Source organism: Sphingomonas floccifaciens, from assembly GCF_042681125.1.
Taxonomy (GTDB): Bacteria; Pseudomonadota; Alphaproteobacteria; order Sphingomonadales; family Sphingomonadaceae; genus Sphingomonas; species Sphingomonas floccifaciens.
The window spans coordinates 1130695-1187554 of sequence record NZ_JBHUFC010000003.1 but is presented as its reverse complement, the minus strand read 5'-3'; the positions used below and the strand labels follow the sequence as shown (position 1 = coordinate 1187554).

The 56860-nt window shown below is 67.6% G+C and carries 50 protein-coding genes (2 of these 50 running past the window's edge); 24 read left to right on the top strand and 26 right to left on the bottom strand.

All coding sequences use genetic code 11. The features are described 5' to 3' along the window. Positions 1–988: the 3' portion of a glycosyltransferase family 2 protein gene (locus ACFSC3_RS12520; protein ID WP_380940773.1), read on the top strand. The gene continues 170 nt to the left of window position 1, outside the view; 988 of the gene's 1158 nt are visible here — the last part of the coding sequence; its start codon lies beyond the left edge, outside the window; its stop codon occupies positions 986–988. A gap of 131 nt (positions 989–1119) precedes the next feature. Here the strand turns inward: ACFSC3_RS12520 and queE are convergent, their stop codons facing one another. The 4 genes from queE to recF all read right to left on the bottom strand — a co-directional run bounded on the left by queE (position 1120) and on the right by recF (position 5091). Continuing rightward, the gene (gene queE / locus ACFSC3_RS12515; RefSeq protein ID WP_380940772.1) at positions 1120–1752 is read right to left on the bottom strand and encodes a 7-carboxy-7-deazaguanine synthase; all 633 of its coding nucleotides are present in this window, start codon (positions 1750–1752) and stop codon (positions 1120–1122) included. 10 nt (positions 1753–1762) lie between these two features. Continuing rightward, positions 1763–2452, bottom strand: a complete 690-nt coding sequence (gene queC / locus ACFSC3_RS12510; protein WP_380940771.1) for a 7-cyano-7-deazaguanine synthase QueC — start codon at positions 2450–2452, stop codon at positions 1763–1765. A 162-nt stretch (positions 2453–2614) separates the two neighbouring features. Beyond that, positions 2615–3958, bottom strand: a complete 1344-nt coding sequence (locus ACFSC3_RS12505) for a methyl-accepting chemotaxis protein (protein ID WP_417774579.1) — start codon at positions 3956–3958, stop codon at positions 2615–2617. A gap of 74 nt (positions 3959–4032) precedes the next feature. Next, the gene (gene recF / locus ACFSC3_RS12500; RefSeq protein ID WP_380940769.1) at positions 4033–5091 is read right to left on the bottom strand and encodes a DNA replication/repair protein RecF; all 1059 of its coding nucleotides are present in this window, start codon (positions 5089–5091) and stop codon (positions 4033–4035) included. Positions 5092–5299: 208 nt separating this feature from the next. Here recF and ACFSC3_RS12495 point away from each other — a divergent pair, with 208 nt between their 5' ends. After that, entirely contained in the window at positions 5300–5758 is a 459-nt protein-coding gene (locus ACFSC3_RS12495; protein ID WP_380940768.1) for a hypothetical protein, read from the top strand. 278 nt (positions 5759–6036) lie between these two features. Here the strand turns inward: ACFSC3_RS12495 and ACFSC3_RS12490 are convergent, their stop codons facing one another. Continuing rightward, the gene (locus tag ACFSC3_RS12490; protein WP_380940767.1) at positions 6037–6834 is read right to left on the bottom strand and encodes a Coq4 family protein; all 798 of its coding nucleotides are present in this window, start codon (positions 6832–6834) and stop codon (positions 6037–6039) included. Between the two features lie 129 nt (positions 6835–6963). Here ACFSC3_RS12490 and ACFSC3_RS12485 point away from each other — a divergent pair, with 129 nt between their 5' ends. Then, the gene (locus ACFSC3_RS12485; protein WP_380940766.1) at positions 6964–7317 is read left to right on the top strand and encodes a hypothetical protein; all 354 of its coding nucleotides are present in this window, start codon (positions 6964–6966) and stop codon (positions 7315–7317) included. Between the two features lie 443 nt (positions 7318–7760). Here the strand turns inward: ACFSC3_RS12485 and dnaN are convergent, their stop codons facing one another. Beyond that, positions 7761–8876, bottom strand: coding sequence for a DNA polymerase III subunit beta (dnaN, locus tag ACFSC3_RS12480; protein WP_380940765.1), 1116 nt, complete (start codon positions 8874–8876; stop codon positions 7761–7763). Between the two features lie 197 nt (positions 8877–9073). Between dnaN and ACFSC3_RS12475 the strand changes: the two genes are divergently transcribed. The 3 genes from ACFSC3_RS12475 to rlmN all read left to right on the top strand — a co-directional run bounded on the left by ACFSC3_RS12475 (position 9074) and on the right by rlmN (position 11577). After that, a complete protein-coding gene (locus ACFSC3_RS12475) occupies positions 9074–9727 on the top strand; it encodes a histidine phosphatase family protein (protein ID WP_380940764.1) in 654 nt (217 codons plus the stop codon). Beyond that, complete coding sequence (locus ACFSC3_RS12470) at positions 9724–10191, top strand: hypothetical protein (protein ID WP_380940763.1); 468 nt, start codon at positions 9724–9726, stop codon at positions 10189–10191. The genes ACFSC3_RS12475 and ACFSC3_RS12470 overlap by 4 nt, the downstream gene beginning before the upstream one ends. 177 nt (positions 10192–10368) lie before the next feature. Further along, entirely contained in the window at positions 10369–11577 is a 1209-nt protein-coding gene (gene rlmN / locus ACFSC3_RS12465; RefSeq protein WP_380940762.1) for a dual-specificity RNA methyltransferase RlmN, read from the top strand. Between the two features lie 40 nt (positions 11578–11617). On the opposite strand, the gene ACFSC3_RS12460 is transcribed toward rlmN, so the two are convergent. Further along, the gene (locus ACFSC3_RS12460) at positions 11618–12094 is read right to left on the bottom strand and encodes a YrhB domain-containing protein (protein WP_380940761.1); all 477 of its coding nucleotides are present in this window, start codon (positions 12092–12094) and stop codon (positions 11618–11620) included. Positions 12095–12188: 94 nt separating this feature from the next. Between ACFSC3_RS12460 and ACFSC3_RS12455 the strand changes: the two genes are divergently transcribed. The 10 genes from ACFSC3_RS12455 to ACFSC3_RS12410 all read left to right on the top strand — a co-directional run bounded on the left by ACFSC3_RS12455 (position 12189) and on the right by ACFSC3_RS12410 (position 24362). Further along, positions 12189–12947: a sulfite exporter TauE/SafE family protein gene (locus ACFSC3_RS12455; RefSeq protein ID WP_380940760.1), complete on the top strand. Its 759-nt coding sequence runs from the start codon at positions 12189–12191 to the stop codon at positions 12945–12947. Between the two features lie 287 nt (positions 12948–13234). Continuing rightward, positions 13235–13975 (top strand): cytochrome b/b6 domain-containing protein, encoded by a 741-nt coding sequence (locus tag ACFSC3_RS12450; RefSeq protein ID WP_380940759.1) that lies wholly within the window; start codon positions 13235–13237, stop codon positions 13973–13975. Next, positions 13972–14718 carry a molybdopterin-dependent oxidoreductase gene (locus ACFSC3_RS12445; RefSeq protein ID WP_380940758.1) on the top strand — a complete coding sequence of 249 codons (747 nt, stop codon included), beginning with the start codon at positions 13972–13974 and terminating at the stop codon, positions 14716–14718. The genes ACFSC3_RS12450 and ACFSC3_RS12445 overlap by 4 nt, the downstream gene beginning before the upstream one ends. A 123-nt stretch (positions 14719–14841) precedes the next feature. After that, positions 14842–15687: an HpcH/HpaI aldolase/citrate lyase family protein gene (locus tag ACFSC3_RS12440; protein ID WP_380940757.1), complete on the top strand. Its 846-nt coding sequence runs from the start codon at positions 14842–14844 to the stop codon at positions 15685–15687. A gap of 42 nt (positions 15688–15729) precedes the next feature. Beyond that, entirely contained in the window at positions 15730–16950 is a 1221-nt protein-coding gene (locus ACFSC3_RS12435; RefSeq protein WP_380940756.1) for a class I SAM-dependent methyltransferase, read from the top strand. Between the two features lie 19 nt (positions 16951–16969). Beyond that, complete coding sequence (locus tag ACFSC3_RS12430) at positions 16970–18271, top strand: MATE family efflux transporter (protein WP_380940755.1); 1302 nt, start codon at positions 16970–16972, stop codon at positions 18269–18271. A gap of 18 nt (positions 18272–18289) precedes the next feature. After that, complete coding sequence (locus ACFSC3_RS12425) at positions 18290–19510, top strand: argininosuccinate synthase (protein ID WP_380940754.1); 1221 nt, start codon at positions 18290–18292, stop codon at positions 19508–19510. 49 nt (positions 19511–19559) lie between these two features. Next, on the top strand, positions 19560–21194 hold the full coding sequence (locus tag ACFSC3_RS12420; RefSeq protein ID WP_380940753.1) for a hypothetical protein: 1635 nt from the start codon (positions 19560–19562) through the stop codon (positions 21192–21194). Next, positions 21191–22672 (top strand): hypothetical protein, encoded by a 1482-nt coding sequence (locus ACFSC3_RS12415; RefSeq protein ID WP_380940752.1) that lies wholly within the window; start codon positions 21191–21193, stop codon positions 22670–22672. The genes ACFSC3_RS12420 and ACFSC3_RS12415 overlap by 4 nt, the downstream gene beginning before the upstream one ends. A 43-nt stretch (positions 22673–22715) precedes the next feature. Then, entirely contained in the window at positions 22716–24362 is a 1647-nt protein-coding gene (locus ACFSC3_RS12410) for a hypothetical protein (RefSeq protein WP_380940751.1), read from the top strand. On the opposite strand, the gene ACFSC3_RS12405 is transcribed toward ACFSC3_RS12410, so the two are convergent. From ACFSC3_RS12405 to ACFSC3_RS12380, 6 genes are all read right to left on the bottom strand, one after another. Next, a complete protein-coding gene (locus ACFSC3_RS12405) occupies positions 24346–25485 on the bottom strand; it encodes a GNAT family N-acetyltransferase (protein WP_380940750.1) in 1140 nt (379 codons plus the stop codon). The genes ACFSC3_RS12410 and ACFSC3_RS12405 overlap by 17 nt on opposite strands. A gap of 234 nt (positions 25486–25719) precedes the next feature. Continuing rightward, a complete protein-coding gene (locus tag ACFSC3_RS12400) occupies positions 25720–26505 on the bottom strand; it encodes a PEPxxWA-CTERM sorting domain-containing protein (protein WP_380940749.1) in 786 nt (261 codons plus the stop codon). A gap of 97 nt (positions 26506–26602) precedes the next feature. After that, positions 26603–27904 (bottom strand): mechanosensitive ion channel family protein, encoded by a 1302-nt coding sequence (locus tag ACFSC3_RS12395; RefSeq protein ID WP_380940748.1) that lies wholly within the window; start codon positions 27902–27904, stop codon positions 26603–26605. Beyond that, positions 27901–29097 carry a cystathionine beta-lyase gene (gene metC, locus ACFSC3_RS12390; protein ID WP_380940747.1) on the bottom strand — a complete coding sequence of 399 codons (1197 nt, stop codon included), beginning with the start codon at positions 29095–29097 and terminating at the stop codon, positions 27901–27903. Before metC ends, ACFSC3_RS12395 begins: the two co-directional genes overlap by 4 nt. After that, positions 29094–29852, bottom strand: a complete 759-nt coding sequence (locus ACFSC3_RS12385; RefSeq protein WP_380940746.1) for a sulfurtransferase — start codon at positions 29850–29852, stop codon at positions 29094–29096. Before ACFSC3_RS12385 ends, metC begins: the two co-directional genes overlap by 4 nt. Further along, the gene (locus ACFSC3_RS12380) at positions 29849–31345 is read right to left on the bottom strand and encodes a S10 family peptidase (RefSeq protein WP_380940745.1); all 1497 of its coding nucleotides are present in this window, start codon (positions 31343–31345) and stop codon (positions 29849–29851) included. The genes ACFSC3_RS12385 and ACFSC3_RS12380 overlap by 4 nt, the downstream gene beginning before the upstream one ends. Before the next feature lie 162 nt (positions 31346–31507). Between ACFSC3_RS12380 and queF the strand changes: the two genes are divergently transcribed. The 3 genes from queF (at position 31508) to ACFSC3_RS12365 (ending at position 35682) form a co-directional block, all read left to right on the top strand. Next, positions 31508–31954 (top strand): preQ(1) synthase, encoded by a 447-nt coding sequence (gene queF / locus ACFSC3_RS12375; RefSeq protein WP_380940744.1) that lies wholly within the window; start codon positions 31508–31510, stop codon positions 31952–31954. A 121-nt stretch (positions 31955–32075) separates the two neighbouring features. Beyond that, entirely contained in the window at positions 32076–34343 is a 2268-nt protein-coding gene (locus ACFSC3_RS12370) for a glycosyltransferase family 4 protein (protein ID WP_380940743.1), read from the top strand. Positions 34344–34395: 52 nt separating this feature from the next. Beyond that, positions 34396–35682, top strand: a complete 1287-nt coding sequence (locus tag ACFSC3_RS12365; protein WP_380940742.1) for a glycoside hydrolase family 130 protein — start codon at positions 34396–34398, stop codon at positions 35680–35682. A gap of 356 nt (positions 35683–36038) precedes the next feature. Here ACFSC3_RS12365 and ACFSC3_RS12360 read toward each other — a convergent pair whose 3' ends face one another. From ACFSC3_RS12360 to hflK, 6 genes are all read right to left on the bottom strand, one after another. Further along, entirely contained in the window at positions 36039–37994 is a 1956-nt protein-coding gene (locus ACFSC3_RS12360) for an OPT family oligopeptide transporter (protein ID WP_380940741.1), read from the bottom strand. Positions 37995–38258: 264 nt separating this feature from the next. Beyond that, positions 38259–39482 (bottom strand): M20 metallopeptidase family protein, encoded by a 1224-nt coding sequence (locus ACFSC3_RS12355; RefSeq protein ID WP_380940740.1) that lies wholly within the window; start codon positions 39480–39482, stop codon positions 38259–38261. A 43-nt stretch (positions 39483–39525) separates the two neighbouring features. After that, positions 39526–41190, bottom strand: a complete 1665-nt coding sequence (locus tag ACFSC3_RS12350) for a helicase HerA-like domain-containing protein (RefSeq protein ID WP_380940739.1) — start codon at positions 41188–41190, stop codon at positions 39526–39528. A 58-nt stretch (positions 41191–41248) separates the two neighbouring features. Next, entirely contained in the window at positions 41249–42778 is a 1530-nt protein-coding gene (locus tag ACFSC3_RS12345; RefSeq protein ID WP_380940738.1) for a Do family serine endopeptidase, read from the bottom strand. A 113-nt stretch (positions 42779–42891) separates the two neighbouring features. Next, a complete protein-coding gene (gene hflC / locus ACFSC3_RS12340; RefSeq protein WP_380940920.1) occupies positions 42892–43728 on the bottom strand; it encodes a protease modulator HflC in 837 nt (278 codons plus the stop codon). A gap of 20 nt (positions 43729–43748) precedes the next feature. Then, positions 43749–44903, bottom strand: coding sequence for a protease modulator HflK (hflK, locus tag ACFSC3_RS12335; protein ID WP_380940737.1), 1155 nt, complete (start codon positions 44901–44903; stop codon positions 43749–43751). A gap of 73 nt (positions 44904–44976) precedes the next feature. Between hflK and ACFSC3_RS12330 the strand changes: the two genes are divergently transcribed. After that, positions 44977–45918, top strand: coding sequence for an Mrp/NBP35 family ATP-binding protein (locus tag ACFSC3_RS12330; protein WP_380940736.1), 942 nt, complete (start codon positions 44977–44979; stop codon positions 45916–45918). A 1-nt stretch (position 45919) separates the two neighbouring features. Further along, a complete protein-coding gene (locus ACFSC3_RS12325) occupies positions 45920–46348 on the top strand; it encodes a CoA-binding protein (protein ID WP_380940735.1) in 429 nt (142 codons plus the stop codon). 93 nt (positions 46349–46441) lie between these two features. Here ACFSC3_RS12325 and dapD read toward each other — a convergent pair whose 3' ends face one another. Continuing rightward, complete coding sequence (gene dapD / locus ACFSC3_RS12320) at positions 46442–47251, bottom strand: 2,3,4,5-tetrahydropyridine-2,6-dicarboxylate N-succinyltransferase (RefSeq protein WP_380940734.1); 810 nt, start codon at positions 47249–47251, stop codon at positions 46442–46444. Next, a complete protein-coding gene (locus ACFSC3_RS12315; protein ID WP_380940733.1) occupies positions 47248–47919 on the bottom strand; it encodes a pyrimidine 5'-nucleotidase in 672 nt (223 codons plus the stop codon). Before ACFSC3_RS12315 ends, dapD begins: the two co-directional genes overlap by 4 nt. On the opposite strand from ACFSC3_RS12315, the gene ACFSC3_RS12310 reads away from it, so the two are divergent. Together ACFSC3_RS12310 and ACFSC3_RS12305 are read left to right on the top strand one after the other, a co-directional pair. Next, a complete protein-coding gene (locus tag ACFSC3_RS12310) occupies positions 47918–48064 on the top strand; it encodes a hypothetical protein (RefSeq protein WP_380940732.1) in 147 nt (48 codons plus the stop codon). The two genes, ACFSC3_RS12315 and ACFSC3_RS12310, sit on opposite strands and share 2 nt — an antisense overlap. 119 nt (positions 48065–48183) lie before the next feature. Beyond that, entirely contained in the window at positions 48184–49164 is a 981-nt protein-coding gene (locus ACFSC3_RS12305; RefSeq protein WP_380940731.1) for an LLM class flavin-dependent oxidoreductase, read from the top strand. Between the two features lie 133 nt (positions 49165–49297). Here the strand turns inward: ACFSC3_RS12305 and ACFSC3_RS12300 are convergent, their stop codons facing one another. The 3 genes from ACFSC3_RS12300 to ACFSC3_RS12290 all read right to left on the bottom strand — a co-directional run bounded on the left by ACFSC3_RS12300 (position 49298) and on the right by ACFSC3_RS12290 (position 51779). After that, positions 49298–50665 (bottom strand): sensor histidine kinase, encoded by a 1368-nt coding sequence (locus ACFSC3_RS12300; RefSeq protein ID WP_380940730.1) that lies wholly within the window; start codon positions 50663–50665, stop codon positions 49298–49300. Positions 50666–50780: 115 nt separating this feature from the next. Continuing rightward, positions 50781–51458, bottom strand: a complete 678-nt coding sequence (locus tag ACFSC3_RS12295) for a response regulator transcription factor (RefSeq protein WP_380940729.1) — start codon at positions 51456–51458, stop codon at positions 50781–50783. Between the two features lie 27 nt (positions 51459–51485). Further along, positions 51486–51779, bottom strand: coding sequence for a hypothetical protein (locus tag ACFSC3_RS12290; protein ID WP_380940728.1), 294 nt, complete (start codon positions 51777–51779; stop codon positions 51486–51488). A 199-nt stretch (positions 51780–51978) separates the two neighbouring features. Between ACFSC3_RS12290 and ACFSC3_RS12285 the strand changes: the two genes are divergently transcribed. Beyond that, entirely contained in the window at positions 51979–53757 is a 1779-nt protein-coding gene (locus ACFSC3_RS12285) for an ABC-F family ATP-binding cassette domain-containing protein (protein ID WP_380940727.1), read from the top strand. 126 nt (positions 53758–53883) lie between these two features. Here ACFSC3_RS12285 and ACFSC3_RS12280 read toward each other — a convergent pair whose 3' ends face one another. Together ACFSC3_RS12280 and ACFSC3_RS12275 are read right to left on the bottom strand one after the other, a co-directional pair. Further along, positions 53884–56496: a glycoside hydrolase family 2 TIM barrel-domain containing protein gene (locus ACFSC3_RS12280; RefSeq protein ID WP_380940726.1), complete on the bottom strand. Its 2613-nt coding sequence runs from the start codon at positions 56494–56496 to the stop codon at positions 53884–53886. Continuing rightward, on the bottom strand, positions 56493–56860 hold the end of the coding sequence (locus ACFSC3_RS12275; RefSeq protein WP_380940725.1) for a glycoside hydrolase family 28 protein. 994 nt of this gene lie beyond the right edge of the window; 368 of the gene's 1362 nt are visible here — the last part of the coding sequence; the start codon falls outside the window, past its right edge; it ends in the stop codon at positions 56493–56495. The genes ACFSC3_RS12280 and ACFSC3_RS12275 overlap by 4 nt, the downstream gene beginning before the upstream one ends.

Genomic DNA, 56860 nt, shown 5'->3' with positions numbered 1-56860 from the left:
CCGGACCGTCGCGGCGATCGCCGCGGTCGCACCTGCGGGCACACGCATCCTGGTCGTCGCCGATAATTGCAGCGATGCGACCGCCGAGGAAGCCCGCCGTGCCGGGGCCGAGGCGATCGAGCGCCACGACCCCGTCCGCCGCGGCAAGGGCTATGCGCTCAGCTTCGGCCGCGACCACCTTTCCGCATCGCCGCCCGACGTCGTCATCGTCATCGACGCCGATTGCACGATCACCCGCGGCACCATCGAGCGCTTGGCCGCCCGCGCCCATGCGAGCGGCCAGCCGGTCCAGTGCGTCAACCTGCTCGAAGACGATCTCGCCGCGCGCCCGCTCGTCCAGATCTCAAGCTTTGCGATGCTGGTAAAGAATCTCATCCGCGCGCGCGGCGTCTATCGGCTCGGCGGGGCGACGTTGCTGACCGGGACCGGCATGGCCTTTCCGTGGAGCATCTATCGCGACGCTGCGCTGGCGACGGGCAATGTCGTCGAGGACATGGAACTCGGCATCGCGCTGACCCGCGCCGGGCACCGCGTGATGCTGGAGCCGGGCGGCCGCGTCTCCAGCCCGTCGGCGCATGTCGACGACCTGCGCGAACAGCGCCGCCGCTGGGAAATGGGCTTCATCCAGAGCGCGCGGCGTTGGGCGTTGCCGACGCTGCTGCGCGGGATCGCGGCGGGGTCGCGGGCGCAGGTCGCGCTCGGCCTGCACATGCTCGTGCCGCCGCTCGCGACGTTGTTCATGAGCGGCGCGATCGTCGTCGTCATCCTCGCGCTGGCGGCGCTGATGGGGGTCACCGCCCAGCCGGCGATCACCCTCGCCTTGCTCATCGCACTGGCCGGCGTGATGACGATCCTCGGCTGGCTGCGCGAGGGCCGCGGCACGCTGACCGGTGCGGCACTGATGAGCGTGCCGGGCTATCTGCTGTGGAAGGTGCCGATGTACCTGGGCGGCGGCCCGAAGCAGTGGGTACGCACGCGGCGGCGGTGATCTGCGCGCCACACCCCGTTCGGGCTGAGCCTGTCGAAGCCCTGCCCTTCTGTTGCGAGCGGCGCGACTGAAAGAAGGGCAGCCCTTCGACAAGCTCAGGGCGAACGGTAGGGAGACGGCGCAAGGAAGGCTTACCGCAACCCCAGCGCCTTGTGCGTCTGGAGCGACAACCGCCACTTCGGCCGCGCCATCGCGAAATCGACCGCGGCACGGACATTCTCCGCTCCCCGCGCATCGTCCATCGGCTGCACGAGGAAATGGGCGAAGTCCCACCCCTCCATCGCGTCGGGATCGCTGCCCGGCTGGGGCCAGACGAGCTTCAGTTCGTCCCCGGCCCGCTGAACGACCTCGCTCCCCGCCTTGGGGCTGATGCAGACCCAGTCGAGTCGCGGATGCGCGGGCAGTGTTCCGTTGCTCTCGATCGCGATCTCGAAGCCCGCGGCGTGCAGCGCATCGACCAGCGCGTCGTCCACCTGCAACATCGGCTCGCCACCGGTCAGGACGACGAAGCGGCGGTCGCGCCCCTCGCCCCAATGCCCCGCGACTTCGGCCACGAGCAGATCGGCGGTCGCGAACTTGCCGCCGCCCACCCCATCGGTGCCGACGAAATCGGTGTCGCAGAATTTGCACACTGCCGCCGCCCGGTCCTGCTCGCGCCCCGACCATAGGTTGCAGCCGGCAAAGCGCACGAATACCGCGCGCCGCCCCGCATTCACGCCCTCGCCCTGGAGCGTGAGGAACATTTCCTTGACCGCGTAGGTCACGCGACTCTCCTTACGGACGGACCGCATAGGCTGTGGGATCGGGCCGCCCGGCGTCCTCGAATCCCTTCGAGCGTAACCGGCAGCTGTCGCACAGTCCGCAGTGCAGGCCGCCCGGCGCGGGATCGTAGCAGGACCAGCTGATCCCGGCGTCGAGCCCCAGCCGCGCCGCCTCGACCACGATCTCCGCCTTGGTCATGTGTTGGAGCGGCGCACGGATGCGGAACGGCGCGCCTTCGACACCCGCCTTGGTCGCGAGTTCGGCGAGTTGCTCGAACGCGGCGATGAATTCCGGGCGGCAATCGGGATAGCCCGAATAGTCGAGCGCATTGACCCCGATATACAGGTCGCGCGCGCCGATCGCCTCGGCCCAGCCGAGCGCGAGGCTGAGAAAGATAGTGTTGCGCGCCGGGACATAGGTGACCGGGATCCCCTCGCCCACGCCGTCCTTCGGCACCGCGATGTCGTCGGTCAGCGCGGAGCCGCCGAATGCCGACAGGTCGAGCGGCAGGACGACGTGACGTTCGGCGCCCAGCGCGATCGCGACGCGGCGTGCAGCGGCGAGTTCGATCTGGTGGCGCTGGTTATAGTCGATCGACAAGGCGACCAGACGGTGCCCGTCTTCGCGCGCGCGCGCTGCGGAAACCATCGAATCGAGCCCGCCCGATACGAGCGCGACCGCCACGGATGCTGAAGCTGTCATGATCCGGCGCGGCTACGCGCTTCGACGCCGAAGTGCAACGTGCGCGCAAAGAAAGGGCCGCCACACGGGCGGCCCAGGGTCTTTTCAGCTAGGGAGCTGCGTGCCGAAACAGACACAGTCCCGTCTTAGTTGATAATGGTTAAGCCATGCTGAACGGCTGGCTTAGGCGGCGACCTTCGTCACGAATTCCCCGGTGTTGCCGCGCAGGGCATCGAGCTGCCCTTCCAGCGCCGTGAAGCCCGATCCGACGCGATCGATGTCGGCGGCGACAGTTTCGGTATCCTCGCGGATCGCTGCGATCGTCGCCGACATCGAATCGGCGGCAAGAGCGGTTTCGTCGACCGAGGCGGTAATCGCGGTGACGGTCGTCGCCTGTGCCTCCATCGCGTGGCGAATGCGGTTGGCCGAATCCTGCACCTCGACGACGGTCGCCTTGATGCTGGCATTGGTTTCGACGGTCATGCGCGTGGCGGACTGGATCGCGGCGATCTTCGCGGCGATGTCGTCGGTCGCGCGCGCGGTCTGGTTGGCGAGGCTCTTCACCTCCTGCGCGACCACCGCGAAGCCGCGCCCGGCGTCGCCGGCGCGCGCCGCCTCGATCGTGGCGTTGAGCGCCAGCAGGTTGGTCTGTCCGGCGATGTCGCGGATCAGGCCCAGGATCGATTCGATCGACTTGGCGTGATCGCTGAGCGCCTCGCTCATGCCCACCGCCTCGCTCGCCTGGCCGCTGGCGCGGGTGGCGACTTCGGCCGCGGTCTCGACCTCCAGCCGGGCATCCTCGATCGCACGGATCAGGCCGGCGGCAGTCTGTGCCGCTTCGCGCATCGCGACTGCCGACTGCTCGGCCGCCGCTGCGACTTCGCTGGTCTTGCCCAGCATCCCGCGCGCCGCGAGCGAGGTCGACCCCGCCTGGTCGCGCAGCGAGCCGCCGGTCTGCGACACCTGTTCGACGGTCGCGGCGATCTTCTCGCGGAAATCGGTCGCCAGGCGATCGCGCACCGACCGCTCCTCGTTCACCTGCAACATGCGATAGATGGAGCCGGTAATATCGCCCTCCAGGCTGGTCAGGCGCATCAGCGCGTCGATCATGCCCGTCAGCGCAGGGTCGCCCGGCTCCGCCTTGCGCAACACGATCTCCAGCGCGACGCGGTCGCTGGCGCAGATCATCGATCGCAGCGCGGTCGGATGGACGCCCGCGGCATAGGCCGCCGACACCGATCGCTCGATCGATTCGATCCAGCCGCGGCTGGAAGTGTGCAGGAAGCGTTCGCGCAGGAACGCCGACCCCAGGTCGATCATCTTGCGCGTTTCATGCGGCGCCCAGTCGCGCTGGTCGCCGAAATGTGTCAGCCACTGGCGCCAATAGGCCTCGGCCACGGTATCGACCTCGGGCTCGATGATCGTCCAGACGGCGCGGCTGGCCTCCGCCATCGCCGTATCGAACCCGAACACGCGCAGGCGCTGGTCGAGATCGATGCTGGCGGCGAGGCTGCCGGACTGCGGGATCGTTTCGGTCACGTCGGTCTCCATCACGGGCGCTGAAGGCCCGGGTGTTCGCCGACATCGTTACCGTGCGAAGGTTAAACGCCGGTTATTTGGCCACCATCGACATGCAGTCGCACCGCATCCCCCGGCAGTGCTGCGAACAACGCCGACTCGGTCCCCGTCATCCACACCTGCCCCACCCCCGACAGCGCATCGAACAGGGCGGCGCGGCGCTGCGGATCGAGGTGCGCGGCAACCTCGTCGAGCAGCAGCACCGGCGGTCGCCCGGTCCGCTCGGCGACCAGCGCGGCATGGGCCAGCACGATGCCAAACAGCAACGCCTTCTGCTCGCCGGTCGAGCTGATCGCAGCCGGCTGCCCCTTGTCGCGGTGGGTGACGATCAGGTCGCTGCGATGCGGGCCGACCAGCGTACGGGCCGCAGCGGCATCGCGGCGGCGGCCCTCCGCCAGGAGACGGGACAGCCCGTCCTCCTCCCCGCCGTCGATCGACAGGCCGGCGCGCGCAAAGCCGCCCGGCGCCTCGGCCAGCCGCTCGTTCAGCGCGTCCACGGTCATCCGGCGCGCCGTCGCGATCGCGGCGCCATGCTCGACCATCGCCGCCTCCAGCGCGGTCAGCCAGTTCGGGTCGGCCGGTGCCTCGTCGGCCAGCAGGCGGTTGCGCTGGCGCATCGCCGCCTCATAGCGGGCGGAGTGATGCGCGTGCGCCGGTGCCAGCGCCAGCACCAGCCGGTCGAGGAAGCGTCGCCGTTCCGACGCGGGCTCGACGAACAGCCGATCCATCGCCGGGGTCAGCCACAGGATGCTGATCCGCTCCGCCAGCGCGTTCGCAGTCGCGGTCGCGCCGTTGATGCGCACGATCCGTCGCTCGGGCGCCGACGCCAGCGTCCCCGTCGCGATCTCGTCCCCGTCGACCAACGTCGCCGCGACCCCGAAGCCGCCCCCGCCATCGACCCGCGCGATCGCCGACAGCGCCGCACGCCGCAGACCCCGGCCGGGCGCGAGCAGTGACACCGCCTCCAGCACGTTGGTCTTCCCCGCGCCATTGTCGCCGGCCAGCACGACGAAGCCCGGCGACACAGGCAGGGTCGTCGCGGCATGGTTGCGATAGTCGGTGAGGACGAGGCGGGAGAGCATGGACCGTCCATCCTTAGGGAAGGATCGGTCGGACCGGTATCCCAATGTGCTCCGGCGCCGGCAATCTAAGTCCCCACGCCCGCCAACGCTCCGGTCCTCGCCGGAACCCGGCACCGTGTCCTATCGAAAGAATCGAGCGCCGGCTCACTCTGGAACCACGGACAGCATCTTCCCATCTGTTACGTCTGAGGAACGACTGAGGACAGACATGCTCGATATTATCGTCGCGATGCTGCTGACATGGGCAGCGTTGGCGCTGGCCGGCGAGACGCCGGCGGGGCGGCTGATGCGCGGGCTGCTGGTGGACCGCCCGGCGGCGCGTCTGTCGCGAATTACGCGCGGTCATGTGACGCTCGCGGTGCTGATGTTCGGCGGGACCGGTCTGCTCGTGGCTGTGCTCGGCCACGAAGCCGCGCGCGTCCTGGCGATGGGCCTGCCGGAGTTCGCCGGATGGGTGACGATGTTCGAGGTGACCGCCTATCTCGACGCCGCGGTCGCGGTCATCACGGCCGTATCGGTAACGCGGGTCGCCGGCATCAAGGCATGGCTGCGCACCCTGCCCCTCCCCGGCCGCGCGCGGACGCGGGCACCGCGGCGACAGCGGACGGCTCAGGCGATGCGCAAACCCGCCAACGACGACGAACCGGGATGGGCGCTGGCGGCGTAGCCCGACCAATTATCCTCCCCTGCAAGGGGAGGTGGCGGCGCGTAGCGCTGACGGAGGGGTATCACCCTATCCGGAAAGCTGGACACCCCTCCGCCGCGCTGACGCGCGCCACCTCCCCTTACAAGGGAGGATTGGACATCCGCAGCCCCCCCCGTTCGTGCTGAGCTTGTCGAAGCACCGTTCTTTGAGCCGCGAGCGATAAGCGGGCGTATCGAAGAACGGTGCTTCGACAAGCTCAGCACGAACGGAGGGTGAGCCCGACTAATCGCGCGACGTCCTCAAATCGCCTGCACGCCCTTCGCCGCCAGCATCGCCTGCGCCTTGTGGTACCGCACCGGCTCCGCGATCCCCAGCCGCCGCCGCGCCGCCTCCAGCGGTTCGGCGAGCAGTGTCACATAATCCTCGCCCGACAGCCACTTCGCGCGCTTGCCGTGCCGATAACCTTCCAGAACCGCGCGCAGGACGGCGGTGGACTTCGTCGTCGACAGGCTTTTCAGTGCCCCCATCCCGGCGATCGCGGCCCAGCCGAGCCCGCCCGTCTGCGCATAGGAAAAGGCGACCAGGCACAGCTCGCCCAGATGCTCCTCCGCGGTATAGCCGGTCAGCGTGTGCCAGATGTCGTGCATGTCGCGCTCGCGCCGGCCGAACCAGGTATAGGGGTGTTCGACCACCACCGCGTCCGGATCGTAATCGGTCACGCTGATATCGGCGAGGCCGGCGGCCGAGAAGCCGGTGCGATCGAGGAACGCGCGATAGGCCGCGCCGACCGTGCCGTCGGGGAGCGAATCGAGCCAGGCACGGTCGCTGAACTTCTCGGCCAGCTCGACGCGCTCATAGGCGATCCGGCCCCCGTCGCGCGTACCGATCAGCTTGCGATAGCCCTTCTGGCTGGCATCCGCGTTCAGCGCGCGCATGATGCGGAACACCTGCACCGTGTCGTCGCCGTTCGCCATCAGCTTACGCAGCGCACGCCACGCCGAGCGCCAGTCGCGCTTCAGCGGCTTGCCGGGATTATAGGGCGCCACGTTCGCCGATGTGCGGGCCTGTCCGGGATATTCGATCGCTTTGGAAGCCATGACGCATCCTTACTTACAACAATGTCAGTATGGGGGATATATTGCGGCGAATCAAGATGGCTGTCGGTGCGGGAACGCAGCGTCGCGCTACGCCGTTAACGGGGAAAGCATGACAAGGAGTTATTCCCGATGGTTGCCGATCCCCGCCCGACATCGCCGATCCCCAGCGCGCACACGTTCGGACTGCTGACGCTCGGCGCGGCACTGGCGGGCGGCGGCGCCTATCTGGCCCGGCGGATGATGAAGAGCGGTGCGGCCAAACAGGCATTCGCCGGAAACGCCGAGCATCCCGCCCCCGATCTGGCGCTCGACAAACCCCATCCCGGCCCCACCGACCGCGCACCGGACGCCTTCCGCCCCGATCCGACCGCACCGGTACCCGACAGCGAACGCGAAGGGCTGCGTCCGGCGACCGGACCGGCGCCGACATTGGTGGCCGGGCAGCCGGAAGAATCGCGCCAACCGGGCGCAGCGGAGGGGTGAGGCCGCCGCCTACCCCTTTGGGCTCTCGCGTAAGTTGGAGCGAGGTAAGAGCGGCCCCACCGTCGTCCCCGCGAAGACGGGGATCAATTCCGCTGAACGACATGGGGCTCAGTCCTTGCAGCGACTCAGGACTCTCACATCCCGGGATGTCTGCAAAAAGCATCCGCGTTAGGGCCAACCCGTCGGTGTTCCCGCGCAGGCGGGAACCCAGGGTCAAGTAATACGACGGCTTGAGTCGCCCGTAGCCCTGGGCTCCCGCCTGCGCGGGAGCAACGACGGGGCTTTCGCAGCGATTCGCTTTTGCGGGAGTGACGGTCGCAAGGTCAGGAACCATCGCGAGAATAAATCTCGTGAGCCTACCCTTGCTAAGGCCGGGGTCGGTCGCTGCTCAAGCGGCGCCGGCCGATAGGCTTTGCTTTTCGGCCTGGCTCGCCCCCCCCCCCTCAGACCCGCATCGGCATCAGCACGTACAGCGCCGGCGACTTGTCGTTCTCACGGATCAGCGTCGGCGCCGCTGCGTCATTCAGGTGGACCTCCACCGTATCGCCCTGGATCTGGTTCAGGATATCCAGCAGATAGCGGCTGTTGAAGCCGATCTCGAACGGCATCGACGCATAGTCGCCGGGCACTTCCTCGATCGCCGCGCCGTTTTCCGGGCTCGTGACCGACAGCGTGATCTTGTCGCGGTCGAGCGCCATCTTGACCGCACGGGTCTTTTCGCTGGCGATGGTCGAGACGCGGTCGACGCCCTCTTCGAAGCTGCGCGGGTCGAGCTTCAGCAGCTTGTCGTTCGCGGTCGGGATGACGCGCGAATAATCGGGGAAGGTGCCGTCGATCAGCTTGCTGGTCAGGATCGCCTGGCCGAGATCGAAGCGGATCTTGCTGCCCGACAGCGACACGCCGACCGATCCGTCGACCTCATCGAGCAGCTTGCGCAGTTCGGCGACGCATTTGCGCGGCACGATCACGTCCGGCATCGCCTCCGCCCCCTCGGGACGGGCGACGGTCACGCGTGCCAGACGGTGGCCATCGGTCGCCGCCGCCTTCAGCACCGGCTGGCCGTTATCGTCGGCGACGTGCAGGAAGATGCCGTTCAGATAATAGCGCGTCTCTTCGGTCGAGATCGCGAAGCGCGTCTTGTCGATGATCTGCTTGAGCGTTTCCGCCGGCAGTTCGAACGTCGTCGGCAGCTCCCCTTCGGCAATCACCGGGAAATCGTCGCGCGGCAGCGTCGGCAGCGACGAATTATAGCGGCCGGCGCGGATTTGCAGGCGCCCCTCGGCAGCGGACAGCTCGACCTGCGAGCCTTCGGGCAGCTTGCGGGCGATGTCGAACAGCGTGTGCGCGCTGACCGTCGTCGTGCCGGGCTGGTCGACCGCGGCCGGCACCGTCTCGTCGACCTGAAGGTCGAGGTCGGTCGCCATCAGCCGGATCGCGCCCTCGCCGGTCGCATCGATCAGCACGTTCGACAGGATGGGAATGGTGTTGCGCCGCTCGACCACCGACTGGACGTGGCTGAGGCCCTTCAACAGGGTCGCGCGTTCGATCGTCGCCTTCATGCCTTCAAAACCCCCGGAACGCCCCCCGTAACGACTCGCGCGCGGCCGCCGGTGGCAAATCTGCCGTTATGCTTTCTACCCCGAAACCAGTCGGGAGCAAGCGCCCGTTCCCTCTCGGACAGAGGGGATTACCGGATGGTAAACCCGCGTCTAAGACCTGTGGACAAGTCGCGCGCAGGCCGTCAATCGTTCCGCCCATGACTCCACGACGCACCCGCGCCGGCCGCGATTTCGTGGCGCGGCATGGCGAGACGGTCTACAATCACGCCGGCCGGATGCAGGGCGATCACCCGCACACGCCGCTGACCCGCGCCGGATTCGCCCAGGCGGACGCGATGGGCGCAGCGCTGCGCGACCTGCTCGGCCCTTCACCGAAGTTGACCCTGTGGTGCTCTCCGGCCGGCCGCGCGCTCCAGACGCTGGCGGTGATCGCCGAGCATCTGGAACTCGACTGGCACGAGACGCGCACCGACCCCCGGCTGGTCGAGATCGGCATGGGGTCGTGGAGCGGTCGCTACTACCGCGACCTCATCCCGCAGGTCGGCGACTTCGTCGACCGCGACCAGGGCCTCTACACCCGCCCGCCGGAGGGTGGCGAATGGTATGATGCGATCGCGATGCGCGTATCGGGGTGGCTCGACGACACCGACGACGACCCGAGCGACCGCCTCGTCATCATGCACGGCATGTCGAGCCGCGTGCTGCGCGGCGTGATGACGGGGCAGGACGTCCTCCCCGGCTTCGACGCCCCCATCGCTCCCGCCCTGCCGCAGGGCTCGATCGCGCTGATCGAGGGTGGACGGGAAACCGTCGTCCACCGCGGCACCGGCGCGCACGAGACGCCGACATGAGCCTATTCTTCGCACTTCTCGCGCAGGCGGCGCTGCCGGGGCGGCAGGAGATCGGCATCTACGCCGGCTGGGGCGCTTTCCGCGACGCCGCGCCCGCGCGCTGCTTCGCCATCGCCGAACCGCTCGGCCGGCCCCGCCCGACCCGCCCCTTCGCCAGCATCGCGACCTGGCCCGGTGCGGGCCTGCGCCATCAGCTTCACGTCCACCTCAGCCGCCCCCGCGCCGACGGGGCCAAGGTGACGCTGTCGATCGGCCAGCGCCGCTTCGACCTGCTCGCCGGCCCGACTGACGCCTGGTCCCCCGACGCCGCGACCGACACCGCCATCGTCGCCGCGATGCGCGGCGGGCGCAGCATGAGCGTCGAAACCCGTGGCCGCAATCGCCGGCCGATCGTCGACGTCTATGCCCTGCAAGGCGCCGCGACCGCGATCGACGCGGCGGCGGTGGGATGTGCGCGTCGCTAAACTTCCACCGTTCGTGCTGAGCTTGTCGAAGCACTGCCCTTCTCTTCGTGCCGACAAGCTCGCGGCACGAAGAAGGACAGCCCGTCGACAAGCTCAGAGCGAACGGTTGAAGGTCAGTCGGAACACCATCCTCCGCGCGAGGTAGAAAAACCCCGCCCGATCGGCTATATGGCGCGGATGCATTCAGCCTCGGCCGCCCCCATGTCCATTCCCGGGCATATCGACCCCGTGCCCGTCCCTCGCCCGCTTCCGATGCGCAGCGATGGGCGGATCGACCTGCTCGGCCTGTCGCGCGACGACCTGCGCATGGCGCTGGAAACGGCGCAATTGGAGCCGAAACAAGCCAAGCTGCGTGCCAAGCAGCTGTGGCACTGGATGTACAACCGCGGCGTCACCGATTTCGAGCTGATGACCGACATCTCGAAGCAGCTGCGCCCGTGGCTGGCACAGCGCTTCGTCATCTCGCGGCCCGAAGTCGTCACCGCCCAGGTCAGCAGTGACGGCACGCGCAAGTGGCTGCTCCGCTCCGACGACGGGCAGGATTACGAGGCGGTGTTCATCCCCGACGCCGACCGCGGGACGCTCTGCGTATCGAGCCAGGTCGGCTGCACGCTCAATTGCCGTTTCTGCCACACCGGCACGATGCGACTGGTCCGCAACCTGACCCCGGCGGAGATCGTCGGTCAGGTGATGCTCGCCCGCGATGCGCTGGGCGAATGGCCGAGCCAGCCCGAAGGCCGCATGCTCACCAACATCGTGATGATGGGCATGGGCGAGCCGCTGTATAATTTCGACAACGTCCGCGATGCGCTGAAGCTGGTGATGGACGGCGACGGCCTGGCGCTCAGCAAGCGCCGCATCACCCTGTCGACCAGCGGCGTCGTGCCGCTGATGGCGCGGGCGGGCGACGAGATCGGCGTCAACCTCGCCGTCTCGCTGCATGCGGTGACGAAGGACGTCCGCGACGAACTCGTGCCGCTCAACAAGAAATACGGCATCGAGCAGCTGCTACAGGCCTGCGCCGATTATCCGGGCGCCAACAACGCGCGCCGCATCACGTTCGAATATGTGATGATCAAGGACAAGAACGACAGCGACGAAGAGGCGCATGAACTCGTGCGCCTGTTGAAGCAGTACAAGCTGCCGGCGAAGGTCAATCTGATCCCGTTCAACCCGTGGCCCGGCTCGGATTATGAAACCTCGACGCCGGAGCGGGTGCGGTCCTTTTCAAACATCGTGTTCGAAGGCGGCATCTCGGCCCCCGTCCGCACGCCCCGCGGTCGCGACATCGATGCGGCTTGTGGACAGTTGAAGACCAGTGCCGAGCGCAAGAGCCGTGCGGAACTCGACCGGCTGGCAGAGGAAAAGCAGGCCGCGCTGGGGTGAACGTTGGACTGGTTTCACCAACTAGCGGTCGTTCCGTGTATTAACGACGGAGCATTTCCTCGGGGTCGCCATCCAATGAACCACCCTCAATGATGCGCCCATCATCCGTGATAACCACGGGCCCATGTCCGACAAGCATTTTCTCGAAAGCTCCGGTCTCCACGTAGGCACGAGACTGGTAGAAGAAAGCCCATCCAGCGCTGAGGCGGCTAGGTTCCGCAGGCAAGGCGGATAGTGGCTCGCCGACCTCCAGTTCTTTAACGCTTAAAAATGCGTCAAATGCTTCAACTGGCGATGCTCCGTTCGGTGCTAGCAAGTTGGGACGATATGCTTCCGCCACTCCCGCGTCGATAACTGCAAATGTGCGGGACTTGAGCGCTGCCATGCCTTCACTGACCGTGGTTGTGATGATTGCCGGCGGGTCTTCCTCTGCCGTCGAACGCAAAAGGGCAACAAACTGCTCGCCGTTTTCTCGCCAGCTTATTTGGTAGCTTCCATACCGTTCGTGGCTTGCCATGCCGCGACTATACCACGCCCACGCACAATGTCAGCTTCCCACCAAAATCCGCCGCAAACCTCGACACCCGCGCGGACACGGTTAGGGACAGCGCATGTCGACGATTGCCCCTTACCTCCTTCCCTTCGCCGCCGGCTGCGTGGGCGGGGCGATGAACGCGCTGGCGGGCGGGGGGACGTTCGCGACACTGCCGTCGCTCATCGCGCTGGGTTTGCCGGCGAACATCGCCAATGCGACCTCGAACGTCGCGCTGCTGCCCGGGGCGGGTGCCAGTGCTTTCGCTTATCGCACGGAACTGGGGCCGCTCGGCGGGGTCGGTTGGCGGACGCTGGCGCTCATTACCTTCATGGGCGGCCTCGCCGGCAGTGCTTTGCTGGTGATCACGCCCAGCCGCGCCTTCGACCTGATCATCCCGTGGCTGCTGCTGTTCGCCTTTCTGGTAATGCTGTTCGGCAAGGCGGCGGCGGGATGGCTGCACGCGCGGGTGACGATCGGTCCGCGGACGTTGGTCGTCGCCCAGACGTTCCTCGGGGTCTATGGCGGCTATTTCGGCGGGGGCGTCGGCCTCATCACGACGGCGGTCTATGGCCTGCTCGCCAACATCACCCCGCGTGCGATGTTCGCACCGCGCACGCTGATGCTGGCGGTGGCCAATTTCGCCGCGGCATTCGTGTTCGTCTGGTTCGGCATGGTCCGCTGGACCGCGGCGTTGCCGATGCTCGTCGGCGGCATCCTAGGCGGCTGGCTGGGCGCGGCGATCGGCAAGAGGCTTTCGCCCCGCGCCGTCCGCATCTGGACGCTGACGGTGACGGGCGCGACGACGGCGGTGTTCTTCTGGCGCGCCTATGGGTGATCAAAAAAGTCCTCCCCTGGAAGGGGAGGTGGCGCGCGTCAGCGCGACGGAGGGGTGTCCCGTTATCCGGATAGGGTGACACCCCTCCGTCTGGCCTGCGGCCAGCCACCTCCCCTTGCAGGGGAGGATTTCAGAGAAAAACCATTTTCCTACATCGCTTCGATCTGCTTCACCGGGCGTGAGGGCCGCCGCCACCAAAAGTGACAAAGGTGACGAAGGCTGACGAATAGACCGCGTTATCGCAACTTTTGGCGGAGCGCTTGGGGGGACGGGACGTTTCGGAACCGATGACCAGCGCGTCCGACATTCACGCTCCCGCAACCGGACCGGTCATCCGCCGCCACGCCCTGTCGACGCGCATATGGCATTGGGTGACGGCTATCAGCGTCATCATCCTGCTCGGCAGCGGACTGATGATCCTCAACGCGCATCCGCACCTCTATTGGGGCCGTTATGGCGCCAACTTCGATCCGGCCTGGTTCCATGTCGCCTGGATATTCGACGGCGGGCGGGTGCCCGGCTGGCTGACGATCCCGGAAAGCTACAACCTCGCGCTTGCCCGACGATGGCATCTCTTCTTCGCGCTCGTCCTCGCCTTCGCGCTGCTGGCGTTCATGATCGTCAGCCTGTTGAACCGTCACATCCAGCGCGACCTGCGGGTTCGGGCAAAGGAGCTGTCGCCGCGGGTGCTGGCGCATGACGTGCGCGAGCATGTGGCACTGCGCTTCCACGATCCCGCCGACCCGCGCGCCTACAATATCTTCCAGAAGCTGAGCTATGTGTTCGTCATCTTCGTCGCCCTGCCGGGGCTGATCCTGACCGGGCTCGCCATGTCGCCGGGGATGGACGCGGCGTGGCCGTGGCTGCTCGATATCTTCGGCGGCCGCCAGTCGGCGCGGTCGATCCATTTCCTGTTCGCGACCGCGATCGGCCTGTTCGTCATCGTCCACCTCGCCCTCGTCATCCTGGCGGGTGTGTGGAACGAGGTGCGGTCGATGATCACCGGCAACTGGCGGGTGCCGGAATGATCCTGACCCGCAGACAGGCGCTGGTCACCGCCGCGGGCGGGCTGCTCGCCGGCTGCGACCGCGTGGCGTCGAGCGATATCGGCCAGCGCGTGCTGTCCTCGGCGGAGGACGGCCATCGCATCCTCCAGCGTGGGCTGACCGACCGTACCGCGCTGGCACCCGAATTCCGCGCCGACCAGCGGTCGCCCTTCTTCCGTCCCAACGGCACGCGCAATCCGAACACGCCCGATTACAACGCATCCGCCGCCAACCGCTTCGCCGACTGGCGAGTGCGGATCGACGGGCTGGTCCGGCGCCCGCTCGACCTGTCGCTCGCCGACCTGCGGGCGATGCCGGCGCGGACCCAGATCACCCGCCACGATTGTGTCGAGGGCTGGAGCGCGATCGGCAAATGGACCGGTCCGCGGCTCAAGCCCATCCTGGAATTCGCCGGCCTGCGCGATGATGCCCGCTACCTCGTCTTCCACTGCGCCGATGTGCTGGGCGGGCGGCCCTATTATGAATCGATCGACCTGATCGACGCCTTCCATCCGCAGACGATCCTGGCGTGGATGCTCAACGACCGCCTGCTCGGCGTGCCCAACGGCGCCCCCGTCCGCCTGCGCGTCGAGCGGCAGTTGGGCTACAAACATGCGAAATATGTTCAGCGCATCGAAGCGGTGGCGTCGCTCGACGGGGTGTTCGGCGGCAAGGGCGGCTATTGGGAGGACGTCGCGGGGTACGAATGGTATGCGGGGATTTAGCGCGCATTCGGTCGTTCCCGCGAAGGCGGGAATAAATTCTGGCTGAACATTGTGAGACTCACCGCCCTAAGCGACTATTGATCCCCGCCTTCGCGGGGAAGACGACGTAGGAAAATCGACCCAATGCGCCTCCGCTCGCTCCTCTTCGTCCCCGGCGACCGGCCCGACCGGATGGAAAAGGCTCTGGCAAGCGGCGCCGACGCGCTGATCCTCGACCTGGAGGACGCGGTCGCCCCGACTGCCAAGGACACCGCCCGCCGCGCCGTCGCCGACTTTCTCAGCCAGACCGACCGCGCGGTTGCGCTGTTCGTCCGCATCAATCCGCTCGACAGCGGCCTAGCGGACATGGACCTCGACGCCGTCGCCCCCGCCCGTCCCGACGGCTGGGTGCTGCCCAAGGCGGAGGGGAGCGCATCGGTGCTAGACCTCGACGCCCGTCTCGCGGACCGCGGCGACCGCACCGCACCGATCCTCCCCATCGCCACCGAGACCCCGCGCGCGATCTTCCACCTCGGCACCTATGCCGACGCCCCGGCGCGTCTCGCCGGCCTGACCTGGGGCGCGGAGGACCTGCCCGCGGCGATCGGTGCCGAGAGCAGCCGCGAGGACGATGGCAGCTATACCGCGCCCTATCACATGGCCCGCGCGCTCACTCTGTTCGGCGCCGCCGCGGCCGGCGTCGCTCCGATCGAAACCGTCTATCCCGCCTTCCGCGACACTGCCGGGCTGGAGGCCTATGCCCGCCGCGGCGCGCGCGACGGTTTCACGGGCATGATGGCGATCCACCCAGCGCAGGTTCCGATCATCAACGCCGCCTTCACACCGACAGCGGAAGCGATCGCGAAGGCACAGGCGATCGTCGACGCCTTCGCCGCCCATCCGGGCGCCGGCGCGCTCAGCGTCGACGGCCGCATGGTCGACGCGCCGCACCTGCGACAGGCGCACGCCCTGCTCGCTCGCGCCTCGTAAACGGGGTTTCCTGGCGCGGATCGATACGATAGCGCACCAACCATGGCCCTCATCGACGCATTCTTCGCCCGCGCCTTCAAACGCGGTGAACTGACCGTCATTCACCCCGACGGCAGCACCCGAACCTTCGGGACGCCCGATCCCGATTTCCCGCCCGTCACCATCCGTCTGGCGAAGGGCGTGGCGCTCCAGATCCTGCGCGATCCCGCGACCGGCGCGGCGGAGGCGTTCATGGACGGTGGCCTGAGCATCGAGCAGGGCGACATTCGCGGCCTGCTGGCGATGGCGACGGCCAGCAATCTTTGGGAGCGCGGCAGCCCGGCGCTGGCGGGCACCGCGCTCGGCCGCGGGCTGGCGAGCCTGCGCTTCCGTCTGGCCCGCGCCAACATGGCGCGGCGGGCGAAGCGCAACGTCGCGCATCACTATGATCTGTCCGACCGGTTGTACGACCTGTTCCTCGACGCCGACCGCCAATATTCCTGCGCCTATTTCACCGATCCCGCCAACAGCCTCGAACAGGCGCAGGCCGACAAGAAGGCGCATATCGTCGCCAAGCTCGCGATCCGGCCCGGTATGCGCGTGCTCGACATCGGCTGCGGCTGGGGCGGCATGGCGCTCTATATCCACGCCAAGACCGGCGCCGACGTCACCGGCATCACACTGAGCGAGGAACAGCTGAAGGTCGCCCGCCGCCGCGCCGAAGAGGCCGGGGTCGCCGACCATGTCCGCTTCGAGCTGATCGACTATCGCAACATGTCCGGCCGGTTCGACCGGATCGTGTCGGTCGGCATGTTCGAGCATGTCGGGACAAAGCATTATCGCAGCTTCTTCGCCAAATGTCGCGAGTTGCTGACCGACGACGGCGTGATGCTGATGCACACCATCGGCCGCGCCGGCGGCCCCGGTGTCACCGACACCTTCACGTCGAAATATATCTTCCCCGGCGGCTATATCCCGGCGCTGAGTGAGATCGCACAGGGCTATGAGGGCCTGCGCCTGTTCTGCACCGACGTGGAAGTGCTGCGGCTCCACTATGCCCTGACGCTCGACGCTTGGTACGACCGTACCGTTGCGGCGAAGGACGCGATCGTCGCGCTGTACGACGAACGCTTCTACCGGATGTGGACCTATTATCTCGCCGGATCGATGGTCAGCTTCCGCTATGGCGGACTGGTCAACTATCAATTCCAGTTCGCCCGCGATCGCCACGCCCTGCCGCTCACGCGAGATTATATCGGCGAGGCGGAGGCGGCGCTTCGGTAGCGCTCTGTTCCTACTGCCGATGTCGCCTACCCCGCCCCTCACCCGCCGCGCGATCTTCGCCCAGGCCTGGCCGATCATGCTCGGTCAGGCGACGGTGCCGCTGGTCGGCATCGTCGACACCGCCGTCATCGGACGAACCGGCGACGCCGCGGCGCTGGCCGGCGTCGCGCTGGGCGGGACGATCGTCAGCTTCCTATTCTGGAGCTTCGGCTTCCTGCGCATGGGCATGACCGGCCTGACCGCGCAGGCGAGCGGCCGAGGCGATACGGACGAGGTATCGGCGCTGCTGGCGCGCGGGCTGGCGATCGGGGCGGGCATGGGCGCGGCGCTTACGCTACTTCAGGTGGCGCTGATCCCCGCCGCCTTCGCGATCTTCGCAGGCGGTCCCGCGATCGACACGGCGGCCCGCGCCTATGTTTCCGCCCGCTTCTTTGGCGCCCCCGCGGCGCTGGCGGTGTTTGCGATCAACGGTTGGCTGCTGGGTTTGGGGCGGACGCGGGCGGCGCTGGCGCTGCAGGTCTGGATGAACCTCGTCAACATCGCCGCTTGCGCCCTTCTGGTCTGGCATCTGGGGCTCGGCGCGCGCGGCGTCGGGCTGGGCACCGCGATCGCCGAATGGAGCGCCTTGCTCGTCGGATTGGCGATCGTCGCGCCGCAACTACGCGGGATCGGCTGGGCGCGCGTGGCCGATCGCGCCGCGCTGGCCCGGCTGTTCGCGGTCAACGCCGACATCATGATCCGCACCGTTGCGCTGCTAACCCTGCTCGCCTGGTTCGCCAATGCAGGCGCACGGCTGGGCGCCGAGACGCTGGCCGCCAACCAGATCCTGATGCAGGCGGTCGCGCTCGTTGCCTTCGTGCTCGACGGCTTCGCCTTCACAGCAGAGGCGCGGGTCGGCCATGCGATCGGCGCCGAATCGCGCGCACAGATGCTGCGTGCGATCCGGCTGACGGGCGAGTTCTCGCTTGGCGCCGCGATCCTGTTCGCGGTACTTATCGCGTTCGGCGGGGCCACGGCGATCCCGGTCATGACGACCAATCCGGCCGTCCAGGCGCAGGCGCTCGCGCTGCTGCCCTTCGTCATCGTCCTGCCGGTCATCGGCATGCCGGCGTGGCTGCTCGACGGCATCTTCATCGGCGCGACCGAAGGACGGAGCTTGCGCAACGCCGCCATCTTGGCGACCGCACTCTACATCGCGACCGACCTGGCCTTGCGCGGGCACGGCGACACCGGCGTCTGGATCGCGCTGACGCTCAGCTACGTCTATCGCGCCGGCGCGCTCGGGGCTTACGTACCGCGGCTGTTGCGACGCCTCGCCTAGGGTCCTAAAGGGCCGGCCATGACCGACTCCTCCATCAAGCGTGTCGTGCTGGCCTATTCGGGCGGCCTCGACACCTCCGTCATCCTCAAGTGGCTCCAGACCGAGTATAATTGCGAGGTCGTGACCTTCACCGCCGACCTCGGCCAGGGTGAAGAGCTGGAGCCTGCGCGGCGCAAGGCGGAGATGGCGGGCGTGAAGCCGGAGCACATCTTCATCGACGACCTGCGCGAGGAATTCGTGAAGGATTACGTCTTCCCGATGATGCGCGCCAATGCGCTGTACGAGGGGCTCTACCTGCTCGGCACCTCGATCGCCCGGCCGCTGATCGCGAAGCGCCAGATCGAGATCGCAAAACTCGTCAATGCCGACGCCGTCAGCCATGGCGCGACCGGCAAGGGCAACGACCAGGTCCGCTTCGAACTCGGCTATTACGCGCTGGCGCCCGACATCAAGGTCATCGCGCCGTGGCGCGAATGGGACCTGACCAGCCGCACCAAGCTGATCGAATTCGCCGAGGCGCACCAGATTCCGGTCAGCAAGGACAAGCGCGGCGAAGCCCCCTTCTCGACCGACGCAAACCTGCTGCACACCTCGTCCGAGGGCAAGGTGCTAGAGGATCCGTGGGACGAGGTTCCCGACTATGTCTACTCGCGCACCGTCAACCCGGAGGACGCGCCCGATCAGCCGGAGACGATCACGATCGATTTCGAACGCGGCGACGGCGTCGCGCTGAACGGCCAGGCGATGAGCCCGGCGACGCTGCTGGCGGCGCTGAACGAGCTCGGCCGCAAGCACGGCATCGGTCGCCTCGACCTGGTCGAGAACCGCTTCGTCGGTATGAAGAGCCGCGGCATGTACGAGACGCCGGGCGGCACCATCTATCACCTCGCCCACCGCGGCATCGAACAGATCACGCTCGACCGCGGCGCCGCGCACCTGAAGGACGAACTGGCGCCGCGCTATGCCGAGCTGGTCTACAACGGCTTCTGGTTCTCGCCGGAGCGCGAGATGCTGCAGGCCGCGGTCGACTATAGCCAGGAAAAGGTCGCCGGCACCGTCCGCCTGAAGCTCTACAAGGGCAACGTCATCATCACCGGCCGCAAGTCGCCGCATTCGCTCTACAGCGAGAAGGTCGTGACGTTCGAGGATGACCAGGGCGCCTATGACCAGCGCGATGCGGCGGGCTTCATCAAGCTCAACGCGCTGCGCCTGCGCCTGCTGGGGCGGCGGGACCGCTGATCGTCGCGAATTGAGAGGGTATTAACCATCGCGCCCTAGCACGGGCGCGATGGTTGCCCGCCTGCGCCCCCTTCTGCCGCTGATCGCGGTGACGATGCTGCTCGGCATCGCCTGGACGCTGGCGGACTGGCAACGGCTGTCCCGGGTGATGCTGCCCGACACCGACGACGCGATGCGGTTGCAGCAGATTCGCGACTGGATCGCCGGCCAGGGCTTCGCCGACGTGTCGCAGCATCGGCTGGCCGGTGGCCTCGCGATGCATTGGTCGCGGATCGGCGATGTCGTTCCCGCCGCCGTTATCCTGCTGGTGCGGCCGTTCACCGGCACTACCGCGGCGGAGATCGCCGCAGTCGTCCTCTGGCCGCTCGTCCAGTTCGCCGCCCTGCTGGTACTCATACGCGACCTCACCCAACGATTGGCCCCGTCGGCCGGCATGACCGCTGCGGTTCTGATCGCGCTCGCCTATCCGGCGTCCAGCCTGTTCCTGCCCGGCCGGATCGACCACCATGCGCTGCAATTGCTGCTGGTGCTGGTCCAGTTGCGCGCGCTGCTGGCGGCACCGGGCTATGCATCCGGCGCGGTGATCGGCGGCGCGGTTGCGATGGGGGCCGCGATCGGACTGGAAACCCTGCCCTTCGCGATCGTGACGAGCGGGATCGTCGTCGTCGAACGCCTGCGGGGCGACGGCAGGCGGCAGGCCGGCTTCGGGCTGGCGCTGGCCGGCGGGCTGGTCGTGCTGCTGCCGATGACCGGAACCGGCGGCGTCTGCGACACGGTTCAGCCGCTCCTGCCCTATGCCGCGGCCGGCGGACTGGCGCTGGCGGCGCTCGCCCGTATCGATCGCCATCGGCTGGCGCTTTTGCTGGTCGCAGGCGGCGCGCTCGTGCTCCTGGCGTGGCCAGTGGCGACCGCATGCCTATCCGGCCCTTATGGCACGGTCGATCCGCTCGTCGCGCGGCTGTGGCTGGCGCGGGTCGGGGAGGCGCAGCCGCTGCTCTCGGCATCTCCGGCGATCGCGATCGGCTATGCCGGGCTGATGATCGCGGGTCTGATCGCGACATTGCTTCATATCCGGCGGGGCGGCCGTGGCTGGTGGCTGCTGCTTGCCTATCAGGCGACCGCATTCGCGATCACGCTGTTCCAGTTGCGCGGTGCCTATGTTGGTGCGGCGCTGGCGGTGGTGCCGATCGCCGCATGGCTCGCCGAGGCGCGTGCACATGGGCGGACCGCCGTCGTCCTTTCACTGTGGATCGCCGGCGCGGGGATCGGCTATCCGCTCGCCGCCGGGTTTGCCGCCCCCAAGGTCGCGTTGGCGGCCACCGGGATCGACTGTAGCGACGCCGGGATGATCGACCGCCTCGCCGCCCTGCCGCCGGGACGTGTGATGACAGGGATCGACGCGGGCAGCTACATCCTGGCCGGCACCGCCCATTCGGTGATCGCGGCCCCCTATCATCGCAACAACGCCGGCAATGCGGCGATGTACCGCTTCTTCCTCGGCTCCCCTTCGGAAGCGGAGCGGATCGCGCGGCGCTGGAATGTCCGCTACGTCGCGCTGTGCCCCGGCATGTTCGGCGGCATGCGTCCGCCGGCCGGCTCGATCGGCGCGGGCGCGGTGCCGTCATGGCTCCACCCGCTCGATCGGTCGCGCACGCTGTTCCGGGTCAAGGTCCCACAGGGTTGACCGCAACGCGCCGCGATCTCGGCTGGCTGTTGGCGGCGATGGCGGCGGTGACGCTCCCGCTGCTCTGGCCGGCGATCCCACCGCTCAACGACCTGCCGGGGCACATCGGCCGCTATCACATCGCCGCGACGATCGCGCGGTCGCCCGATCTTGAGCGTGCTTGGGAATACCACTGGTCGCTAATCGGCAATCTGGGCGTCGATCTGCCGGTCATCGCGCTCGCGCCGTTGCTGGGCGTCGAGCATGCAGCGAAGCTGATCGTGATGCTGATCCCGGCGGGCTTCGTCGCCGGACTGTGGGCGATCGGGCGCAGTCGCGGGCGGGCGACGCCGCCGCTCGTGGGGTTCGCCTGCGCATTGGCGTATAATCACGCGTTCACGCTCGGCTTTGTTAACTTCGCACTGTCGACGGCGCTCGCCTTTCTGGCGCTGGCGGGCTGGATCGCGCTCGATCGCCGCCCGTTGCTCCGCGGCGCGATCTTCCTGCCCGTTTCGTGGCTGCTCTGGATCGCGCACAGCTCGGGCTGGGGCATGTTCGGGCTGATGGCCTGGGCCAGCGCAGTCATGCTGGCACGGGAGCGCGACGCCGGCTGGCGCGCTGCCGTGCTGAGCGCGACGATTGCGTGCCTGCCGCTGGCGACGCCTGTCGTCACGATGATCGGCGTCGACGGGCCGCCACTGGACGCCTTCTGGGTTTGGCCGACGAAGGCCAGCGCCGTCGCGTCGCTGCTGCGCGACCGGTGGAGGTGGTTCGACGTCGCCAGCGCCGCGGTCATCGTCATGCTGATCTGGACGGCGCTGCGTCGGCGTGACTGGCGGATCGATCCGGTCGTCGCCGCGCCCGGCGGGGTGTTACTGCTGGCGTTCCTCCTCCTGCCGCATGGTGCAATCGGCGGCGCCTATATCGACATGCGCCTGCTCGCCCCCGCCTGCGCGCTCCTGCTGTGCGCGGTGTGGATTCGGCCGCGACGCACAGCGCAGCGTCTCGCCACCGCCGGGGCCGCCTTCCTCGCCATCCGCATGATCGCGACGACAGTGAGTTACCTGAGCGTGGCCGGCGTCTGGACTGAGACCGAGGCGGCGATCGCCGCCATGCCGCGGGCCGCGCGCGTGCTGGTGCTGGTCGCCGAGCCCTGTTCGTCCGACTGGCGCTCGGACCGGCTGGGGCACCTTGGCGGCCTGGCTGTCGCGCGACGCGACGTCTTCCAGAACGGGGCCTGGGCGATCGCCGGCCAGCAATCGCTGCGTATTCGGTCACCCGCTGACCCCGTCTATCGCACCGACCCCTCGCAGCTCGTCTATCCGGCCGACTGCGAATATATCACCACCGATCGCGACCGTGCGCTGACCGGGTTCGACCGGCGTTATTTCGATCATGTCTGGCTGATCGGGCTGCACGGCCCGGTGCCGAGCGATCTGCGCGTGATATTCCGCAACCCGCGATCGACGCTGTACGAAGTCCGCAGTGAGACGCGCTGACCCGGCTTGCCGCAACCGCCGTCTGCCCGTTATGGACGATCCGATGCAGACGCCGCCCGATACGCAGCTCCGTTGGTGGCAGACCCGCGCGTTCGTCGTCTTCGTCGCGATCGTCACCGCGATCCCGCTGCTCATCCCCGACATCGCCCCGCTGGTCGACCTGCCGGGGCATATGGCGCGCTACCGCGTGCAGCTGGCGCACGACAGCGCGCCGTGGCTCAACGACTGGTATGATTTCCGCTGGCAGCTGATCGGCAATCTGGGTGTCGACCTGCTGATCGAGCCGCTGGCACCGATCCTGGGGCTGGAGTTGGCGGTCAAGCTGATCGTGCTGACCATCCCACCGCTGACCGCGGTCGGTTATCTGTGGATCGCGCGCGAGGTGCACGGGCGCATTCCCGTGACCGCGCTGTTCGCCCTGCCGCTCGCCTATAGCTACCCGTTCCAGTTCGGCTTCGTGAATTTCGCGCTGTCGATGGCGCTGGCGCTCAACGCCTTCGCACTGTGGCTCCGCCTCGCCCGCCTCGGCCGCTTCCGGCTGCGTGCGATCCTGTTCGTGCCGATCGGACTGCTCCTGTGGGTCTGTCACACGTTCGGCTGGGGCGTGCTGGGCGTGCTCGCCTTCTCGGCCGAGCTGATCCGCGAACATGATCGCAGCACCGGGCGCGGTGTCGTCGATCGCTGGGTGCGGCCGTGGTTCATGGCCGGCATCCACTGTCTGCCGCTCGCACCGCCAGCGTTGCTGATGCTGATGTGGCGCAGCGGCGGGCACGTCACCGGCCAGACCGGCGACTGGTTCAACTGGCGTGCCAAGGTCAACTGGCTGACGATGGTGCTGCGCGACCGGTGGATGGCGTTCGATATCGCTTCTGTCGCGGTTCTGCTGCTGATCCTGTTGAAGTCGATCCGCGACCCGACCATCACTTATTCGCGCAACCTGACCCTGTCGGCGCTGTTCCTGCTGGCAGTCTTCATCGTGCTGCCGCGGATCGTCTTCGGATCAGCCTATGCCGACATGCGGCTGGCGCCGTTCATGATCGGGATCGCGCTTCTCGCCGTCCGGCCGCGATCGAATACGCGGCAGCTGAGCGTCAGCGTGCTGGCCCTGTTCGGCCTCGCCTTCTTCCTGGCGCGGACGGCCGCGACGACGGTCAGCTACTGGCTGTACGACAAGAGCTACGACCACGAACTCGCCGCGCTGGAGAAGCTGCCACGGGGCGCGCGGCTGGTCAGCTTCGTCGGGGAGACCTGCTACAACCAGTGGACGATGACGCGCCTCCAGCATCTGCCCGGCATGGCGATGGTGCGTCGCCTGGCCTATACCAACGACCAATGGTCGATGCCCGGCGCGCAGCTGCTGACGGTCAAATATCAGGCCGGCCGGCCGTTCAACCATGACCCGTCGGAGATCGTCACCACGACGCAGTGCCCGACCGAATGGTGGCGTCCGGTTTCGATCAGCCTGGTCCGGTTTCCTCGTGACGCCTTCGACTATGTCTGGCTGATCAGCCCGCCCAATTACGACAAAAGGCTGGAACAGGGGCTGGTTCCGGTGTGGCGCGACGGGACGAGCGCGCTGTTCCGGGTCGACCATTCGGTCCCGCCGGCCGCGCTGTCGATCGATGACTGGGGTCCGTACCGCGAAATCCTGCTCAAGCGCCGGGCGGCGCGGCTCACGAAGCCTTCCTGAACGGCGTCATCTCGCCGAGGAACGCCTGCTCCTCCTCCACCGCCAGCCGTTCCCGGGCCAGGAAATCGCCGACAGCCCGGCGGAACTGCGGGTCCGGCAGGTAATGCGCCGACCAGGTCGGGACCGGCGTATAGCCACGCGCCAGCTTGTGTTCGCCCTGCGCCCCCGCCTCGACTGTCGCCAACCCGCGAGCAATCGCGGCATCGATGGCCTGGTAATAGCAGAGCTCGAAGTGGAGGAACGGCACGTCCTCGGTACAGCCCCAATAGCGGCCGTAGAGGGTGTCCGCGCCGATGAGGTTGAGCGCGCCGGCGATCGGCACGCCGTCGCGTTCCGCGAGCATCAGCAGGCAGGCATCGGCCATCCGCTCGCCCAGCAGAGAGAAGAAGCGTCGCGTCAGATAGGGGCGGCCCCATTTGCGGCTGCCGGTATCCTGGTAGAAGGTCCAGAAGGCATCCCAATGCGCCTCGCTGATCTCCGCGCCGGACAGGTGACGGATCGTCAGCCCCTCGACCGCCGCGGCGCGCTCCTTGCGGATCGCCTTGCGCTTACGGCTCGCCAGATCGGCCAGGAAGTCGTCGAAGCTGCCATAGCCCCGGTTCGCCCAATGGAACTGCGTCCCCTGCCGGACCAGCCAGCCGGCGTCTTCGAACAGGGTGATCTGATCCGGCGTCACGAAGGTCGCATGTGCCGACGACAGGTCGTGCTGGTCGACCACCGCCTCCACCGCCGCGATCAGGGCCGGGGCAGCGGCTTGGTCACGCAGCAGCAGACGGGGGCCGGGGACCGGCGAGAAGGGTACGGCGAGCTGGAGCTTGGGATAATAGCGCCCGCCCGCCCGCTCCCAGGCGTCGGCCCAGGCGTGGTCGAAGACATATTCGCCCTGGCTGTGGCTCTTGGCATAGGCCGGCGCGACGGCGGCGGGCCGGCCATCGGCACCGTCGACGACGATCGGCACCGGTTGCCATCCGGCCTGCGCGGTGGCGGAGCCCGATTCTTCGAGGATCGAGAGGAAGGCGTGGCTGACGAACGGGTTACCGCGGCCGGCGCAGGCATCCCAATCCTCGGCCGACAGGGCGCGGACGCCGTCGGCGATGCGGGCGGTGACATTGGCGGAGCTCACGTCCGCCTATCTAGGATGCCGACCCGCGCGATGGAATGGCCGGCAAAAGTTGCGATACCGCGCTCTATCGGTCAGCCTTCGTCACTTTTGTCACCTTTGCCACTTTCGTCACCTTTGCCGACCGGTTCAGGCGACCGTGCAAAGCGCGCATTCGAGCAAAGCGTGTCCAACATTGCAACTGGTGCCGTGGCTTCGTCCGCGCGCCGCCAAGGGCGCGCGGACGGAACGGTCACATCAGGCGTAGGCGACCTTCACGCGACGGCGCGAGCGCATCGTGCCGCCGATCATGCCGAAGCCGATCAGCATCATCGCCCAGGTCGCCGGTTCCGGTACCGCGGTGACGGTCAGCTGCGCCAGCTTGAAGGCGTCGTTCTGCCCGTCCGGGCCGCCAAACGAACCGCCGACGATCCACACGTTCGACATGTCGGTCGACGGGCGCGAATAGGTCTGGAGGTTGCTGTTGAACTGCGTGCTGTCGCTGTTGAAACCGCCCTTGCGCGTATCGAACAGATCCCGCGCCTGCGCCGACGTCAGCGCGTTGGCCAGCGACAGGTTCGACGAGTTCCACCCGATGAAGGCGTCGTTGTCGACATAGTTGCGATCCCACAGGCGGAAGGTGTTGAGCTTCGCCGACTGGAGCGACACAGCCTGGCTGAACTGCAGGATGGCGAATTCCCAGCCGTTGACGTTGTCGATCTGGTGATAGGCGCCACTGCCGCCCTCGCCCGGCTGGATGATGCCGAGGCCGTTATCGATAAACGGAACGATCTCGCTGGCGATGAACGATCCGTTGAAATCACGGGTCCAGCCAGTGGCCTTCATCGTAATGACGTTCTTGCTGTCCGAGAAGATCAGCGCGTTGCCGTTGCCGGAGCCGACGTGCGTGCCGTCTGTGGTCGTGTCGAACACGAACGAGGCGGGTGCCGTAGGCGTCGGAGTCGGAGTCGGCTGCGCGGCCTGCACCGACGATGCAGCGACGACGGCACTGGTGGCAAGGATGGAACGAAGAACGATATTCATTGGAGCCCCCCAATCGAGTTGATGGATCACTCCTAATCGAAGTTAATGCTCGGTTATAAACGGAAGCTTTAGTTAACAATGTCCCGGTTAGGGACTTCTACTCAGAACGGCGGACCTCGGTCGGTTTGACCGGTGCGTCAGGCGTCATCAGCCGCACGTCGCGCTGCGGCACCGGAACATTGATCCCATGCTCGCCGAACAGCGCCCAGATGCGCTTCAGCACATCGGCGCGAACATTGCCGACGCCGCCTTCGGGATCGCTGATCCACACGCGCACCTCATATTCCAGCGCATAGTCGCCGAACGCGGTCATCCATACCGCGGAGGGTGGCGTGTCCAGGACGCGCCCGCTTTCCTTCGCCGCGCGGGCCATCAGGCTTTCGGCCAGGTCGACGTCGCTGTCATAGGCGATCTTGACGGGGATCGCGATGCGCACGTTGCGGTCGGAGAAGGACCAGTTCTCCACCTCCTGCGTCATCAGGATCTCGTTCGGGATCAGATGTTCCTTGCCCTCGCGGGTGATGACGCTGACCGCGCGGACGCCGATCTTGTTGACCCAGCCGAAACTCTCGCCGACCGCGATGACGTCGCCGGGTTTGATCGACCGATCCATCAGCAGGATGATGCCGGCGATCAGGTTGCCGACCGTCTTCTGCAACCCGAAACCGATGGCGAGGCCGAAGGCGCCGCCGAACACCGCAAAGGTGGTGAGGTCGATGCCGAGCGCGTCGATGCCGAAGAAGAAGGCGGTGACGAGCAGCGCGATGCCGGCGAGTTTCTGGACCAGCAGGCGCTGGGTCGCGTCCAGCGTCTTCGTCCGCCCCAGCGCCTGGGCGATGGCGCGATTGATCACGCGCACAATCGCCAACAGGACGACGACGGTCAGCAGCAGCGTCAGCAGCGACCAGAGCGACACCCGCCGCCGCCCGACATCGATGCCGATAGCGTCCAATGTACTGGTGATCGGCTCGTAGCCCCCGACCGAGCGACCGAGGATCGCGACGAAGACAAGCACGCCGACCGTCCACGCCATCCACGACGGCAGCCGCACCGCGCGCAACAGGGTGAGCACCAGCATCGCGGTGGCGGCCCCAAGCGCGGCACCGATGCCGATGCTGGCGAGAGTTGCCCACGGATAGCCCTGCGCGACGATCGCCAGCAAAAGCGCGGCGGTGCCGTGGCGGACGAGGCTGCACAGCCGCGTCTCGACCGCTTCTCCGCCATCGCCGACGCGGTCGTGCCATACTTCGGTCAGCGGCGGGCCGATCCGGCGGCCGGCGTACCAGCCCGCGAGCAGCGCGAGAAGGACGAGGCCGAGCGCGATCGCCGCCTCCACCAGATCGTCGCCGCCGGGGCGGACCAGCCCCAGCTGGGCAAGCCAGGCCTCGACCGACCTCACCGCGCGGCGGCGGCCCAGGCGGCGAACCCGCGTTCCAGATCGGCGATCAGGTCGGCGGGATCTTCGAGGCCGATGTTGAGTCGGACGAGCGGCCCGCGGTTCCAGCGCGTCGCGGTGCGATAGCGCGCCGGATCGACCGGGAGCGCGAGGCTTTCGAATCCGCCCCAGCTATAGCCGATGCCGAACAGGTCCAGCGTATCGATCAGCGCGGCGCGCTCCGCTTCGCCCCCGCCGGCGAGTTCGAAAGCGAACAGCCCCGCCCCGCCGGTGAAGTCGCGGTGGAAATACTCGCTGCCCGGACAATCGGCGAGCGCGGGGTGAAGCACGGCGGCGACTTCGCTGCGGGTCTTGAGCCAGCGGGCGATCGTTAGCGCGCTCTCCGCATGACGATCGAGCCGCAGCGCCATGGTGCGCAGGCCGCGGCTGCCGAGCCAGGCGTCGTCGGGCGACACCGTCTGGCCGAGCTGGAAGCTGGTGTCGCGCAGAGCCGGCCAATGCTCCGCGGTCGAGGTGACCGACCCCAGCATCGTGTCGGAATGGCCGGTGACGTACTTCGTGCAGGCGAGGATGGACAGGTCGATGCCCAGCGCCATCGCCGGCAGCCTGAGCGGGGTCGCCCAGGTGTTGTCGAGCAATGTCACCACGCCGCGTGCCCTGGCGGCGGCGGCGATCGCGGGAATGTCCTGCACCTCGAACGTCAGGCTGCCAGGGCTTTCGAGGAAGACCGCGCGGGTGTTCGGGCCGATCAGGTCGGCGATGCCGGCGCCGATCATCGGATCGTAGAAGCGGGTGGTGATCCCCATCCGCTTCAACAGGCCGTTCGAGAGGTTGCGGGTCGGGTCGTACGCGCTGTCGACCAGCAGCAGTTCGTCGCCCGGCGACAGCACGGCAAGTAGCGCGGCGGCGATGGCGGCGACGCCGGACGGGTAAAGGAAAGTCGCCTCCGCCCCCGGTTCCAGCTCGGTTAGCGCATCGGCCAGGCTCCACTGGGTCGGCGTGCCGCGGCGGCCGTAGAACAGGCGGTGGTGCGTGTCCTTCGCCGCACTCGCGCGCAGATGGGCGACCGACTCATAGAGGATGGTCGACGCGCGCCAGACGGGGGCGCTGACGATCCCTTGCGTCCATTCCGGCCGTCGCCCGGCGCGGACGACCCGCGTGCCGTTGCCACTGCCATCGGGGGTATCGCCGCTCATCTTCCGCTTTCCTTGGGGGTGGTGGGGTCGCTGCCCCAGTCGGCCCATGACCCGCCGTAGAGCGCCGCATCGCGCCCAAGCAGGTGGAGGCCGAAGACCAGCGAGCAGGCGGTGACGCCCGACCCGCAGGTGGTGGTGATCGGGCGGTCGAGATCGACTCCGGCCGCGGTGAAGGCGGCGGCGAGCGCGTCGCCGTGTTTCCAGGTGCCGTCCGCTTCGTACATCGTCGCGTAATGGACGTTGCGGGCGCCGGGGATGTGACCGGGGACGACGCCGGGGCGCGGCTCGGGCTCCTCGCCGGCGAAGCGTGCGGGCGAGCGGGCGTCGACGATCTGATCGGTGGTGGCTCGGACGTCGTCCTTATCGCGCAGGGAGTCGACGACGCGGGCGACTTTCGTAGCGCCGAACGTGGAGCCCTCCCCTGCCTCCAGCGAGCGGCCTTCGGCGCGCCATTTGGCGAGACCGCCATCGAGGATCGCGACCGACTTCGCGCCGGACGATTTGAGCAGCCACCAGCCGCGGGCTGCCGTCTTCAGCGGGCTGTCGTCATACACGACATAGGCCGCGTGCGGATCGATCGCGACGGCGCCGGGCTTGGCGGTCGACAGGTCGAGGAACAGCGCGCCCGGAATGTGGCCGGCACGATACTCGGCGCGGGCGTCGCGGCCGTGTTCGGGCAAAAACCACGACGCGTCGACGATGCGGACGCCGGACAGGTCCGCCAATTGGGCGGTGGAGACGAGCGAGCCGATCATCGGGCGCGGATGAAGGCGCGGATGTCGCGGGTCAGTTTCGCGCGATCCTCGTCGCGGACGTACATCATATGCCCCGCGTCGTAATAGGAAAACTGGATGCGGTTCTTGTCGTATCCGGTGCGCGACAGGGCATATTCGGCGGCGAAGAAGGGCGTGGCGAAGTCGTACCAGCCCTGGCCGACGAAGATGCGTAAGGCAGAATTCTCGCGCAACGCCTTCCCGATATACGGCGCGACGTTCATGTAGACGTCGTTGTCGCGCCCGCCGCCCAGCCGCCAGTCCCACGGGCCGACCTGGCCGATGGTCACATAGCTGCGGTCGGTCGCGTATTTCAGGTCGCCGCGGACGTACGCATTGATCGCCGCGGTGTAGCCGCCGTCGATACCGTAGAAGCTGGGGTCGTTGTCGGGTGTCTCCCCGGCATTGTCGAAGTCGCGACCGGTGTAGCGGCTGTCGAGCCGGCCGACCGTCAGCCCGCGGTCGCGCAACAGCTCCTTGTAGAAGCGCGATGGCGTCACGCGCAGGTCCGCCTGTTCGAGATAGGCCTCGCTGAGCCCGGTGAAACGCGCGAGGTCACGGCGGACGGTGGCGCGTTCCTGCGGATCGATGACGTTGCCTTTCAGCAGCGCAGAAGCATAGGGACCGGTCGCCCAGCGGCGCGCCTCTTCCACGAAAGCCTCGGTCTGCGTGCCCGCCCCCGCCTTGCCGTGGAAGCGCGCGGTGGCGGCCATCGACGGCAGGTTGAGGATGTAGGTCATTTCGTTGCCCGGCGTGTCGGCGCCCGCGGCGAAATCGAGCACGGTCGAGATCAGGATGACGCCGTTCAGCGAGACGTCGTTGTACGCGCCCTCCAGCTGGTTGAGCACGGCGGCGCTGCGGGTCGTGCCATAGCTTTCGCCGCCCAGAAACTTGGGGGCATTCCAGCGGCCATGCTCGTTCAGCCACAGGCGGATGAACTGGGCGATCGAGCGCGCATCCTGGGTGACGCCGTAGAAGTCCTTCGGGTCGGTCTTGCCCAGCGCGTGGCTGAAGCCGGTACCGACGGGGTCGATGAACACCACGTCGGTCACGTCGAGCAGCGAATCGGGGTTGTCGACAATCGGATAGGGCGGCGCGCCGTCGTCCTTGGCATCCGACGGGATTGCGACCCGCTTCGGGCCGAACGCTCCCATGTGAAGCCAGACCGATCCCGAACCCGGACCGCCGTTGAACAGGAAGGTGACCGGGCGACGCGGGTCGGCGCCGTCCTTGATGTAGCTGGTCGAGAAGATCGCGGCGCGTGGGCTTCCGTCGTCGGCCTTCAGATAGGTTTCGCCGGTGATCGCGGTGTAGGCGACGCTCTGCCCGCCGAAGGTACCGGTGTGGCGGGTGACCGAACGGTTGGGCGGCGGGATGTCGTCGGCCTTGCTCGACGCGCCCCGGGACGACGGGGCGTCCTGCGCGAGGACGGGGCTGGCGATCAGGGCCGCGGCGGCGAGCAGGATGGAGCGCATGGGGCGCACCCTAGCGAGCGATCCTGATGGCGCAATCTCCTCCCGTCATCCCCGCGAAAGCGGGGATCCAGAGCCAAGCAGTTCAGGTGCTCGCGAGATAACCCTGGATCCCCGCTTTCGCGGGGATGACGGGGGAAAGGCAAACCCCTACATGCCCCACCCATGACACCGCTCCATCTCGGCCAGGCGAGCAGCCTGCCCGCCTCTCCGCAAGAGGCCGTCCTCGACTATGTCCCCAACCCGCGCGCGGGCTCGCTGTACCTCGTGCGGTTCGCGGTGCCGGAATTCACCTCACTCTGCCCGGTCACCGGCCAGCCCGATTTCGCGCACCTCGTCATCGACTATGCGCCCGCCGAGACGATCGTCGAGTCCAAGTCGCTGAAGCTGTTCCTCGGCGCCTTCCGCAACCACGCCGGCTTCCACGAGGATTGCACGGTCGGCATCGGGCAGCGGCTGGTCGACGAGATGCGACCGACGTGGCTCAGGATCGGCGGCTATTGGTATCCGCGCGGCGGCATCCCGATCGACGTCTTCTGGCAATCCGGCCCGCCCCCTGCCGGCTTATGGCTGCCCGACCAGGGCGTTCCACCGTACCGCGGGCGCGGTTGATCTCGATCGCATCTGTTGCATCGCACAATTTCGGCAACCATAATGGTCTATCTAGCGTTGTAAGCCAGTTGCGGGCCCAGAGGCCCGGTTCATACTGCAATTGCGAAGGACCGTTATGGACATGCAGGAGGCCGCCACCGTCCCGATCGATCACATCGTCCTGATCGGAAACTACCTGCCCCGCAAATGCGGGCTCGCCACCTATACGACGGACACCTATCTGGCGCTGCGATCGCGCTTTCCGGATGTGAAGGTCGATGTCTACGCAATGGACGACCATCCCGGACGTTACGATTATCCGGCCGACGTGACCGGGGCGATCCCGCAGGACGATGTGAGCGCGTATATCGCGACCGCGCGCGAGATCGAGGCGTCGGGCGCGCAGGCGCTGTGGTTGCAGCATGAATATGGCATCTTCGGCGGGGCGGCCGGGGAACATATCCTGAAGCTGCTCGACCGCGTGACCATCCCGGTGATCGTGACGCTGCACACGGTGCTGGAGAAGCCCAGCGCCGACGAACGCCGCGTGATGGAAGCGCTGCTGCGCCGCGCGTCGAAGGTGATCGTCATGGCCGAACGTGGCCGCGAGATTCTGGAGCGGCATTACGGCGCCGATGCGCGCGCGATCGTCACCATCCCGCACGGCGTGCCGGATCGTCCGTTCGTCGATGCCGACACGCTGAAGGGTGCATTCGGCTGGGCGGGACGCGAGGTCGTGCTGACCTTCGGCCTGCTCGCCCCGAACAAGGGCATCGAGACGATGATCGCCGCCCTGCCCGCGATCGTCGAGGCGAACCCGGCGGCGCTGTATGTCGTGCTCGGCGCGACGCATCCGAACCTCGTCGCGCACGAGGGCGAAGCCTATCGCGACCGGCTGAAGGCGCAGGCCAACGACCTGGGCGTCGGCCATGCCATCCGCTTCATCGACGCCTTCGTCGAGCATGACGAGCTGCTCGACTATCTCCAGGCCGCCGACATTTATGCCACGCCGTACAGCAACCCGGCGCAGATCACGTCCGGCACGCTCAGCTACGCGGTCGGCGTGGGCAAGCCGGTGGTGTCGACCCCGTACGTCCATGCGACCGAAATCCTGGCCGATGGCCACGGTGTACTTATCGACTTCGGCGACAGCGCCGGCTTCGCGCGTGAAATCAACGCACTGCTAGGTAACCGCGGCAACCGCCAGCGGCTGGCCGCGCGTGCCTATGCCCGTGGCCGCTCGATGATCTGGCCGCGGCTGGCAGAGGCGGCGCTGGCGCAGATCGGGCGTGTCGTCGCCAACCAGCCGCGCCGCATCGCCAAGCATGCCCGCGCGACGCGCGTGCTGCCGGTCGATATCGCCGCGGTGGAGCGAATGAGCGACGCGACGGGGATGCTCCAGCATTCGATCCTGTCGGTCCCGGATCGCCGCCACGGATATTGCATCGACGATAACGCCCGTGCGCTAATCCTGATGACGCAGGCGCCCGAGCTCGACCCCGTGGTGCGCGACAAATGGACCAGCACCTATGGCGCGTTCGTCCAATATGCCTGGAACCCGGACAAGCGCCGCTTCCGCAACTTCATGAATTACGACCGCACCTGGTGCGAGGAATATGGGTCGGAAGATTCGAATGGCCGGGCGCTTTGGGCGCTGGGCGTAACCGCACGCGATGCGGGCATGCAGAAGCACCGCGACTGGGCAGCGCGCCTGTTCGACGAGACCGCCAGTCTGGCGTTCGAACTCGGCAGCCCGCGGGCGCACGCCTTTGCCATGCTGGGCGCCGCCGCGATGCTGGAGGCGCATCCCGGCCATGCCATGTCGCGTGAGATCCTGACGCGCTTCTCGACCGAACTCGCCACCCTGCTCGACACCGCGCGTCGTCCGGAATGGAGCTGGTTCGAAATCGTGCTGGCGTACGACAACGCGCGCCTGCCCGAAGCGATGATCCGCGCCGGCATCGCGCTCGCCAAGCCCGAACTGGTCGCGACCGGCATCGAGACGCTCGACTGGATCGTCAGCCGCCAGACCTCGCCCGAGGGACGTTTCCGCGCGGTCGGGACCGAGAGCTTCGGCCGCGAATATTCGGACCCGCTGCCGTTCGACCAGCAGCCGTTGGAGGCCCAGGCGACGGTCGATGCGTGCGCCGCGGCGTTCGACGCGACGCGCGATGCGCGCTGGCTGGAGGAAGCCAACCGTGCATACGGCTGGTATCTGGGCGCCAACGACCTCGACCTACCGCTCGCCAGCGTCAACGACGGCGGGTGTTTCGACGGGTTGATGCCGTCGGGGCTGAACCGCAACCAGGGCGCGGAATCGATCCTGGCGCTGCAACTGGCGGGTTGTGCGATTTCGGCCCTTTCAAAGCGGGGCGCATCCGTGGCAGGGCAGTCGAGCGTGGCCGCCTGATCCAGGTCAGGCCCTGCTTGGTGACATGAGATAACGCCCCCGGGGGGACGGAATGCTAGAATTGTTCGATCACCCGCTGCGCCTGCACGCAGATCCGTCGCGCGTGGTGGTCCGCCCCTTCCACATCGCCTGGGCGACACCCACGCCGGGCGCGGAGAGCCGGACACAACGCATGGTCCGCGCGGTGCTCGAAATGAGCCCGGGCGAAGCGCGCGATCAGCTGGAGGCGGTGCTCAAGGATTTCGAGGCCCGGCACTGGCAGACGCGCCGCGTGTTCATGACGCGCTATGACGAGATCGAAAAGCTGCTCAACCTGGACGGTAGTCAGATCAGTGATGAAAAACGTCAGCTGATCGGCGCCTATTTCTGTCACGAATACAGCTATGCCGCCGCCGCGCTGATGAACCCCAGCGTGGTGCCGCATTTCGACCAGAGCGGCATGCCGGCGGGCTCGCAGCGCATCCTGATGTCGATGCGTGCGGTCGGCGAAGGTCACATCAGCTCGGTCGCCTTCCGCGAAGGTATCATCACCGACCGGAACCAGCTTCAGCTGGCCCCCGAGCCGCCGTTCGCGACGGCGGCGGACGCGGTCGGCGACGAGCTGGAAATGCCGACCGGTCCGGTCACCGTCTATCGCCACCGCGACTCGACGCTGTCGGGGACGGTCATCTTCCCGATTACCGAGCAGCAGTCGAAGGGGCTGGAGGACCTGCGCCTCGTCAAGTTCACCCACGACGACGGCGAGGACGAATGGATCGGGACTTACACCGCCTATAACGGCTCGGCGATCCAGTCGGAAATGATGCGGACCAAGGATTTCCGCGCGTTCGACCTGGTGCCGATGACCGGATCCGCCAGCCGCAACAAGGGCATGGCGCTGTTCCCGCGCAAGGTCGGCGGCAAGTACATGATGATCGGTCGTCAAGACGGCGAGAATGTCTTCATCATCGACAGCGACCGGATCGACAATTGGGACGAGGGCCAGTTGCTGCTGAAGCCCGAATATCCCTGGGAACTGGTCCAGATGGGCAATTGCGGCCCTCCGATCGAGACGGAGGCCGGCTGGATCCTGCTGACCCACGGCGTGGGTGCGATGCGGAAGTATTCGATCGGCGCGGCGCTGCTCGACCTCGGCGACCCGACCAAGGTGATCGGGCGGACGAAGGAGCCGATCCTGGCCGCCGCGGATCAGGACCGCGAGGGCTATGTGCCCAACGTGGTGTATAGCTGCGGCGCGATCCGGCATGGCGACAAGCTGTTCATCCCCTATGGGATCGCGGACAGCTCGATCGGCTTTGCGTTCGTGGAGATCGAGCAGCTTCTCAGCACGATGGCGTAAGGCGGGCACCCTGCGATTGCGCGAGCAATTGCAGGAGTCGCCACGTCGGGCAGCGGCGCGGACGAAGTCTGCTCCGTCTGACGATGTGGCGGAAGCCTTCCCTCGCCACAAACTACCGGCGCTCCCGCGAAGGCGGGAGCCCAGGGCCGCAAGCGATGTCCTCCATAACTCTAGGCTCCCGCCTTCGCGGGAGCACCGGCGGGCTTCCAAACCACCGTCATCCCCGCGAAGGCGGGGATAAATTCTGGCAACCGACGTGAGTCTCACCGGCTTCAGCGACTATTGATCCCCGCCTTCGCGGGGATGACGAGTGAGAGTGCAGGGGAGGCGGCCGCGCCTTTCCCCCGCGCCGCCCCCTACCCCCGCGCAGCCTTCAGCGTCTGCCGGTACAGCACCGCAATCCCCCCCGCGAACACCACCAGCGCCGCCGGGATCGTCACCCCCTCGCCCAGCTCCGCGATCGCCAGCGGCGCGTCGCTGCCGGTCGCCGCGACGATGCCGGCGAAGACCACGCCGAACAGGCTTTCGCCCACGATCAGCCCGGTCGCGGCCAGCACGCCCAGGCGGCTGACGAATTCGGGGTTGGCGCTTTTTGCGGCCTGCTTCTCGTACCAATGGCCGATCAGCGCGCCGACCGGGATCAGCAGCGTCAGCGCCATCGGCAGATAGATGCCCATGCCGACCGCGAGCGGCGGCAGGCGGAAGCGGCTGGTCTTGCCGAGCGTCTCGTCGATCGCGACGACGACCACGCCGATTGCGGCGCCGATGCCGATCAGGCCCCAGTCGATGTCGCCGCCCAGCACGCCCTTCGCCAAAGCGGAGATCAGCGACGCCTGCGGCGCGGCCAGCGCGTTCGGCCCGGCGTTCGCGGCGCCGGCGAAGCCGAAGGCGGTGTTGAGCAGGTCGAGCACCGGCGGGATGATCAGGCTGCCGAAGATGACGCCCAGCACCAGCGCGAACTGCTGCTTCCACGGCGTCGCGCCGACCAGCTGGCCGGTTTTCAGATCCTGGAGGTTGTCGTTCGAGATGGTCGCGATCGAGAAGACGATCGCGGTGGTGAACAGTGCATAGGCGACCAGCGCATCGACCCGCGCGGGGTCGCCGCCGTGGCCGAACACCATCGCCAGCAGCAGCGACGCACCCAGCACGGCGAGGATACCGACACCCGACACCGGCGAATTGGACGCCCCGATCAGGCCCGCCATATAGCCGCACACCGCCGCGATCACGACGCCGACGATGAGGACATAGGCGAGCGTGCCGCCGATCACGAGCCACGGATGCTCCGCGACCGGGCCACCGGCGGCAAAGTCCCACAGCAGCCAGGCGATCGGGATCAGCGAGAATAGGATGGTGCCGCCGACGACGCCGATCGGCAGGTCGCGTTCGGTCAGTTCGAGCACCTGCCCCCCGGCGCGCGCCTTCGCCGCCGCCATCGCGGAGCGGATACCGCCGATGATGGGGCCGAGGATCTTGAGCAACGTCCAGATCGCCGCGACGCCGATCGTACCGGCGCCGATGAAGCGGACATCGTTGCGGAACACGCTTCCGACCACGGTATCGACCGGGTCGAGCGTCGGCTGGAGGCTGGTCAGGATCGGCATCAGCACGCCCCAGGCGAGCACCATGCCGACCGCCATCGCGACGCCGACGGTCAGGCCGACGAGATGCCCGACGCCGATCAGCGCCAGCGAGAAGCTGGTCGACACGCCGGTCGCCGACGCCGCCCCGACCTTGAAGTTCTTCGCCGCTTCCGCCGCGACCAGACGGAGCTGGGTGAGGAGCGTGAAGCCTGCCGCAATGACGCTGCCGAGGATGATCGTGCGCAGCCCGCGCATGTTCTCGGCGCCGCCTTCGCGAGACTCCGCGCCGACCTTCAGCACTTCGGCTGCGGCGACGCCTTCCGGGTACGGCAGGTCGGACCCGGTCACGAGCGCGCGGCGCAAGGGCACGGAGAACATCACGCCCAATATGCCGCCGACCGCGCAGACGAAGGCGGTGATCCAATAGGGGAAGCCCGTCCACCAGCCGACCAGCACGAGGCCCGGCAAAACGAAGATGATCGCCGCCAGCGTTCCCGCGGCCGACGCGATCGTCTGGACGATGTTGTTTTCCAGGATATTGCCGGTCTTGAACAGCCGCAGGATCGCCATCGAGATGACCGCGGCGGGGATCGAGGTGGCGAAGGTCAGACCGACCTTCAGGCCCAGATACACGTTCGCGGCGGTGAACAGCACGGTGATGATCGCGCCGAGGACGATGCCGCGCAGGGTGAGTTCGGGCAGGCGGCTGGGGGTGCGGGTGTCGCTCATGGGCGAGAGGGTGGCACAGGTTTCGTGGTTAAGGAAGACGCCCCGCCCCGGGGTCACCCCCGCGACGGTGAGATGTCTGTGAACGTCGCTGTTGCCCTGTTTGCCGTCATTCCGGCGAAAGCCGGAATCCAGGGTTTCTCTGCCCAAGCCGCTGTCTGGCTTGGCCCTGGATCCTGACTTTCGTCAGGATGACGGGCTTGGAAAAGGCGGCAAAGACTTTCGCAAACGTCTCGCGACGGCGCAGATGATGAATTTAGGCAGGGATCACCCCGGCAACCCGCCCTGCAACACCCGATCCGCGAAGGCACAATGCAGCGCGATCCCCTTGGCCATCACGCCTTCCTCGATCGTCATACGCGTGTTGTGCAGCGGCGGGTTGGTCACCGGGTCGCTGCCATCGGGCGCGACGCCGATGAAGGCCATGCAGCCGGGAACCTCGCGCAGGACGTAGCTGAAATCCTCGCCGCCCATCATCGGCGCGGGCATGGTCATCCAGCCGGCGTCGGCGTCCATTTCCTCAGCAATGTCGCGCACCAGTTGAATCGCGCGCGGATCGTTCATCGTGACGGGATAGCCCTCGTCGATCCGCACCTCCGCGGTGCAGTCATGCGCCAGCGCGACATGCTCGGCCACACGCCGGAGGCCGGCGCGGGCCTTTTCGCGGGTCGCAGGCGACAGCGTGCGGAGCGTGCCGAGCATCGTCACCTCGGAGGGCACAATGTTATAGGCCGAGCCGGCGGCGATCTTGGTGATCGACAGGACTGCGGGGTCGCTGACCGGAATCGTCCGCGCGACGAAGGCGTTGAGCGCGGTCACGATCTCGCAGGCCACGGGAATCGGATCGACGCATTCGTGCGGCATCGCGGCATGGCCGCCCCGCCCGCGAACGGTGAAATTGAGCGCATCGGTCGAGGCGAGCAGCGGCCCCGGACGGCTGACGACCGTGCCCGCCGGGATGTTCGGCGAGATATGCAGCGCGAAGGCGGCGTCGGGCTTAGCCACGTCGAGCAGCCCGTCCTCGATCATGAAGCGCGCGCCGTGATGCCCCTCCTCCCCCGGCTGAAACATGAAGACGATGGTGCCGGGCAACTCTTCGCGCCGGGCGCATAGGGCGCGCGCCGCGCCGACGAGCATGGCGGAGTGGCTGTCATGGCCGCAGGCGTGCATCGCGCCCGGGATGGTGCTCGCGAAGTCGAGGCCCGTTTCCTCCTGCATCGGCAGCGCGTCCATGTCGCCGCGCAGCAGGACGGTGCGGCCGTTGTCGCCCTTGCCGCCCGCCCCGCCACGCAGGATCGCGATGAAGCCAGTGGTCGAGCGGCTTTCGTGGATTTCGAGCGGCAGGCCATCGAGCGCGGCGCGCAGCTTCGCCGTCGTCTTCGGGCAATGCAGGCCGACTTCCGGTTCGGCATGGATCGCGCGGCGCAGGGCGACGACATCGGCGAGTTCGGCCGCACCGGCGGCGGTCCAGCGGGTGGTGGGAGCGTTCATGGGGCGGGAGACTACGCCTCCCCGCCGCGCCCGCCAAGCCCGCTTAACCCTTGAACAATCCGCCGAGCACGCCGCGGACGAGCCCGCCGATCAGGCCGCCGCTCGACGACCGGCTGCGCGACGAGCCGCCGAGCACCGCCTTGGTCACCTCGTTCGCGATCGTGCGGCCGACGGTCGAGCTTGCGGAGCGCGTGGCCGAGGTGATCGCCTTGTTCCACGGATTGTTCGCCGCCTCACGCTCGGCGGCACGCTGGGCTTGGGCGTCGAGACGGGCCTGGCGGTCGGCGTCCTTCTGGGCTTGAAGACGGGCGCGCTCGGCTTCCTTCGCGGCCTGTGCGTCGGCCTTCGCCTGAAGCGCGGCGGCTTTCTCCGCCTCGCCCTGCGCCTTGGCGGCAGCGGCGGCGGCCGCCGCCTCCCCGGCCTTGGCATTCAGCAATTCCTCTGCGCTCTCACGGTCGACGCGCGTGTCGTATTTGCTGCCGATCGCATCGGCCTGGATCAGCACGCCGCGCTCGACCGGCGTTACCGGGCCGACCCGGCTCGACGGCGGCTTGATCAGCGTGCGTTCGACCGGCGCCGGCGCGCCATCGGGCTGGAGCAGCGACACCAGCGCCTCGCCGACCTTCAACTCGGTGATCGCGGTCGCGACATCGACGCCGGGATTGGCGCGGAACGTCTCCGCGGCCGCGCGGACCGCCTGCTGGTCGCGGGGCGTGAAGGCATTGAGCTTGTGCTGGACGCGGTTGTTCAACTGCGCGGCGACGGTGTCGGGGATGTCGATCGGATTCTGGGTGATGAAATAGACGCCGACGCCCTTCGAGCGGATGAGCCGCACGACCTGTTCGACCTTTTCGAGCAGCGCCTTGGGCGTGTCGGCGAACAGCAGATGCGCTTCGTCGAAGAAGAAGACGAGGCGCGGCTTGTCAGGGTCGCCGACTTCGGGAAGCGTCTCGAACAGTTCGGACAGCAGCCAGAGCAGGAAGGTCGAATAGAGCTTGGGGCTCGCCATCAGCTTGTCGGCGGCCAGGATATTGACGACGCCGCGCCCCCGGTCGTCGGTTGCGATGAAGTCGGTGATGGCAAGTGCAGGTTCGCCAAAGAAATGCTCGCCGCCCTGGCTGCGCAGTTGCAACAGCGCGCGCTGGATCGCGCCGACCGACTGTTTCCCGACGTTCCCGTAGGTGACGGTCAGTTCGTCGGCGCGGTTGGCGCATTCGGCGAGCATCGCCTGGAGGTCGTCGAGGTCGAGAAGCAGCAGCCCTTCCTGATCGGCGACGTGGAAGGCGATGTTGAGCACGCCTTCCTGCACCTCGTTCAGATCCATCAGCCGCGCGAGCAGCACCGGCCCCATCTCGCTGACGGTGGTGCGGATGGGGTGGCCCTGTTCGCCGAACAAGTCCCAGAACTGCACGGGATTGTCGCCGTAGGACCAGTCGGTCAGCCCGATCTCCGCCGCGCGGGCAGCGAAGATCTCATGGGTCTTGGTCTGTGCGGAACCGGCCATGGCGAGGCCGGACAGGTCACACTTCACGTCGGCGACGAAGCAGGGCACGCCTTCGCGCGAAAAGCCCTCCACGATGCCTTGCAGGGTAACGGTTTTGCCCGTGCCGGTGGCGCCGGCGATCAGGCCGTGGCGGTTGGCGCGTCGGAGAACGAGTTCCTGGCGCTTGCCGTCCGCACTGGCACCGATGAAGATCGAGTCGCCCATCCGCTATCTCCTAACCTGTCAGATCAAAGAGATAGCGGATGGCGCGACGCGCTCAAGCTTACTTCAGGTCGATCGCCACGTAGCGGCCGACGCGCTGACGCGTGACATAGACGAGCACGGTCTTGCGATTGGCCGACTTGGCCGCCGCAACTGCCGACGCAGCTTCAGCCGGCGTCGTCACCGGACGCCGATCGATCGAGTTGATGACGTCGCCGCGCTGGATACCCTTGGCGGCCATGTCGCTCGAGGGGTCGACCTGCACCACAACGACACCGCGGACCGAGGCGTCGAGCCCGAGCTGACGCGCGATCTGCGGGGTGATCGCGATCACCTGAGCACCCAGCGAGGCGGCACCCGATGCCGCACTACCCTGGTCGTTGCCGCCGGGCAGCCCGTCTTCGTCGTCGTTACCGGCCATCGCCAGCTGATCTTCCGGCGGACGGGTGCCGACCGTAGCGGTCACGGTCATGCGCTTGCCGTCGCGGATCAGCTCCATCGGCACACGCGTGCCCGGCGCCTGATTGGCGACGAGGAAGCTAAGCGTCTGGTCGGGCGTCACATCCTGTCCGGCAACCTTCAGCACGATGTCGCCCTGACGGATGCCAGCCTTGTCGGCAGCCTCACCCGGCTCCACGCGGTTGATCAGTTCGCCGGTGTTGCGCGGGACGTTGAACGCGGTGGCCAGATCGGCGTCGATCTGCTGGATGCCGACACCCAGATACCCACGCTGGACACTGCGCCCCTTCATCAGCGTGTCGATGACGGGCTTGGCGACTTCGGCCGGAATGGCCAGACCGATGCCGACGTTGCCGCCGGTCGGCGACAGGATCTGCGAATTGATGCCGATCACGTTGCCGTTCAGGTCGAACATCGGTCCGCCCGAATTGCCCTGGTTGATCGAGGCATCGGTCTGGATGTAGCGATCCGCGTTGCCCGGCGTGTTGCCGGTCGAACGGTGGACGGCCGATACGATGCCCGCGGTCACGGTGCTGCCGATGCCGAACGGATTGCCGATCGCGACGACCCAGTCGCCGACGCGCGCACGCTGCGAATCGCCGAAGCGGACGAAAGGCAGATCCTTCGCATCGATCTTGAGCAGCGCCAGGTCCGACGTCGGGTCACGCCCGATCAGCCGCGCCTTGTACTCGCGACGGTCGGTCAGGGTCACCGTGATCGTCTCGACCACCGCGTTGCGCGTACCGGCCGACACGACGTGATTGTTCGTCACGACATAGCCGTCGGGCGAGATGATGAAACCCGAACCCAGCGACTGGCCTTCCCGCGTGACCGGGCCGCCATTGCCGCCCTGCCCGCGACCGCCGAAGAAATTCTCGAACGGCGTACCCGCGAACGGGTTCTGCTGTTGCTGATTGAGCGTCACGCGCTGGGTCGTCGAGATGTTGACGACCGCGGGCTGAAGTTTCGCCACCATGTCGGCAAAGCTCATCGGCGCGCCGGCTCGCGGCGCACTCGCGGCGATCGCGCCCGGTTCGTTCTGCGCAGTCTGCGCGAGCGACGGCGACAGCGTCATCGTGGCAGCGGTGCCGCCCAGCAGGAGGGCGGCGGTCAAGGCGTAGGCGTAGCGCACGTGCGTGATATTCCTCTCAGATCAGAAAACTGATGACCCCTCTGGCGGTAGTCTCGCCTCCGTTTGCTGAACGCTAACTGAAGGCAATCGCTCCGCCGCTCCCAAAACCCGCTTCATCGTCCCCCGAATTCGCGCAGATAGCCATTTTGCGGACTTAGGATGATCGACGTTCCGCCGCGTCCCTCATCCGGCTGGCCATCGGCGCCGAAGGTGTAGCGATACGACTGCATCGCGCGGTAGAAATCGTAGAACTGCGGATCCTTGCCGAACGCGTCGGCGTAGATCTTCGATGCCTGGGCATCCGCCTCCGCCTGAACGATCTGCGCATTGCGCTGACCCTGCGCGCGAATGGTCAACGCCTGTTGCTGGCGTGCCGTCCGCATCCGGTTGAGCGCGGATTCGAGCGGCGTGCCGTCGGGCAGGTCGGCATGTTTGATCCGCACGTCGACGATCTGAACACCGTACTGCGTCGCATAATTCTGCAGCCGGGTCTGGATGCTGTCCATGACGCGGCCGCGTTCCGGCGACATCAGCACTGCGAAGTCGACCTTGCCGAGTTCGGCCCGGAGCGCCGAGCTGAACAAAGGCTGGAGTGCGGAAGCCACACCCTCCTCGCTGCGCGCGGTCACGACCATCTTGAGCGGGTCGACGACGCGGAAGCGGGCATAGGCATCGACCTGCAAGCGCAGCTGGTCGGTCGAGAGGACCGGCTGATTCTCCAGATCGACGTCGAGCACGCGCTTGTCGACCCAGACGATGCGGTCGACGAACGGGATGCGCGCGATGACGCCGGCGCCGGTGTTGCCGAAATCGCGGTTCGGCTGCCAGGCGTTGACCGTCCGCACCGGCTGTTCGAAGCGCAGGATCACCGCCTGACGCGTCTCATCGACGATCGTGAAGGTCGACAACAGGACGATGACGGCCGCAAGCAGCGCGATGCCGATGGCCATCGGGCCCTTGAACCAGCCGCTCACTGGCCACCTCCCTGCTGGACGGCAGGCGCGGGCGTGGTCGCCGGGGCCGCAGGCTCGGGCAGGCGCCTCGCCGCCTCGGGCAGCGGCAGATAGGGCGTGACGCCCTGCGCCTCGATGATGGTCTTGTTCGACTTGGCGAGCACGGCTTCCATCGTTTCGTAATAGAGGCGGCGGCGGGTGACTTCCGGCGCAGCCTTGTACTGTTCGTAGATCTTGTCGAACTTCGCCGATTCGCCCTGGGCGCGGGCGATGACCTGCTGCGCATAGGCGCGGGCGTTGTTCAGGTTCGCCTGTGCCTGCTGCTGAGCGGCCGACACGGCCTTGAAGTCGTCGTTGACGGCCGCCGGCGGATCGGCCTTCGAAATCGCGACACCCTGGACCATGATGCCCGAATTATAGTCGTCGAGGATCTGCTGCATCGCCTGCTGGACCCGCGCCTCGATGACGGTCCGGCCGCGGCCGATCGCCTGGTCGAGCGTCACGTCGGCGACAATCGCCCGCATCGCGCTCTCGGCGGTTGCGCGCACGGTGCTTTCGGGATCGCGAATCTGGAACACGAAGTCCTGCGGATTGGCGATGTTCCAGCGCACCTGATAGCCGAGATCGACGATATTCTGGTCGCCGGTCAGCATCAGATTCTCACCCGAACCGGAGGTCGGGAAATTCTCCTCGCGGATCGCGCGGACGTTGACCTTCGTCACGCTGTTGATCGGCGCCGGCATGACCAGATGGATGCCGGGTTCGAGCACGCGCGAATATTTGCCGAAGAAGGTGACGACGCCGCGTTCCTGCGGGCCGATCTGCTGGAAGCTGGTGACGACCAGCCAGATCGCGGCGATCACACCGACGCCGATCAGCCACAGCCGCTTGGCCGGCAGGCTGCCACCGGGAAAGCCCCCGCCCGGAAAGCCACCGCCTCCGCCGCCACCCTTGGCGCGCTTCAGCAATTCGTCGAGCGCGCTCGGCCCGCCGGCGCGCGGACGCCGGTTCTCCGGTGGAAACGCCCAGGGGTTGCGCGGGCCGCCCTCCGGGCCGCCGCTGCCTTTGCCGCCATTGCCGTCGCCGCCGCTCGGCGGACCGCCCCAAGGGCTCTTCGGTGGTTCGTTGCGAAGGATGCCGGCGCGACCGGCCAGCCCCGAAAAGATGCTCATGTCTGTCTTTATAGGTGCCTCATTCGAGAAAAACAGTGGCACAGGCGTACGCCGCACCTAAATCGCCCCGAAGATGGACGATACCCCCCTCCCCGGCCTGCCCGCCGGCGCCACGGCCCGCATCGACGGCACCCGCGCCAGCATCATCCTCGACGTGACCGGCCTGACCGCCGCCGACGCCGACGCGCGCGAGGCGCAAGCGCGCGCCGTGGCCGAGGCGGCGGGGCTGGAGGCGCGGGTCGCCCGCACCGCGACGCGGGTCGCCCGGCGGCTGATCGCGGTCGCCAGCGGCAAGGGCGGCGTGGGCAAATCGACCGTCTCCGCCAATCTGGCCGTCGCGCTGGCGAAGCGCGGCCGGCCGGTCGGGCTGGTCGACGCCGACATTTCCGGCCCCTCGCAACCGCGCCTGTTCGGGGTCGAGGATGCGAAGCCCGACGCCGCCGACAAGCGGATGTATCCGGTCGCGACGCCGGCCGGCGTGCCGATCGTGTCGATGGGCATGCTGGTGCCGAAGGACCAGGCGATCGCCTGGCGCGGGCCGATGCTGGCCGGGGCGCTCGGGCAGTTGCTCGATGCGCATTGGGGCGCGGCCGATCCGCTGATCCTCGACCTGCCGCCCGGGACCGGCGATGTCCAGCTGACGATGGTGCAGAAGCATCGGCCCGCCGGTGCCGTGATCGTCTCGACGCCGCAGGACCTCGCCCTCATCGACGCGCGGCGTGCGATCGACCTGTTCGAAAAGGCCGGCGTGCCGATCATCGGCCTGGTCGAGAACATGGCCGGCTATGCCTGCCCGCATTGCGGCGAAGTCAGCGACCCGTTCGGCAGCGGCGGCGCGGAGGCCGATGCCGCGCGGCTCGGCCTGCCCTTCCTCGGCCGCATCCCGCTCAGCCGCGAAGTCCGTGCGGCTTCCGATGCCGGAACGCCGCCGGCGGCCGGGAACGGCACGGATGCGGCGGCGTTCGATGCGGTGGCGCAGGCGGTGGACGACTGGTTGCGCGCGAACGGAGGATAGGATGCCGCTGACCCGTGACGAGGACATCAAGGCGCTGCTCGAAGGCGCCCGCACCATCGCGCTGGTCGGCGCCTCGGACCGTCCTGACCGGCCGAGCTACGGCGTGATGAAGCGGTTGCAGGATCACGGCTACCGCGTGATTCCGGTCAACCCGCAGATCACCGGCGAGCATGTTCACGGCGAATTCGTCTTCCGCGAGCTGGCGCAACTGGGCGACCCGATCGACATCGTCGACATCTTCCGACGCCCCCAGGCCGCGGGCGAGGCGGTGGACGAGGCGATCCGGATCGGGGCGAAGGCGGTGTGGATGCAGCTGGGCGTCGTCAACGACGAAGCCGCCGCGCGCGCCGAGGCGGCGGGGCTGAAGGTGGTGATGGACCGCTGCCCCGCGATCGAGATTCCGCGGCTGGGTGTGGCGGCGGTCGCCTAGGCCACCGGTGCTCCCGCGCGGGCGGGAGCCCAGGGTTATTGAGGACATCGTTTGCGGTCCTAGGCTCCCGCCTGCGCGGGAGCACCGGTGGACTCAATCCCGCAGCAACTCGTTGATCCCCGTCTTCGACCGCGTCTGCGCGTCGACCGTCTTCACGATGACCGCGCAATAGAGGTTCGGACCGTTGGGATTGCTCGCCGATGGCGCGCTGCCCGACACGACGACCGAATAGGGCGGGACTTCGCCGCGATATTCCTTGCCCGTCGCGCGGTCGATGATGCGGGTCGAGGCGCCAAGATAGACGCCCATCGACAGCACCGCGCCTTCGCCGACGCGGACGCCTTCGGCCACTTCGGCACGCGCACCGATGAACGCGCCGTCGCCGATGATGACGGGATCGGCCTGGAGCGGCTCCAGCACGCCGCCGATGCCGGCGCCGCCCGACAGATGGACGTTCTTGCCGATCTGCGCGCACGAGCCCACCGTCGCCCAGGTGTCGACCATCGTACCTTCACCGACATAGGCGCCGATGTTGACGAAGCTGGGCATCAGCACGCAGCCCTTGCCGATAAAGGCGCCGCGCCGCACGACACTGCCCGGCACCGCGCGGAAGCCGGCGTCACGGAACTGGTCGGCGCCCCAGTCAGCGAACTTCAGCGGCACCTTGTCGTACCAACCGTCCATCGGCACGTTGTCGTTCAGGCGGAACGACAGCAGCACCGCCTTTTTCAGCCACTGGTTGACTTGCCAGCCCTCGCCCGACGGTTCGGCGACGCGCGCGGTGCCGGCGTCGAGCATCGCCAGCGCTTCGCTGACGGCATCGCGGACCGCTCCGGTCGTGGCGGTGGAGAGCGACGCGCGGTCGTCCCAGGCGGCGTCGATGGTCGATTGCAGGTCGGTCATTCGGGGTCTCCCAACAGGTCGGCGAGCCAGGCGGTCACATCCGCGGTCGCATGGTCGATGTACGGCGCACTATGCGCCTCGGGCTGATGTTCCGACCCGTTGTCGATCCACAGCGTCGTCATGCCGATCGCCTTGGCCGGCGCGAGATTGCGGGCCATGTCGTCGGCAAAGAGCGCCCGGGTCGGGTCGAGTGCATAGGCGTCGCACAGGCTCTGGTAGGCGGCGGGTGCCGGCTTGGGCGCGAGCGCCATCGCGTGGATGTCGTGCACGCCCTCGAACGTCGCGCCGAGGCCCAGGCGGCCGAGCACCTTCTCGGCATAGGGGCCATCGCCGTTGGTGAAGACGATCTTCCGCCCCGGCAGCCGGGCGATCAGCGCGGCGAGCGGCGCGTTTTCCTCCAGCACGTCCATCTCGACGTCGTGAACATAGGCCAGGAACTCGTGCGGATCGACGCCATGCTCGGCCATCAGCCCGGCTAGCGTCGTACCGTGATTGAGAAACCAGCCCCGCCTGAGCGCCGCGGCCTCCGCTTCGGGCAAGCCGAGCCTGTCCGCGATATACCCCGTCATCCGCGCCTCGATCGGCGCGAACAGGTTGCACGACGCCGGGTATAGCGTGTTGTCCATGTCGAAGACCCAGGCTTCGATGTGGGCGAGATCGGCGCGCATGGCGGCGCGCTTAGGGGAAGGTTCGGCGGAGAAGAAGAAAGAAATTTTGTTCACGCAAAGGCGCAAAGGCGCGAAGATGGTTTCGCCGGAGGCAGCGCCTCTCCGCGTCAGCGGCTTCGACCAAATTGGCAGCCAAATAGTTTGACGCCTCGCTGACGCGAGACGGTACCGCGGGCGACGCACCCCTTCGCGCCTTCGTGCCTTTGCGTGAAACAACTTCTTCTTGTCTTACCGAGCCCTACACCCACCCCCACATGGGCGATCATGATACCGTACAGCTTCCTGGACCTCGTCCCCATCCTCGAAGGCGGCACCGCGAGCCAGGCGCTGACTAACGCCGCCGACCTCGCCGCGCATGCCGAGAGCGAAGGCTACACCCGCTATTGGGTCGCCGAGCATCACGGCATGCCCGGCATCGCCAGCGCCGCGACCGCGGTCGTCATCGGCCACCTCGCCGCTGCGACGAAAACCATGCGCGTCGGTGCCGGCGGCATCATGCTCCCCAATCACGCGCCGATGGTGATCGCCGAGCAGTTCGGCACGCTCGACGCGCTCTATCCCGGCCGCATCGACCTGGGACTCGGCCGTGCGCCGGGGAGTGACGGGCGGGTGGCGCGGGCGCTGCGGCGGACGCTCGATACCGATCCCAACGCCTTCCCCCGCGATGTGGTGGAATTGCAGAGCCTGTTCGCCGACGACGGCGCGACCGGCATCCATGCGACGCCCGGCGGCGGCGCGGACGTGAGGCTGTGGATCCTCGGGTCGAGCACCTTTGGCGCGCAACTGGCGGCGATGCTTGGGCTGCCGTACAGCTTCGCTTCGCACTTCGCGCCGGACTCGCTCGATGCGGCGGCGGCGATCTACCGCCGGGACTTTGCAGGCGCGGGCAAGCCGCATTTCATGCCAGCGTTCAACGTGATCGCCGCGGATACCGACGAAGAGGCGCAACTGCTCGCATCGTCGCAGCAACAGGCCTTCGTCGCGATTCGCACGACCGGCACCGGCATCAAGCTGCCACCGCCCGTCCCCGGCTATCGCGACAGCCTGCCCCCACAGGCCGCCGCGATGCTCGACCATGTGCTTTCCTGCACCGCGATCGGGTCGCCGGAGTCGGTGGCGGAGGGTTTGCGCGCGTTCATCGCCCGGACGGGCGCGGACGAGGTGATGCTGACCAGTTCGATCTATGATCAGGCCGCGCGGAAGCGGAGCCTGAGCATCGCGGCGGAGGTAATGCGACAGCTGTAAAATCCTCCCCGGCACGGGGAGGGGGACCGCCGCGAAGCGGTGGTGGAGGGGGCGGGCCGCAAACGACTCGCTGGTGGAAAGCCCCCTCCACCAGCCTGCGGCTGGTCCCCCTCCCCGTGCCGGTGAGGATTTGTCAGGCCGATGGAAGCCTCAGGCGCACCAGCAGGCCGCCCAGGTCGTCGCTCTCCTCCAGGCTGACCGTACCCTCGTAGATCTCCGCCACGTCCCGCACGATCGCCAGCCCCAGCCCGGTCCCCGGCTTGCCGCTGTCGAGGCGCACGCCGCGGTCGAAGATGCGGATGCGGTCGGCTTCGGGAATGCCCATGCCGTCGTCCTCGACCAGGATCTCGACGAAGCCGGCGTTGGCGCGCACGGTCGCGAACACGCTGCCGCCGCCATATTTGGCCGCGTTCTCGACGAGGTTGCCGAGGATTTCGTCGAGGTCCTGCCGCTCGATCCGCGCGATCAGGTCCTTCTGGCCGTCAATGTCGATGCGGACGTTGGGATAGAGCCGGGCGACGGCGCGCTCAACCGCCTCGATCGACGGCCAGACGTCGGCCCGGCTGTGCGCGGAGCCGCGGCGGCCGACGGCGCGGGCGCGGGCGAGGTGGTGATCGACCTGGCGCCGCATCGTCCGCGCTTCGCGGATGACCGTCTCGGCTAAATCCGCCTGCCCGGCCGCGGCGGCGTTCATGATGACCGTCAGGGGCGTCTTCAGAGCGTGCGCGAGATTGCCCGCGTGACGCCGCGCCTCCTCTGCCTGACGATCATTGTGCGTGACGAGCGCGTTCAGTTCCTCGACCATCGGCGCGATTTCGGCGGGCATGCTCCCCTCGACGCGGGTCGACTTGCCCTCGCGGAGCCGCTGGATCTCGAAACGCAGGCGCCGCAGCGGCAACAGGCCCCAGATCGTCTGGAGCGCAACCATGACGATCAGGCCGGCGCCCAGCAGCAGGAAGCTGCGCACCAGCACGCGGCGTAGTGCCGACACCTGTTCGTCGAGCGCCAGCCGGTTCTGCGCGATCTGGAATCGCCAGCGCACCGGCGACCCGGGCACCGTCGCATCGAGTTCGGCGATGCGCAGCGTTTCGCTGGGGAACTGCTTGCTGTCGTAGATGTGGACGTTCTGGTCGCTGTGCTTCTGGTTCGTCGCCAGCCGCCGGTCCCACAGCGAGCGCGATGGAAACGGCGCGAAATCGCCGCCGCTGATCTGCCAGTAGAGCCCCGAATTGGGTTCGAGGAATCGCTGGTCGGCCAACTGCCGGTTGAAGACCAGTTCCCCTTCCGAATCGATCTCGGCGGACGCGAGCATCGTGTTCAGCAGGAATTCGAGCTGGTCGTCGAAATTCGCACTGACCGCCGAGGTCAGCACGCGGTCGAGCGCATATCCGCCACCGGTCAGCAGCACCATGATCCAGATCGCCGCGATGGCGATCATCCGGCGCGAGATGGAGCCGGTGACGCGGACGTAGGGGCGTGGGGGATCGGTCACCGCAGTCATAGCCCTCTCCCCACCGGGGAGAGGGTTGGGAGAGGGGCCGGGCCGCGAGGGCTGATCTCGGTGAGACACCGCCCCCTCTCCCAACCCTCTCCCCGAGGGGAGAGGGCTTTAGTGGTCATTCGGTCGGCCGCGCGCCCGGTTCGTCCAGCGAATATCCCAGGCCACGGATCGTCGTGATGACGTCCTGTCCCAGCTTCTTGCGGATGCGCGTCACGAACACCTCGATCGTGTTCGAATCGCGGTCGAAATCCTGGTCGTAGATATGCTCGATCAGCTCGGTGCGGCTGACGACCTTACCCTTGTGGTGCAGCAGGTAGCTGAGCAGCTTATATTCCTGCGCGGTGAGCTTCACCGGCTCGCCCGCCTTGGTGACCTTGCCCGAACGGGTGTCGAGGCGGATGTCGCCGGCGGTCAGTTCGGCCGAGGCGTTGCCCGACGCGCGGCGGATCAGCGCGCGCAGGCGGGCGATCAATTCCTCGGTCTGGAACGGCTTGGCGACATAATCGTCAGCGCCGGCATCGAGGCCCGCCACCTTGTCCGACCAGCTGTCGCGCGCGGTCAGCACCAGCACCGGGGCCGCGCGCCCTTCCTTGCGCCAGCGGTCGAGCACGGTCAGCCCGTCAACTTCGGGCAGGCCGAGGTCGAGGATGATCGCGTCGTAATCCTCCGTCGAGCCGAGGAAATGCCCCTCCTCTCCGTCCGTCGCCAGATCGACGGCATAGCCCGCGCCTTCCAGCGTGTTGCGGAGCTGCTGGCCGAGATTGGGTTCGTCCTCGACGATCAGAACGCGCATGTATGTCTCCCCTTGTCGCCCGCCGCGTTAGCGGCTGCGGCCGATGACGTTGCCCGAGCGGCCGTCGACCATCACCCAGATCAACGACCCATCGCGCAGGAACTTCAGCGTGTAAACCGCAGTTCCCGAATCGAAGTCGACGCCGAGATATTTGGCCCCCTGCATCGCCGGAATCACGCGCCGCTGGATTTCGGCGAGCGGCAGGATGCGCCCCTCGCGCCGGGCGGCCGATGCGGCGGCCTGATCACCCCGCTGGGCGGTCGGCTCGGGCGCGGCTGCGCTCAGCAGCAGGCCGGACAGGGCAGTGAGGACCAGGTTCATGCGGACGGCATAAGTGCAATGCCTTGAACGCCTTGTGAATAGGCGTTGCAGCGATGTGTAAGGGGTGTGGTTTTCGGGTGACGGTGGTCGAAGCAGCGCCGCCGCGAAGCCGCGTCGTCGGTCCTTGCCCTAGCAAGGCCGGCCAAGCCCGCGCTTATGCCTCGATTTAGCTGCGCTAAATCGCTAGGCCGCGCGGCCTATGGCAGCTCCTATCCTTTCCTACGAAAAGCTCGGCCTCGTCCAAGGCTCCGGCTGGCTCTTCCGCGACCTCGACCTCTTCATCGGCCAGCGCGACCGGCTGGCGCTGATCGGGCGCAACGGCGCGGGCAAGACGACGCTGTTGAAGCTGATCGCCGGGATCGTCGATTCCGACGAAGGGCGGCGCACGATCGTGCCGGGGACGAAGGTCATCCTGCTCGAACAGGACCCCAAGGTCGACGGCTTCGCGACGCTGCGCGACTTCGCGGTGTCGGGGGACGGCGCGCCCGAGGCTCATGAGGTGGAGGCGATCGCCGACCAGCTCGGCATCGACCTGTCGCGCGAGGCCGCGACCGCGTCCGGGGGCGAGCGGCGGCGCGCGGCGATCGCGCGGGCGCTGGCGATGGACCCGGATGTGCTGCTGCTCGACGAGCCGACCAACCACCTCGACATCCATGCGATCGAGTGGCTGGAGGACTGGTTGTCGCGCTTCCGCGGCGCGTTCATCGCGATCAGCCACGACCGCGCGTTCCTGACCAACCTCACCAGATCGACGCTATGGCTGGACCGAGGCAAGATCCGGCGCGCCGAAGTCGGCTTCGGCGGGTTCGAGGCATGGACCGAGACGGTCTATGCCGAAGAGGAGCGCAATGCCGCGCGGCTCGATGCGAAGCTGAAGATCGAGGAGCATTGGTTGCAGCGCGGCGTGACCGGGCGCCGGCGGCGGAACCAGGGGCGGCTCGCCAAGCTGAAGGACATGCGCGCCGAACGCGCCGCGATGCTGGGGCCGCAGGGGGCAGCGGCGATCTCGGTCGCGGCGGACGACAGCAAGACCAAGGTCGTGATCGACGCGAAGGGCGTGACCAAGCGGTTCGGCGACCGCGCGATCATCAAGGATCTGAACCTGCGCGTCACCCGCGGCGACCGGCTGGGCATCGTCGGGGCGAACGGTGCGGGCAAGACGACGCTGCTGAAGCTGTTGACCGGCGAACTCGCGCCCGATGAAGGCACGGTGCGGCTCGCCCAGACGCTCGACGGCATCGTCATCGATCAGCAGCGCAAGCTGATGGCGCCCGAGAAGACGGTGCGCGACGTGCTGACGCAGGGCGGCGAGTGGATCGACGTGCTGGGCGCGAAGAAGCATGTCGCGGGCTATCTGAAGGAATTCCTGTTCGACCCGTCGCTGGTCGATGCGAAGGTCGGCACGCTGTCGGGCGGCGAGCGATCGCGGTTGCTGCTCGCCCGCGAATTCGCGCGGCCGTCGAACCTGCTGGTGCTCGACGAGCCGACCAACGACCTCGACCTCGAAACGCTCGATCTGTTGCAGGAAGTGATCGCCGATTACGCCGGCACCGTGCTGATCGTCAGCCACGACCGCGACTTCCTCGACCGGACGGTAACGGTGACGCTGGGCCTCGACGGATCGGGCACGGTCGACGTCGTCGCGGGCGGCTATGCCGATTGGGAGGCGAAGCGGAAACCCAAGGCCGCGGCGAAGGTCGCGACCAAAGCCGCCCCTATGGTCGAGGCGCCGAAGCCGAAATCGGTCAAGCTGTCCTACAAGGACCAGCGCGATTACGACCTGCTGCCCAAGCGGATCGAGGAACTGGATGCCGCGATCGCGCGCGACGAGGCGGCGCTGGCCGACCCGAACCTGTTCGTGCGCGACCCGAAGCGGTTCGATGCGCTGATGGCGTCGGCGGCGAAGGCCCGCGACGAGAAGGATGCGGCCGAGATGCGCTGGCTGGAGCTGGCGGAGATGGTCGAGGGTTTGGGGTAACGCCCGCCTCGACCATCGCCGCACCCCCCATTCCGTCATCCCCGCGCAGGCGGGGATCCATCTCCCGCAGTAGCCCAGCGGACAGTCCGGGAGATGGGTCCCCGCCTTCGCGGGGACGACAGGTGGTTACGCCGGAACCACATCGATCGCCGAAACGATCGCCTCCCCGTCCTCGCCCTTGAAGTCGAGGCTCAGCACGCCGCCCTTCGCCGTCGCCCGCAGGTCGAGAGTCGTCGCCTTCAGCGGCCCGCCCGTCTTCGCCGCCAGGTCGACGCGCACCGGCTTGCCGCCCGAGGGGGTGACCGTGAACACGCGCTTGCCCTCGACCGGGTCGAACAGGTGAAGCGTTACGCGGTAGGCTCCGTCCGGCAGCGGCAGGGCGTAACGGAACGCCTTGCCCGCGCGCCAGCTTGCGTAGAGGGCGGGGTCGGTCGCGCCGGCCACGATCTTCGGCACCTTCTTCGCCTGCCCGGTCGCATAGAGTTCGCGGCTATAGGGGTTGAGCGTGTAGCCGAGGCCACCGTCGAAGAAATCGTCGGAGCCATAACGCGTGCCGGCCACGGTCACGCCCTCCAGCGAGCCAGTGCGGACATGGATCGCGTCGATCGGGCCGGAATAGCGCAACGTCATCCGGTCGGTCTGATCGCCCGCGGTCGCGACGACTGCGTTTTCGCCCGAAGCCAGCCGCACGCGCGGCCAGACGCAAACGCTGTTGGGACACGGCGCGGTGCCGAGGTCGCGCCCGTTGACGCTGAGCCGCGCTTCCGGCGCATTGGCATAGGCGCGGATCGCAGTCACCGGATAGGCGCGGTCGACATAGCGGCGGCCGGCCAGATACAGGACCCGCGCCTTGCTCCACGCCGCCTTGTAGAACCAATAGGCGTCCTTCTTCACGCCGCGGTCGAAGGTGACCAGGCCCTTGGTATTGATGTCGGTGCTGTCGCCTTCCTCGCGCAGGTCGCTGGTCGCGTCGAACATCTGCCAGACCCAGGTGCCCCACAGGAAATCAAGCGGCTTCAGTTGCGCCCAGGACAGTTCGTGGACAACCGCCTGGATTTCCTCGGCCTGCGGGCGATAGATGCTTTCGATCTTGCCGCCGTCGACATTGTCGGTGTGCTGAGTGATCGCGCCGCCTGCGCCATATTCGCCGACACCCATCGGCAGCGTCGGTTTCTCGCGATGCCAGCCCCGCATGACGTCGCCCAATTTCGACGCATCGGCAACGCGGCCCGAGACGTACCAGCCATAATAGACGTTGTAGCCGACCGTGTCGGCGGTACCCGACGTCTCGTCGCGGCCATCGGGCTTATCGCCGGGCAGCACTTCGCAGCAGACCGCCAGCGTCGTCGGGCGGTTCGGGTCTTCGCGCTTGGCAAGAGTGTTGAGCGCGGTCAGCAGCGGTCGCGCGTTCGACGGCGTCAAGCCCTTGGACGACCAGTTGGTGATCTCGTTTCCGATCGACCAGACCGCGACCGAGGGGTGGTTGTAGTTCTGACGGATCAGCTCGGTCAGCTGGCTTTCCGCGCTCGCCTTCATCTGCGGCGGGGTGTCGGCCTTGTTGGGGATCGAGGCGAGGTTGACCAGGCCCAACTCCGCCCACAGGACCATGCCGTTGCGGTCGGCCAGATCGTAGAAGGTTTCGGCGTGGTTATAGTGCGCAAGCCGGACCGAATTGGCGCCGAGTTCCTCGATCAGCGCCATGTCCTGCTGCTGGTCGGCGGCGGTGATCGCCCAGCCCTTGTCCTGCCGGTCCTGATGCCGGTTGACGCCGCGCAGGCGCAGCGGCTGGCCGTTGAGGATGACCCCCCGGTCGGGATCGACCGCGACGGTGCGCAGGCCCAGCGGCTGACCGACACGGTCGAGCACCGTGCCCCCCTTCCCCACCAGTTCGACCGTCATGCGGTAGAGATAGGGGTCGGCGAGGCCGTTCCAGCGCCGCGGATTGGCGATCGACAGGGCGACTTCGCGGTCGATCGTGGCACCGGCGGCAAGGCGCAGCGGCTGTTCCACACGCGCGATTTGCTTGCCAACGGCGTCGGCCACGCTCGCACGCAGCGTGAAGGCGCCGGACCGTCCGGCGTTGCGCAGCCGCGCGCGGATCGCGACATCGGCCTTCGCGGCGTCGATCGCGGTCACCCGGCCGTAGATGCCCGGCCCGCCGTGGTCGAGCAGATCGACATGCGCCTGCTCCGCGACGATCATCGACACGGGTCGGTAGAGGCCGCCGTACATGAAGAAGTCGCCGGAGATCGGCACGACGAATTCGGTCGTGCTGCCGGGATCGGGTTTCGAATTGTCGACCTTCACCGCCAGCACGTTTTCGCCCGCACGGACCGCATCGGTCGCATCGACGCGGAAGCGGCTGAACGCACCCTCGTGATGGCCGAGCTTGCGGCCGTTGAGCCAGACGTCGGCGATGATGCTCGCCGCGTCGAATTGCAGATAGACGCGCTCGCCCTTCGCGGCTGGCGGTGCGGTGAAGCGCAGGCGGTACCAGCCGATCCCGCGTGTCGTGTTGGCGTCGGCACGGCGCTTGAGTTCGTAGGAGCCGAGCTTGTTCCACGTATGCGGTACCGCGACCGGCTGCCACGCCGCGTCGTCGAAGCCCGGCGCGGTCGCGTCGGACGTCACGTCGCCCAGATGGAAGCGCCAGCCCTCGGCGAGCGTGGTTTCCTCGCGCGCAGCGGCGGGGGCGACCGCGAAGCAGAGCAGCGCGGCGGCGCTTGCGAGGCGGATCATGCCACCACCTCCGCCGGGGCGCCGTTGACGCGGACATTCTTTAGGCGGAGGTCACGCACCCCGCGCGCGACCAGCTTCGTTCGGGTCGGATCGGTCAGGCGCACGTCGATGTCTTTCAGCAGAAAATCGCTGACCGCCGTGGTCGGGTTGCCGGAGATGGTGCCGAAGCCGCGGGTCGTGCCCTTCACGTTCTCGATCACCACGTCGCGGATGATCGCGCCGGGCATCTTCGGTTCGACCCGCGTCCCGTGGGTCAGGCGCGCATTGACGATCAGGCCGATCGCGGGGTCGTCGGCGCTGAAGTTCGGGATCTTCGTGCCGTAGAACACCTCGCCATTGTGCCAGCGGTTGGTCGGCGTCGGCG

What these genes read in the sequence shown, in the direction of transcription:
- recF (WP_380940769.1), bottom strand. Translation starts at nt 5,091, where the DNA reads ATGCTCTCCCGCCTCGTCCTCACCGACTATCGCAACCATGCCGCGACG.
- rlmN (WP_380940762.1), top strand. Translation starts at nt 10,369, where the DNA reads ATGCATTCAGCCTCGGCCGCCCCCATGTCCATTCCCGGGCATATCGAC.
- ACFSC3_RS12430 (WP_380940755.1), top strand. Translation starts at nt 16,970, where the DNA reads ATGTCGCCTACCCCGCCCCTCACCCGCCGCGCGATCTTCGCCCAGGCC.
- ACFSC3_RS12425 (WP_380940754.1), top strand. Translation starts at nt 18,290, where the DNA reads ATGACCGACTCCTCCATCAAGCGTGTCGTGCTGGCCTATTCGGGCGGC.
- hflC (WP_380940920.1), bottom strand. Translation starts at nt 43,728, where the DNA reads ATGGCCATCGGCATCGCGCTGCTTGCGGCCGTCATCGTCCTGTTGTCG.
- ACFSC3_RS12460 (WP_380940761.1), bottom strand. Translation starts at nt 12,094, where the DNA reads ATGGCAAGCCACGAACGGTATGGAAGCTACCAAATAAGCTGGCGAGAA.
- queF (WP_380940744.1), top strand. Translation starts at nt 31,508, where the DNA reads ATGACACCGCTCCATCTCGGCCAGGCGAGCAGCCTGCCCGCCTCTCCG.
- dapD (WP_380940734.1), bottom strand. Translation starts at nt 47,251, where the DNA reads ATGACCGACCTGCAATCGACCATCGACGCCGCCTGGGACGACCGCGCG.
- ACFSC3_RS12490 (WP_380940767.1), bottom strand. Translation starts at nt 6,834, where the DNA reads ATGGCTTCCAAAGCGATCGAATATCCCGGACAGGCCCGCACATCGGCG.
- ACFSC3_RS12410 (WP_380940751.1), top strand. Translation starts at nt 22,716, where the DNA reads ATGCAGACGCCGCCCGATACGCAGCTCCGTTGGTGGCAGACCCGCGCG.
- ACFSC3_RS12360 (WP_380940741.1), bottom strand. Translation starts at nt 37,994, where the DNA reads ATGAGCGACACCCGCACCCCCAGCCGCCTGCCCGAACTCACCCTGCGC.
- hflK (WP_380940737.1), bottom strand. Translation starts at nt 44,903, where the DNA reads ATGAGCATCTTTTCGGGGCTGGCCGGTCGCGCCGGCATCCTTCGCAAC.
- ACFSC3_RS12355 (WP_380940740.1), bottom strand. Translation starts at nt 39,482, where the DNA reads ATGAACGCTCCCACCACCCGCTGGACCGCCGCCGGTGCGGCCGAACTC.
- ACFSC3_RS12400 (WP_380940749.1), bottom strand. Translation starts at nt 26,505, where the DNA reads ATGAATATCGTTCTTCGTTCCATCCTTGCCACCAGTGCCGTCGTCGCT.
- ACFSC3_RS12445 (WP_380940758.1), top strand. Translation starts at nt 13,972, where the DNA reads ATGATCCTGACCCGCAGACAGGCGCTGGTCACCGCCGCGGGCGGGCTG.
- ACFSC3_RS12305 (WP_380940731.1), top strand. Translation starts at nt 48,184, where the DNA reads ATGATACCGTACAGCTTCCTGGACCTCGTCCCCATCCTCGAAGGCGGC.
- ACFSC3_RS12385 (WP_380940746.1), bottom strand. Translation starts at nt 29,852, where the DNA reads ATGATCGGCTCGCTCGTCTCCACCGCCCAATTGGCGGACCTGTCCGGC.
- ACFSC3_RS12420 (WP_380940753.1), top strand. Translation starts at nt 19,560, where the DNA reads ATGGTTGCCCGCCTGCGCCCCCTTCTGCCGCTGATCGCGGTGACGATG.
- ACFSC3_RS12310 (WP_380940732.1), top strand. Translation starts at nt 47,918, where the DNA reads ATGGCGGCGCGCTTAGGGGAAGGTTCGGCGGAGAAGAAGAAAGAAATT.
- ACFSC3_RS12450 (WP_380940759.1), top strand. Translation starts at nt 13,235, where the DNA reads ATGACCAGCGCGTCCGACATTCACGCTCCCGCAACCGGACCGGTCATC.
- ACFSC3_RS12285 (WP_380940727.1), top strand. Translation starts at nt 51,979, where the DNA reads ATGGCAGCTCCTATCCTTTCCTACGAAAAGCTCGGCCTCGTCCAAGGC.
- ACFSC3_RS12330 (WP_380940736.1), top strand. Translation starts at nt 44,977, where the DNA reads ATGGACGATACCCCCCTCCCCGGCCTGCCCGCCGGCGCCACGGCCCGC.
- queC (WP_380940771.1), bottom strand. Translation starts at nt 2,452, where the DNA reads ATGACAGCTTCAGCATCCGTGGCGGTCGCGCTCGTATCGGGCGGGCTC.
- ACFSC3_RS12470 (WP_380940763.1), top strand. Translation starts at nt 9,724, where the DNA reads ATGAGCCTATTCTTCGCACTTCTCGCGCAGGCGGCGCTGCCGGGGCGG.
- ACFSC3_RS12435 (WP_380940756.1), top strand. Translation starts at nt 15,730, where the DNA reads ATGGCCCTCATCGACGCATTCTTCGCCCGCGCCTTCAAACGCGGTGAA.
- ACFSC3_RS12325 (WP_380940735.1), top strand. Translation starts at nt 45,920, where the DNA reads ATGCCGCTGACCCGTGACGAGGACATCAAGGCGCTGCTCGAAGGCGCC.
- ACFSC3_RS12475 (WP_380940764.1), top strand. Translation starts at nt 9,074, where the DNA reads ATGACTCCACGACGCACCCGCGCCGGCCGCGATTTCGTGGCGCGGCAT.
- ACFSC3_RS12440 (WP_380940757.1), top strand. Translation starts at nt 14,842, where the DNA reads ATGCGCCTCCGCTCGCTCCTCTTCGTCCCCGGCGACCGGCCCGACCGG.
- ACFSC3_RS12495 (WP_380940768.1), top strand. Translation starts at nt 5,300, where the DNA reads ATGCTCGATATTATCGTCGCGATGCTGCTGACATGGGCAGCGTTGGCG.
- ACFSC3_RS12365 (WP_380940742.1), top strand. Translation starts at nt 34,396, where the DNA reads ATGCTAGAATTGTTCGATCACCCGCTGCGCCTGCACGCAGATCCGTCG.
- ACFSC3_RS12455 (WP_380940760.1), top strand. Translation starts at nt 12,189, where the DNA reads ATGTCGACGATTGCCCCTTACCTCCTTCCCTTCGCCGCCGGCTGCGTG.
- metC (WP_380940747.1), bottom strand. Translation starts at nt 29,097, where the DNA reads ATGAGCGGCGATACCCCCGATGGCAGTGGCAACGGCACGCGGGTCGTC.
- ACFSC3_RS12315 (WP_380940733.1), bottom strand. Translation starts at nt 47,919, where the DNA reads ATGCGCGCCGATCTCGCCCACATCGAAGCCTGGGTCTTCGACATGGAC.
- ACFSC3_RS12295 (WP_380940729.1), bottom strand. Translation starts at nt 51,458, where the DNA reads ATGCGCGTTCTGATCGTCGAGGACGAACCCAATCTCGGCCAGCAGCTC.
- ACFSC3_RS12300 (WP_380940730.1), bottom strand. Translation starts at nt 50,665, where the DNA reads ATGACTGCGGTGACCGATCCCCCACGCCCCTACGTCCGCGTCACCGGC.
- ACFSC3_RS12350 (WP_380940739.1), bottom strand. Translation starts at nt 41,190, where the DNA reads ATGGGCGACTCGATCTTCATCGGTGCCAGTGCGGACGGCAAGCGCCAG.
- ACFSC3_RS12370 (WP_380940743.1), top strand. Translation starts at nt 32,076, where the DNA reads ATGCAGGAGGCCGCCACCGTCCCGATCGATCACATCGTCCTGATCGGA.
- dnaN (WP_380940765.1), bottom strand. Translation starts at nt 8,876, where the DNA reads ATGAAGGCGACGATCGAACGCGCGACCCTGTTGAAGGGCCTCAGCCAC.
- ACFSC3_RS12290 (WP_380940728.1), bottom strand. Translation starts at nt 51,779, where the DNA reads ATGAACCTGGTCCTCACTGCCCTGTCCGGCCTGCTGCTGAGCGCAGCC.
- ACFSC3_RS12280 (WP_380940726.1), bottom strand. Translation starts at nt 56,496, where the DNA reads ATGATCCGCCTCGCAAGCGCCGCCGCGCTGCTCTGCTTCGCGGTCGCC.
- ACFSC3_RS12380 (WP_380940745.1), bottom strand. Translation starts at nt 31,345, where the DNA reads ATGCGCTCCATCCTGCTCGCCGCCGCGGCCCTGATCGCCAGCCCCGTC.
- ACFSC3_RS12485 (WP_380940766.1), top strand. Translation starts at nt 6,964, where the DNA reads ATGGTTGCCGATCCCCGCCCGACATCGCCGATCCCCAGCGCGCACACG.